The following is a 43955-nucleotide window of genomic DNA, read 5'->3' on the forward strand; positions in this document are numbered from 1 at the left end:
TACGAGATAGCTGTTATAGTCTCGTGGGCTCGGAGATGTGTATAAGAGACAGATAAAACACCCCCCGCCCGCTCTACCCGGAGGTGGTCGCGCCATGCGCACCGCATTGACCTTCCTTTACCGCGCCGCCGAGATCCTGGGTGCGGTGTTCCTGGTGCTGATCGCCGTGCTGATCGTGTCCCAGGTCTTCGCCCGGCTGGCCAGCCGCATGGTGCCGGGAGCCGACGAGCTGGCCGGCTACTGCATGGCCGCCTCCTTCTTCCTGATGCTGGGACCGGCGCTGCGCCGCGGCGCGCACATCCGCGTCGGCGTGCTGGTCGACCGGCTGCGCGGCGGCCCCCGCCGTGTCGTGGAACTGGTCTGCCTCGGCTTCGGCACGGCGCTGAGCGGCTATTTCGCGTGGTACTGGCTGCGCATGACCTACGATTCCTACGATTTCGGCGATCTGGGACAGGGCGTTCTGCCCATCCCGCTGTGGATTCCGCAGGCCGCCATGGGCGTCGGGCTGGTGATCCTGGTGATTGCCTTCCTCGATGACCTGCTGGCGGTGATCCGGGGGCGCGAGGCGTCCTACCAAAGCGCCGGCATGCAGAGCGAGGGCTGACCCATGGACCAGACGACCGCTTCCATTGTCGTCGTGGTGACGATGCTCCTGATGCTGGGGACCGGCATCTGGGTGGCCCTGGCGCTGGCCGGCGTCGGCTTCGTCGCCATGGCGCTGTTCACCACCCGCCCCGTCGGCATGGTCATGGCGACCAACATCTGGGGCGCCAGCACGAGCTGGACCCTGACCGCCCTGCCGCTGTTCATCTGGATGGGCGAGATCCTGTTCCGAACGCGCATTTCGTCGGACATGTTCAAGGGGTTGGCGCCATGGACGGGCTGGCTGCCGGGACGGCTGATGCACGTCAACATCGTCGGCTGCACGATCTTCGCCGCCGTCTCGGGCTCCTCGGCCGCGACCGCCGCGACCATCGGGCGGATGACCATCCCGGAGCTGACCCGGCGCGGCTACGACCCGATGATGATCGTCGGCTCGCTGGCCGGCGCAGGAACGTTGGGCCTGCTGATCCCGCCCTCGATCATCATGATCGTCTATGGCGTGGCGGCGGACGTGTCGATCGCCCGGCTGTTCATCGCCGGCGTCATTCCTGGGATCGTGCTGACCGGCCTGTTCATGCTCTATGTGGGCGGCTGGTCGCTGCTGAATCCCGACCGCGTGCCGCCGCGGGAGGCGCGCCAGAGCTTCGCGGAGAAGATCCGCGATACCGGGTCGCTGATCCCGGTCATGCTGCTGATCGTCGGGGTGCTCGGCTCCATCTACGCGGGCATCGCCACGCCGACGGAGGCCGCGGGCATCGGCGTCTTGGGATCGCTGCTGCTGGCGCTGGTCACCGGCACGATGAGCTGGGCGACCTTCCGCGACAGCGTGATGGGGGCGGCGCACACCTCCTGCATGATCGGCTTCATCCTGGCGGGCGCGGCCTTCCTGACCGTCGCCATGGGCTACACCGGCATTCCGCGCCTGCTGGCGGAGTGGATCACCTCCATGCAGCTCTCCACCGCGGCGCTGCTGGTCGTGCTGACGCTGTTCTTCATCGTCATGGGCTGCTTCCTCGACGGCATTTCGATGGTCGTGCTGACCACCTCGGTCATCCTGCCGATGGTGCAGAACGCCGGGATCGACCTGCTGTGGTTCGGCATCTACATCATCATCGTGGTGGAAATGGCGCAGATCACCCCGCCGGTGGGCTTCAACCTGTTCGTCCTGCAATCCATGACGGGCAAGAGCATCTTCACCATCGGCAAGGCCAGCCTGCCCTTCTTCGTGATGATGATCCTGATGGTGGCGCTGCTCTGGATCTTCCCGGGCATGGTGACGTGGCTGCCCTCGCTGATGATCGGGTGAGGAGCGGCATCATGGACGTCCGTTTCACCACGGCGGGCGACACCGCCTTCAACGTGGAGTTCGGCGAAGGCATCGACCGCCCCACCAACGCCCGCGTCATGGCTCTGCACGCCCGCCTGAAGGCCGCCGCACCGCCGGGTCTGGTGGAGACGGTACCGACCTTCCGCTCGCTCCAGGTCGTCTATGACCCGGCGGTCACCAGCCGTCGGGAGGTCCAGGCCGCCGTCGAGGCAGAACTGACCCACGCCGGTGGAGCGCCGGTCGAAGGCACCCTGTGGCGCCTGCCCGTCTGCTACGATCCCGATTTGGGGCCGGATCTTTTGGAACTGTCCTCTTCGCTCGGCCTGTCTGCGGATCGGCTGATCGACCTCCACGGGTCGACGGAGTATTTCGTCTACATGCTGGGCTTCATGCCAGGCTTCGCCTACATGGGTGACCTGCCGGCGGAGATGGAGAGGCCGCGGCGCAGCGAGCCGCGGGTCCGCGTGCCGGCGGGCTCCGTCGCCACCGCCGGGCGGCTGACCACCGTCTATCCGTGGGAGAGCCCCGGCGGCTGGCACCTGATCGGGCGCTGCCCGGTGCCGCTCTACGACGGCGCCCGTCCCTCTCCGGTCCTGCTCGCCGCCGGCGACCGTGTGCGGTTCGAGGCGGTGGACCGCGCCCGCTTCGACACCCTGTCCGCCGCCGCCGCCGCTGGGCACTTCGATCCCGACACACTGAGGGCCGCATCATGAGCGCCCCCTGTCTTACGGTTGTCCGGCCAGGGCTGTTCGCCACCATCCAGGACCTCGGCCGCTTCGGCCATCAGGAACTCGGCATGCCGGTGGCTGGCGCGCTCGACCCCATCGCCCTGCGTCTCGCCAACGCGCTGGTCGGCAATCCGCTGGGCACGGCGGGGGTGGAGATCGCCCTGCTCGGCCCCGCCCTGAAAGTAGAAGCCGATGGCGTGCGCGTCGCCGTCGTCGGCCCCATGGCGCTGAGCCTGGAGCGCGAGGGGCAATCGCCCCAGCCGCTGGAACCCCACCGCAGCCACACGCTGGTGCGCGGTGACGTGCTGAAGCTGGGTGCGGTCACCGGGGCGGCCGTCGCCTATCTGGCGGTGGCCGGCGGCTTCGCGCTGGAACCGTTCCTGGGCAGCCTGTCCACTTACGTGCGCGCCGGCATCGGGCCGCTCGGCGGCAAACCGCTGGGCGACGGGACGCGCCTGCCGCTCAACCGCAACGACGCCCCACCGGGCGCCGACGTGGAGCTGCCGGAGCCGCCGGACTATGGCGGCGGGCCGGTGCGGGTGGTGCTCGGCCCGCAGGAGGACCGTTTCACGGCGGAGGCGGTGGAGACCTTCCTGTCGGCCACTTACAGCGTCGGCAAGGACGCCGACCGCATGGGCCTGCGGCTCGACGGCCCGACGCTTGCCCACACCGGTTCCGCGGACATCCCGTCGGACGGGCTGGTCACCGGCTCCATCCAGGTGCCCGGCAACGGCCAGCCGATCCTTCTGCTGAACGACCACCAGACGGCGGGCGGCTACGCCAAGATCGCCACGGTGATCTCCGCCGACCTGCCCCGCGTCGGCCGGCTGAGCCCCGGCGGCGCCCTGAGCTTCCGGGCCGTCACGGTGGAGGAGGCAGAGGCCATCCGGCGGCGCCAGGAACAGACCCTCGGCGGCTGGGTCCGCGCCATCCGCCCGGTGCGCCCGGCGGGCGGTGTCGATCTGGAGGCGCTCTACGCGGAAAACCTCGTGTCCGGGGTCGTCGACATCGTCAACGGCAACGGTGACATCCTGAACCAAGAACAGATGTGCGGGAGGGCACCATGACCATCACCGTGAACCTGAACGCCGACCTGGGCGAGGGCTTCGGCGCCTACGACATCGGCGACGACGACTCCATGCTCGGCATCGTCGCCTCCGCCAACATCGCCTGCGGCTTCCACGCCGGCGACCCGCTGGTGATGGCGCGGACCGTCCGGAACGCGGTGGCGAAGGGTGTCAGCCTGGGCGCCCACCCCTCCTACCCCGACCTCCAGGGCTTCGGACGCCGTCCCATGAGGATGTCGGCGGCGGAGGTCGAGGCTATGGTCGCCTATCAGATCGGGGCGCTGATGGGCATCGCCGCCACTGCCGGCGGGACGGTCACCCATGTGAAGGCGCACGGCGCGCTGAACAACATGGCGGCGGTGGACGAGGGGCTGGCCCTGGCGATCGGGCGGGCGATCAAGGGTGTCGATCCCTCGCTGATCTACCTCGCCACCGCCGGTTCGGAGATGGCGCGGGCCGGGCGGACGCTGGGCCTGCCCACGGCGGAGGAGGTCTTCGCCGACCGCGCCTACGACGACAACGGCAACCTCGTGCCGCGCGGCCAGCCCGGCGCGATGGTCCACGACCCGGACGTGGCGGCCGCCAACGTCCTGCGCATGCTGGAGGAGGGGGTGATCCTATCGGTCACCGGCACGCGCATTCCCTGCACCGTCCATTCCGTCTGCGTCCACGGCGACGAGCCGAGCGCCGTCGCCATGGCGGGCAACCTGCGCCGCACCCTGGAGGCCAAGGGGGTTCGCATCGTCCCCCTGCCGGAACTGCGCGACCGTTTCTAACGGTCCGCGATCATGCGGGCCGCAGCTTCGCTGCCTGTGCAAGGCTGGCGAGCGTGTCCAGGATGACCTGCGGGCTGACCGGCTTGCGCAGCACCACCAACGGCTGCCAGCGGTCGGACGTCAGGTCGTCCTCCCCTGCCTCCATCGACAGGAAGCCGGTCATCACCAGGATCGGCAGGCCGGCGGCCTTGATCCGCAGCTCGCGGATCAGGGCGCGGCCGTCCATCCGCGGCATGCGCAGATCGGTGATGACAAGGTCGGCGGGGTCGGCGCTGTAGCGCTCCAGCCCCTCCTGCCCGTCCTGGGCCAGGGTCACGCGGTACCCCTTGCGGGACAGGAAATCCTCCAGCGCCATGGCGGCCAAGGCTTCATCCTCGGCCACCAGAACATGCAACGGAGCGGTGACAGGGTCAGGCATGAGCGCGCTCCACGTCCTGAACGGAGGGATGGGACACCGGCACGGTGATGGTGAAGCGGACGCCGCGGCTTCCGTTCTCATGGGTCACGTTCGCCGCGTCGATCCGTCCGCCCATGGAATCGATGATGCCATAGCCGATGGACAGGCCGAGGCCCGACCCCTTTCCAACCTCCTTGGTCGTGAAGAAGGGGTCGAAGATCCGCGGCAGGACGTCCGGATCGATGCCGCCGCCGTCATCGGTGATGGTGATGACGGCCCGCCCGGCGGTCATGTCGCAACGCATGTTCACCGCGATCCGCCCGGCGGCGGGTGACCCGTCGGGGTCGGCGCGCCATTCCAGGATGGCGTCGCGCGCGTTGGACAGCAGATTGACCAGCACCTGCTCCAGTTGCAGGGGACGGCCGCGCGTGACGCAGTCGATGGCCGGGACGTCGCTCACGACCTCGATGTTCTCCAAGGCGAACTGGTTGGACACCAGTTCGACGGCGGAGCGGACGCTGGCCGCGGGGTCGAAGCGCTGGGTGGCGCCGTCGCGGCGGCTGAAGGTGCGCATATGGTCGATGATGCGGCCCATGCGCTCCGCCTGTTCCGACATGATGGTCAGCACCTTGTCCAGGCGCGCGGTGTCGGTGTCGCCGTCGCGCAGGCGGGACAGGGCGTTCTCGGCCCAGATCCGGATGATGTTCAGGGGCTGGCTCATCTCATGGGCCATGCCGGCAGCGAGCGTGCCCAGCGTCGCCAGCTTGGAGGTCTGGACCAGTTCCTCCTGAAGCCTCTTGCGGTCGGTGATGTCGCGGGAGCTGCCCAGAATCTGGACCACCTGCCCTCCCTCGCCGCGCACCGGCACCAGGACGGTGTGCCACGTGCGCCGCCCGACTGGAAGGTCCAGCGTCTCCTCATAATCGATCGGGCCGCCCGCGGCGACGCAGGCGCTGTAGCGTTCGATCACCGCCGCGGCGGTCTCCGGCGGTACGGCCTCGCGGACCAGCCGGCCGCGGATGGTCTCCGGGTCGATTCCCGTCCCCCGCGCATGGGCGGGGTTCAGCGTGTCGAAGGCGAAGTCACCGTCCGGCAGCACCGTGACGACGAACAGCCCCTCCGCCAGATTGTTAAAGAAGCTGGCGTAGCGCAACTCGGCCTGACGCCGGATCTCGATCTCGCGCTGAAGGGCTCCGTTGGCGTCGGCAAGCTGGGTGGCGCTGGGCAAAGCGAGAGCCTTGGGCATCTGCACCCACAAGGCCACGGCGGTCAGCACCGACACCATTGCGGTCAGCGCCTTGACGATGCCTTCCACGGCATAGTCGGGATACCACAAGGTCCACAGGCTGAAGAAATGCGTTGTGCCACAGGCCAGGATGAAGGCGGCGAACAGCCAGACGATCCAGGTGAAGGCCACGTCGCGGCGCCTCACGACGAAGTAAAGCAGCGCCACCGGAATCGAATAATAGGAAAGGCCGGTCAACACATCGGACACGATGTGCAGGGTCAGGATTTCCGGACGCCAGAACAGGCACACGCCGTGAGGCAAGTACGCGCTGGTGTCGAAGAAGGCTTCCACGCCACCGAACATGCCGCCCCTCTTTTATTCGGTCACCGACCGCGGTCCAGCCGGGTCCGGAAACGCCACCGTTTCTCTGATCTTGCCCCGAAACCTTGAAGCACAACGCCTTGCGGCACCATGCCGCGGAGGCTGCGTCAGCAAACGCTACTCGAATCAGACAGGAGGAGCAACACGCGGAACGCGATCCCGGCGAATGGTCAGCGCGCTCCGCATGGCTTTGGATGAACGTTACGCGGCGGTGTGCACCTTGCGGTTTTGCTCGCGTGTCTTCAGGAAGCGCAGGGCCGGAAAATCCTCCTGCGTGCGGTTCAGGTGCCAAGCGTTGCGGGCCAGGAAGACCAGCGCCCCGTCATGGTCCTCCGCCGCCGCCGAGCGGTTGAGGTCGAGGAACTTCTTGAGCTGGTCCTCATCGTCCGTCTCGATCCAGCGGGCGGCGTCCACCCCCGCCCCCTCGAAGCGGGCGGCGAGGCCGTATTCCGCCTCGATGCGGGCCGCCAGCACCTCGAACTGGAGCTGGCCGACCACGCCGACCACCCAATCCGCCCCGGTCAGCGGCTTGAACACCTGGGAGGCACCCTCCTCCGCGAAATGATCCAGCGCTTTGCGCAGATGCTTCACGCGCATCGGGTCTTCCAGGCGGACACGCTGCAGCAGTTCCGGCGCGAAGCTCGGCACGCCGGTGAAGCGCAGATCCTCGCCCTCGGTCAGCGTGTCGCCAATGCGCAAGGACCCGTGGTTGGGGATGCCCATGATGTCGCCGGGCCACGCCTCTTCCGCCAGCTCGCGGTCGCGGGCCAGGAACAGCACGGCGTTGTTCACCGCCATCAGCTTGCCCGACCGGACATGCTTCAGCTTCGCCCCTCGCTTGAACTTGCCGGAGCAGATGCGCACGAAAGCGATGCGGTCGCGGTGGTTGGGGTCCATGTTGGCCTGGACCTTGAACACGAAGCCGCTGAACTTGCCCTCGTCCGGCTGAACCGAGCGCTGCTCCGCCGGCTGCGGGCGTGGCGGCGGGGCGTTCTCGGCCAAGCCCTGGAGAAGCTCGCGCACGCCGAAGTTGTTGATCGCCGAGCCGAAATAAATCGGCGTCAGATGGCCGGCGCGATAGGCTTCCAGGTCGAAGGGCGGCATCAGCCCGCGGGCCATCTCCACCTCCTCGCGCAGCTTTGCCACTGCGTGGTGCGGCAGAAGCTCGTCGAGGCGCGGATCGTCAAGGCCGTTGCACTCAATGCCGTCGTCGATCTCGTCGCCCTTGGTGCGGTCCATCAGGATCAGACGGTCGCGGATCAGGTCGTAGCAGCCCAGGAAGTCGCGGCCCATGCCGATGGGCCAGCTCGCCGGGGTGACCTCCAGCGCCAGCGAGCTTTCGATCTCGGAAATGAGGTCGAAGGGGTCGCGGGCCTCGCGGTCCATCTTGTTGCAGAAGGTGATGATCGGCACGTCGCGCAGGCGGCAGACCTCGAACAGCTTCAAGGTCTGGCTTTCGATGCCCTTCGCGCCGTCGATCACCATGACGGCGCTGTCCACCGCGGTCAGCGTCCGGTAGGTGTCCTCCGAGAAGTCCTCGTGGCCCGGCGTGTCCAGCAGGTTGAAGGTGCGCCCTTCGTAATCGAAGGTCATGACGGAGGCGGTCACGGAGATGCCGCGCTCGCGCTCCACCTTCATCCAGTCCGACTTGGCGCGGCGCTGCTCGCCGCGGGCCTTCACGGCGCCGGCCATCTGGATGGCGCCGCCGAACAGCAGCAGCTTTTCGGTGAGGGTGGTCTTGCCGGCGTCGGGATGCGCGATGATCGCGAAGGTTCGACGCCGGGAAACAGCGTCCAGAAGCTCGGACATGCGCGTTCCCGTAACTCAGCGGTGCAGACAACGGCGAAGAGGGCCGGGAGGCGGAACGCCCCACGGCCCTCTTCGTTCGGACGTATAGATAGCAGCGAAGACCGGCCCGTTCCAGCCTTCATCCCTGCCGCCAGACGGACGGAGGCCAGACGGACGCAGGGATGAAGGGTTCCGGGGTGCCTTACAGGCTCAGCTCGGCGATCTGCACGGCGTTCAGCGCCGCACCCTTCAGGAGCTGGTCGCCGCAGACGAACAGGTCGAGGCCGTGGTCGCCGAAGATCAGGCTGGTGCGGATGCGGCCGACCTCGACGTCGAACTGGCCGGTGGCGTTCAGCGGCATCGGGTAGACGCCGTCCGCCGGCACGTCCTTCACCACCACGCCCGGCGCGTCGGCCAGAACGGCGCGGGCGGCGTCCGGGGTGACCGGGGACAGCGTCTCGACCGTGATCGCCTCGGAGTGGGCGCGGTAGGTCGGGATGCGCACCGCGGTGCAGCTGACCGGCAGGTCCGGGATTTCCAGGATCTTCCGGGTCTCCCAGGTCACCTTCATCTCCTCCTTCGTGTAGCCGTTCTCCTGGAAGGCGTCGATCTGGGGGATCAGGTTGAAGGGGATCGGGTGGCGGAACACGCTGTTGACGACCGGCTTGCCGTCGAGCTGGTTGCGGGTCTGCTCCCCAAGCTCGGCCATGCCCTCCGCACCGGCGCCGCTGGTCGCCTGATAGGTGGAGACGATGACGCGCTTCAGGCCGAAGGCCTTGTGCAGGGGCCCGAGCGCCACGACGGCGATGGCGGTCGTGCAGTTGGGATTCGCGATCAGCTTGGCATCGCCCATGGCGTGGGCGTTGATCTCGGGCACGATCAGCGGGACGTTGTCGTCATAACGGAAGGCCGAAGAGTTGTCGATCACCAGCGCGCCGCCCGCGGCGATGGCCGGCGCGTGCTCCTTGGCGAAATCACCGGACACGGCGAGCAGGACGATGTCGTAACCCTTCACCTTCTCGACGTCGAACGCCACGAGGGTCTTCTCGCCGAACGGGGTCTCGACCGTGCGGCCGGCGCTGCGCTCCGACGCGAACAGGCCAAGTTCCGCGACCGGGAACGAACGGCGGTGAAGAACATCGACCATCTCGCGGCCGACGGCGCCCGTGGCACCAACGATGGCGACGCGGCGGGGAGAAGGAGAAGAGGTGCTCATGGGTGTGGTCCGTCCTTTGGTCTTGCCCGGATCGAGCGTGGACGGCGGCCCCAGATGCACCAAGGCCCCGTCCGTGTCCGGCGGGGCCTTCGTGGTGGGTGAAGCGTCTTACTCGATCAACGCACGCCACCGTCCGACGGCCCGCCGGAGCGGGTCGTTTTGGTAGTGGTGATGGTGATGGCGAGCGAGCGATTCATAACTCGCTAGATAAACGAAAGGCGCGGGGCTTGTAAAGCGCCCGCGCCTTCGCAGCACAATTTTTGTCCGGCTCCGGACAGGGCCGCGTCAGGTCTCGCTTTTGGCGGGATGCTCCGGCTTCACGGGATGCACGTCCCAGATCTCCGTCGCGTACTCCATGATGGTGCGGTCGGAGGAGAACCAGCCCATGTTGGCCGTGTTCAGGATGGCCTTGCGCGTCCATTCCTCCTGGTCGCGGTAGAGGTCCATGGCCGCCTGCTGCGCCTGGCAGTAGTCGGAGAAGTCCGCCGTCACCAGGAAATGGTCGCCGCCGTCGGTCAGCGCCTGGAGGATCGGGTGGTAGCGGTGGGGATCGTCCGGCGAGAAGACGCCGGTGGAGATCATGTCCAGCGCCCGCTTCAGGCTGGGGTTCGACGCGATGACGTCGCGCGGGTTGAAGCCGCCGCTGGCCCGCAGGTCGTTCACCTCCTCCGCGGTCAGACCGAAGATGAAGATGTTGTCGTCGCCCACATGCTCGCGGATCTCGACGTTGGCGCCGTCCAGCGTGCCGATGGTAAGCGCGCCGTTCAGGGCCAGCTTCATGTTGCCGGTGCCCGACGCCTCCATGCCCGCGGTGGAGATCTGCTCCGACAGGTCGGCCGCCGGCATGATGATTTCCGCCGCCGTCACGTTATAGTTCGGCAGCAGGACGATCTTCAGGTTGTCGTGGACCGACGGGTCATGGTTCACCACCTTCGCCACATCGTTGATGAGCTTGATGATGAGCTTGGCCATGTGATAGCTCGGCGCCGCCTTGCCGGCGAAGATCTTGGTCACCGGCACCCAGGAGACGGTCGGGTTGTCGCGCATCTCGTTGTACAGCGCGATCGCCTGGAGGATGTTCAGGAGCTGGCGCTTGTACTCGTGCATGCGCTTGACCTGCACGTCGAACAGGCTGTCGACCTGCACGTCCACCCCGGTCTGGCGCGCGATGTAGGCGGCCAGCCGCTTCTTGTTCTTGCGCTTGGCGCGGCGGAACTCCTCGCGGAAGACCAGATCGTCGGCCTTCTCGGCCAGCGCCTTGATCTGGCTGAGGTCCTTGATCCAGCCGTTGCCGATGCGGCTGGTGATCAGTGCGGCCAGCGGCTGGTTCGCCTGATGCAGCCAGCGGCGGGGCGTGATGCCGTTGGTCTTGTTGTTGATGCGCTCCGGGAACTCCGCGTGGAAGTCGGCGAAGACGGTCTGCTTCATCAGCTCGGTGTGCAGGGCCGAGACGCCGTTGACCTTGTGCGAGCCGAGGAAGGCCAGATTGCCCATGCGCACCCGGCGGTCGCCGCGCTCGTCGATCAGCGACAGGCGGGACAGCCGGCCGTTGTCGCCCGCCGCCCGCGCCTTGGAGCGGTTGAGGAACTTGGCGTTGATTTCGTAGATGATCTGCATGTGGCGCGGCAGCACGCGCTCCATCATGCGCACCGGCCACGCCTCCAGCGCTTCCGGCAGCAGCGTGTGGTTGGTGTAGGAGAAGGTCGCGCGGGTGATGTCCCACGCCTTGTCCCAGGTCACGCCGTGCTGGTCCACCAGCAGCCGCATCAGCTCGGCGATGCCGATGGCCGGGTGCGTGTCGTTGAGCTGGATCGCCGCCTTGTCGGGGAGGCTGTCGAAATTGGAATGGTGCTGCAGATAGCGGCGCAGGATGTCCTGCAGCGAGGCGGAGGTGAAGAAGTACTCCTGCTTCAGCCGCAGTTCCTTGCCGCCCTCCGTCGCGTCGTTCGGGTAGAGGACGCGGCTCAGATTCTCGGTCAGCACCTTCTGCTCGACCGCCTTCATGTAGGCGCCGTCGTTGAAGTGGCCGAAGTTGAAGTCGCGGGTGGCGCGGGCCGACCACAGGCGCAGCGTGTTGATCGTGTCGCCGCCGTAGCCGACCACCGGCGTGTCATAAGCCATGGCCAGCACGCGCTCGGCGTCGACCCAGCGGTAGGCGCGCTCGCCCACCGAATCCCGGAACTCCTCGACGCGGCCGTAGAACTGGACGGGGTACAGCACCTCCGGGCGCGGGAACTCCCACGGGTTGCCGAACTGCAGCCACTGCTCCGGATACTCGACCTGCCAGCCATGCTCAAAACGCTGCTCGAACAGGCCGAACTCGTAGCGGATGCCGTAGCCGTAGCCGGGCAGCGCTTCCGACGCCATGCTGTCGAGGAAACAGGCGGCCAGACGGCCGAGGCCGCCGTTGCCGAGCGCCGCGTCCGGCTCAGCCTCCACCACATCGTCAAGGTTCAGACCGATGCGGTCGAGCGCCTGACGGCACTGGTCGGTGATGCCGAGGTTGGCGAGGCTGTTGGTCAGCAGGCGGCCGATCAGGAATTCCAGCGAGAGGTAGTAAACGCGCTTGGCGTCCTGCTGGTAATAGGTCCGCGTCGTGTCCATCCAGCGGTCCACGAGGCGGTCGCGCACGGCCAGCGCCACGGTGTGGAACCAGTCGCGCCGGGTCGCCGCCCGCGCGTCCTTGCCGACGGAATAAACCAGCCACTCCAGAAACGAGCGCTTCAGCCCGTCGACATCCAGACTGCGGCGTTCGATCTCGCGGGACTTATACCGAGCGTCCATGTCTTGACTTTCTTCTTTCCAGGGCCAACTGGAGCGGCGGTTATTTAGCCGGTCTTCCATCGGCGGCAGTTTCCGGGGTCCATGGTTAAGCAACGTTTAAGTCGCTGCGGCCAACCAGTCGAAACGGCTAGGCCGTTCGTCCAGAGCAACAGCCGGGGCTTGCCCTTGTGCCAGACGCGCTGTGTCAAAACGAAGGCCACCTCCGCAGCGCGCCCATACCGGTAATCGCTGCGAAGCCCCGCTGGAGGGAGTAAGATGGCGTCCGTGTCAGCCTCTTTGAACCTCCCGATGCTCGACAATACCGAATCTGCGGACTCCCGCCAGGAGCTGCCCGGCGACGCCACCATCCTGCTCCGTCAGGCCCAGCCGGCGGACATCCCCGCGCTGCTGGCCATCGAGGAGCGGTGCTTCGCCACCGACCGCCTGACCCGACGTAGTTTTCAATATTTGCTCACGAAAGCCAAGGCCACTGGCCTTGTGGAAGTCCACAGCGGCACGGTTGTCGGCTACGCCCTGGTGTCCTTCCATTCCGGCACCTCGCTCGCCCGGCTCTACTCCTTCGCCGTCGACCCCGGCCACCGCGGCCAGGGCGTCGCCAAGCGGCTGCTCGCCGCGGCGGAGCAGGCGGCCCGCTCGCGGGACTGCATCTACCTGCGGCTGGAGGTGCGGCGCGACAACGCCGCGGCCATCGATCTCTACAAGAAGGCCGGCTACCGCGAGTTCGGCGTCTACACCGACTATTATGAAGACCATATGGAGGCGCTGCGGCTTGAGAAGCGCCTCGGCCACAGCGGCCCCAGCGCGCCGCTGGGCGGGCCTCTGGTCCCCTACTACCAGCAGACCCTGGACTTCACCTGCGGCCCGTCGGCCCTGATGATGGCGATGAAGGCGCTGAAGCCCGTGGAGATCGAACTGGGGCGGAAACTCGAAATCCGCTTGTGGCGGGAATCGACCACCGTCTTCATGACCTCCGGCCATGGCGGCTGCGGCCCGTTCGGGCTGGCGCTGGCGGCGGCGCGGCGCGGCTTCGCGGTGGACATCCACATCAAGGACAACGCCACCCCCTTCCTGGACAGCGTGCGCAGCGACGAAAAGAAGGAGGTCATGCGCATCGTGCACGAGGACTTCCTCGACGAGTTGGAAGGCAGCGGCGCCACCGTCCGCCACAACACCCTGACCGCCCAGGACATGGCCGACGCGGTGGCGGGCGGGGCCATCCCCATCGTGCTCATCAGCTCCTACCGGATCTATCACGAAAAATTTCCGCATTGGGTCGTCGTGACCGGTGCCGACGACCGCTTTCTCTATGTTCATGATCCGCTTGTGTACGATCGTCACCACGCTCACATCGACCGGATGAACATGCCGATCCCGAAAGCCGATTTCGAGCGCATGGCCCGCTACGGAAAGGCACAGTTGAAGGCCGCCCTTCTCCTTCGCCCCCAGCCCTCTGATCGGGCCTCTGATCGGGCCGCCGATGGGGTCGCCGACTGATGCCCGCGCATCTCCTGGTCGTCGACCGCCGGGCGGACGTGAAATGGGCGAAGGACGGGCTGCCGGTGATCAGCGCCCGCGACTACATCGCCCACCCGGAGCAGGCGCCGCGCGGCGCGCGGGTGCTGAACCTTTCGCGCAGCTACCGCTATCTGGGCACCGGCTACTATGTCTCGCTGCTGGCGGAGGCGCGCGGCGAGCGGGTGATCCCCTCCGTCCGGACCATCCTGGACCTGTCGCAGAAGACCTTCTACCGCGCCCAACTGGCCGAGGTGGAGGAGGCGCTGCGCAAGGCGATCAAGCGGATGGACCACCCGCCGGAAGCGTCCTTCAACCTCACCCTCTTCTTCGGCCACGCCGACGACGCCCGGTTCCAGGACATCGCCCGGACGATCTTCGACCTGTTCCGCTGTCCCCTGCTGAAGGTTCAGGTGCGGCTGAAGGAGGGCTGGACCGTCCATGCCCTGGAGCCGCTGTCTCTGGCCGACCTTCGGTCCGACCAGGAGCCGCTGTTCCAGGCGGCGCTCGACGCCTACACCCGCACCTCCTGGCGGGAGCCGGCGGCGAAGGCGCCGCCGCGCTACACGCTGGCCATCCTGCACAACCCGAAGGAGGAGCTTCCCCCCTCCAGCCCGCGCGCGCTCCAGAAATTCGTCAAGGCCGGGGAAAGCCTGGGCATCGCGGTCGAGCTGATCGAGAAGAAGGACTACGCCCGCCTCGCCGAGTTCGACGCGCTGTTCATCCGCGAGACGACGAATCTCGACCACCATACCTACCGCTTCGCCAAGAAGGCGGCGACGGAAGGCATGCCGGTGATCGACGATCCGAACTCGATCCTGAAATGCACCAACAAGGTCTATCTGGCCGAGCTGTTGCGCGCCAACCGTATCCCGGCGCCGAAGACGGTGATCTTCGACAAGCGCGGGCTGGCGACGCTGGATCAGGAGATCCCCTACCCCATCGTCCTGAAGATTCCGGACGGCTCCTTCTCCCGCGGCGTCTTCAAGGTGCAGACCCGCAGCGAGTTGGATGCGACTGCCGAAGGCCTGTTCGAGCAGTCCGACGTGATCCTGGCCCAGGAGTTCATGTACACGGAGTTCGACTGGCGCGTTGGCGTGCTGAACCGGCAGCCGATCTATGTCTGCCAGTATCTGATGGCGAAGAAGCACTGGCAGATCGTCAAGCACGGCGGCAACGGCCGCGCCGAACAGGGCTCCGCACGCACGCTGGCCGTCGAGGAGGCGCCGCGCGAGGTCATCGAGACCGCCGTGAAGGCGGCGGGACTGATCGGCGACGGGCTCTACGGCGTAGACGTGAAGCAGAACGAGCGCGGCGTCTTCGTCATCGAGATCAACGACAACCCCAGCATCGACCTCGGCGTCGAGGACGCCAAGCTGAAGGACGGTCTGTACCGCCTCATCATGGGCGAATTCCTGCGCCGCCTGGAATCGCGGCCGCGCAAGCCCGGCTCCGGAGCCTGAGATCCCCCTTCGGGCAGTTCCGCCATCCGTTTGGATGGCCCCCACATTCCGATCACTTCTCCTCCTAAGATGTTTTCGGCTGTGGCCGCCGGGGAACAAGCCTCTTCCCACCGCGTTATGAAATCAACGTCACCACGAACGGGAGCAACACCGAAGCGCATCAACGCTTTGGAGTTGCCCAGGCTGGAGAGCGGGAGACCGTTGATGACGACGAACTGCTCATTGTGCTGCGCCGGACCGACACCCGGACACTGCTAGGCAGCACCACCGCATTCTAAACCACCGACACGAATCGCAACAACCGGCGCGGCCACAGGACCGGCGCCGGAAGGGACCACGCGTCGAAAATGGGCGCGTCGAAAAAGGGATCGTCTCCCACCGAAGCCTCGGGAGTCTGAATCCCGCGAACTGAAATCTCGGGACGGGGGCGCCGTCACCACGGACCGGCAGCCCCGCCGAATGAAGAGAAGCTGGAGGAAGAGCAACAATGGCGTATTGTTTCGAATCCGAACTGATCCGTTGCATGCCGAACCTGCAGCGCTATGCCTGCAAGTTGACGCGCGACGTCAGCGCCGCCGAGGATCTCACCCAGGACTGTCTTGCCCGCGCTCTGTCCCGCCAGCATCGCTTCGAGCCCGGCACCAACATGCAGGCTTGGCTGACCACGATGCTGAAGAACCTGCATTTCAACAACCTCCAACGTGAAAAGCACGTCACCAAGGTCGAACTGTGGGACGGCGCCATGTCGGTCGAGGCCTCGCAGATCGCACGGCTGGTCTTCCGCGACGTGGACCGCGCCTTCGGCGCTCTGACCCCGAGCCAGCGCAAGGTCGTGAAGCTGGTCGCCATCGAAGGCCGCCCCTATCAGGAGGCCGCGGAGAAGCTGAACGTCTCCATCGGCACCATCCGGTCCCGCCTGTGCCGGGCCCGCGAACGGCTGAACAACCTGATGGCCGCCTAGGGCGCGGCAGGGAATGCGCCGCGGGGTATGGCAACCGTACAACAGGTTGATTCTTCCATCGCATCGGACAGTCCGGCGCCGGAACAACCAACGGGAGCGGCTGTTACATCCCGCGTGCGAAACGAGTATGGCTGCAGCGGAGTGGCCGAACATCCACGGGGAACGATCGGGTACGCTTCGCCAACCATTTGGCGGTATCGGCATCCTCCCCATAAGAAGAGGTAAGTCACCACTCCCGACGCCGTGCCCGCCGCACTATATTGAACTCTGCGTCGCGGATCGTTTCCGTCTCGGGGGGATGGCCTCCGGAGACGTTCCGGGATCAAAAGATATGAAGCGTGTGACGATGAACCATATCAACGCATATCTTGACGGTGCCTTGGACGATAAGGAGCGTCAGGAGTTCGAGCAGTCCGTAGAGGACGACGCCGACGCGAAGGCCGTGGTGACCTTCCACAGGAGCCATGTGGATGAGCTTCACCGCCTTTACGATCCCGTGCTGGAAGAACCGGTACCGGCGCGCATGCTCGAACTGCTGAGGCAGCGCCGCAAGGACTAGCCCCCCGATTCCCGTGTTCCATCGTCACATGAGGGGCGACCGGACGACCCGGCCGCCCGCTTTTTTTGCCCGCACCCTGGCCTTCCACCACCGCGGCGCGTTCTCCCGCATTTCCACGCGGCTTCCCCCTTCGGATCAACGCTTGCCCCTTTTACAGACCTGCGGCTTTTCCCATAAACAGGAGCCGCGGAAACGGAAGCTGGGCCATGGGCGCCCGGACCGGCGGGAACGAAGAGGATAGACAGCGTCCATGGCGCGCGGCAGGCCGGCACCGAACATCATTCTGGGTCCCGTCCTTTATTTCCGGGGAGAGCAAGGCGACCGCTGGTGGCTGTCCGCCCTCTTCGTGCTGGACGGCGACGCCGAACCCTATGATTTACGGGTGGACGGCGTAACCCTGCCCGTGCCGCCCCGCCACCTCGCTCAGTGGGGCAACCGGCATGTCTGGCGTTTCGATTTCGCCATACCGCGCGGCACCCGCGATGTCGAGGCCGCCTATGGTTTCACCGATGGGGCGTCGCCGGGGGACATCTGGGCGGTGACCGTGCCGGGACGCGCCTCGTCGCCGCGGATCGCCTATGTCTCCTGCAACGGGGCGGAGGACGAGGAGAAGATCACCGGGCTGGACGCACCGCGCAACGCCCTGTGGGGTGATCTGCGCCGCCGTCACGAGGGCGAGCGCTTTCACCTGCTGCTGCAAGGTGGCGATCAGCTCTACGCCGACGCGGTGTGGCGCAAGCCGCCGCTGCTCAGCGCCTGGAAGAAGCGGACCGACGCCGCCCGCTTGGATGAGCCCTTTACCCCCGCCATGGCGGAGGAGGCGACGGACTTCTACTTCGACCTTTATCTGCGGGTCTGGGGCCAGCCGGAAACCGCGGCGGTGACCGCCCGAATTCCCTCGGTGATGATGTGGGATGACCACGACATCTTCGACGGCTGGGGCTCCCACCCGGACGAGGAGATGATGTCCCCGGCTTGGCGCGGCGTCTACGCGGCCGCCCGCCGCCACTTCTCGCTGTTCCAACTGGCCGCCATGGAGGGCGCCCAGCCGGAATGCGTGTGGGGGGCGCCTTTGGACTCCTTCAGCCAGGGGTTCCGGCTCGGCGATGTCGGCGTTCTGGCACTGGACATGCGCAGCGACCGCACCCCCCGCCGCGTTCTGTCGGACCGGGTGTGGGACGCCCTGCCGGAGTGGCTGGAACGCTTCAAGGGATGCCGGCACCTGATCCTGATGTCCAGCGTGCCGCTGCTCTACCTCGACACCGGCGTGATGGAGCGGGCGGTCGGCCTGTCGCCCGTCCGCGTCGGAATCGAGGACGATTTGCGCGACCAGTGGCGCAGCCCGGCCCACGCCGAGGAATGGCTGCGCCTGATCGGCCTTCTGGCGGAATTCTCGCGGCGCACCGGGTGCCGGGTGACCTCCGTGTCGGGCGAAATCCACGCGGGCGCGCGGGCCGTGCTGCGCGGCGGCGGCGTGGAGATCTGGCAGCTCATCGCGTCGGGGGTCGTCCACCCGCCGCCCGCCAAAGCCACCGCCTTCGCCCTGGAATGGCTGGCCGGCCGCAAGGAAACCCTGCCCAACGGCTATGTTTTCGAAATGCCGGCTTTTCCCGAATCGGGCAAACGCATCATCCGACAGCGCAATTGGCTATCGCTAATCTTCGACGGCAAGGGCCAGATCCACGCCCGCTGGTCGGCCGAAGGCCAGCCGAACCGCTACACCCAGGTGATCTGAACTCAGGTGATCTGAATCCAGGCGATCGGACCGGAGGAGCCCGCCGGCTCACTCCGACTGCGGCGACCGGCGGCGGTTGCGCAGATTGAGCGCGTTGAGGAAGCTGGTGGCCTGCGCCGGCGTGGCCGGGCCGCCGGCCCCCGGCGCCTTGGCCGAGGTCGCCAGGAAACCACCGACGCGCGCGCGCAGCTCGACCGAATCGTGGGCCGCCTGATCGGCGGTCTCCGCCACCTGACGGCGCACGTCGGCGTCGAGCGTGTTGAAGGCGCGGGTGGCGAATTCGAAGGCCGGCTGGGACTTGGTGGCGATCACCTGCCGCAGCGCCTTGGAAACCAGAACCGTGTCCAGCCCGCCGGGGCCGTCCACCCCGTCCAGGACATCGGCCAGGATGCCGATGGCCTGCAGGGTCTGGTTGTCATCGAGCGAGATGGGCTCCAGGCCGTCCATGACACTCACTTCCGATGTGGTTTGCCGAAGCGTGGTTGAACCAGCGGACGCCGCCGGATCTTTTGCCGGTGCGGGAAAGCATAGTCGGAGCGCCCCGCCGAGGCAATGCGCACGGCGTCAGGCCGCGCGCTTGGCGCTGCGATTGACCAGGGCGACCCCGGCGACCGCCAGCGCCATGCCGGACAGGGCCAGCAGCCCCAGCCGCTCCCCGAACATCGCCCAGGCGATCACCGCCGTCACCGGCGGGACCAGATAGAACAGGCTCGCCACGCGCGCCGCCGCACCGTGCCGGATCAACAGGAACAACAGGAAAATCGCTCCCACCGACAGCACAAAGCTGAGCCACAGCAGGGCGAAGACAAATTCGCTGGTCCAGTCGATGTGCATGGTCTCGAACAGCGGGGCCAGCACCGCCAGCACCGCCGCGGTCGCGGCGTACTGGATCGCGGCACCGCTGCGCAGGTCCATCGCCGTGCCGTGGCGCTTCTGATAGAGCGTGCCGAAGGTGATGCCCAGCAGGGCGGCCAGCGCCAGCCCGATGCCCAGCGCGTCGGTGGAGTCGAAGTGGAGCTTCTCGCCCACCACCAGCCCGACTCCGGCCAGCCCCATCAGGAACCCCACCCATTGCCGTCCGCTCACCCGCTCGCCCAGCAGCGGGCCAGAGAGTGCGGCGGTCAGCAACGGCTGGATGCCGACGATCAGCGCGGTCACACCCGCCGGCATGCCCTTCGCGATGGCGCAGAACACCCCGGTCAGATAGACGCCGTGCACCAGAAGCCCGGCCAGCGCGATGCGTCCGGCCTCGGCCCAGCTCTTCGGCCAGGGCGCTCCGGTGACCAGGGCGACGACGCCGAGGACCACGGCCACCAAGCCCAGCCGCACCAGCAGGAAGGTCAGCGGTTCCGCGTAGGGAAGGCCGTATTTGGCGCCGATGAACCCGGTGCTCCACAGCAGGACGAAGACGCCCGGCATCAGGCGCACCCAATCGGGCCGCCCGCCCGCGGCGGCGGTGGTCGCTTGCACGGTCATCGCTTTTCCTCGACTCCTATCCCCGCGCCTGCGCGCCTTCCGCGGTTGGAACCTCGGCCGCCAAGGACGGGGCGTCCGGGGCGGGCGCGACGCCGGACAGGTCCGGCTTGGGCGCTTCCACCGCACGCGCTTCCGCCACGGGCGTCACGGCCTCCTCCACAGGCTTGGGCGGCGGGTTGCGCCGCGCCTCGGCCACCGACTGGAGATGGGCGCGCAGGCTTGCGTCCTTCTTCACCAGCCGATGGAAGTCTCTCACATCCAGGACCAGCAGTTGGCAATAGCCCATCGCACGCACATCGGCGTTGCGCCGCTGGCGGGTCAGCAGGGCCATCTCGCCGAACACCTCCCCGGTGCCGAGCTGGACCGGCTCGTCCAGACCCGGAACCAGCACCTCGACGGCGCCGGACGCGATGAAGAACATGGCGTCGCCGCGCTCGCCCCGCCGGACGATGGTCTCACCGGGCAGGACCAGCCGTGGCTTCAGCAGGGTGGCGATGCCGCGCAGACGGTCGCCCTCCAGCCCCTCAAACAGCGGCACCCGCCCGACGAGGTCCATCAGATCGAGCCGCAGATCAAGCTTCGGCAGGGCGTCGAGCGCGCGGCGGCGGTCGTCCAGATCGCGTTGCAGATCGCTTAGGATTTCCTGGCTGATGATCGATTCGGCGAAGAGCGCCCGGTAATCCGCCTCCTCCAGCCTCAGGGCGGCGCGGCTGACGTAGCGGCTCTGCAGGATCAGCGCGTAGTCGGGATACTGCAGCTTCAGCGCCGCCAGGGCCTGCTCGACCATGGCGAGGCGGATGGTCAGGATCCCTTCCAATTCGCAGGCGACGTCGGTGCCCAGCACTTGGCCGACCTTGTCGTTGATGAACTCGAGAAGTTCGCGCTGCACGGTGCGCACGCCGAGAAGAATCTCGAACCGGAAGGCGAGCCGGCGGGCCAGCGGCGCGTGGATGCCCAGCCGCCGGTGCAGCAGGCTGGCGACCCGCATCCAGGGCGTGAAGGAGATGAAGGGCTCCTCGAAGGCACGGTAACCGGCGCGCCCCTGGGTCTTCACCGCGTCGAGCAGGCGTCCGGTGCGGCGGTTCAGCAGCTCTGCCACCCCGCGCGACAGGATGCCTTCGCGGAAATGCTCGTAATACAGCTCCTCCTCGCGGTTCACCAGGATGACGAGGCCGATGGTCACGCGGTCCTCGTTGTTCAGCGGCGCTTCGGTCGACCGCTCCCGGACGATGGCATCGAGCCGGTCGCTGTATTGCGACACAATGGACCCGACAGCCTGCTCGTCAACCTCGTAGCGGTGGGCAAGCCCCTCCACCCGCTCACGCACGCCGGTCAGCGACAAAGCCAGCGCGCGGTTGCGCATGGCGTGCTCGACCGGCGACAGCTTGTTCAGGCCCAGCAGGTTGATGACGGCGCGCAGCGTCGTGCCGTTGATGAACAGCGTGTAGAAGACGAAGCCGGTGACCAGCACCGCGACGAAACCTTGGACCCGGTCGGGCACACGCCCGTTCTCGGTGACGGCCAGGGCCAGCGTCAGCGACACCGCACCGCGCAGGCCGCCCCACAGCATCACCGCTTTGTAGGCGTGACTGACGCGCTGGGCCAGACCGGTGCCGGACAGCAGCGGCAGCAGACCGAACAGCACCAGCGCGCGGGACACCGTGGCCGCACCGACGACGACCAGCACCAGCCCGACATCGCTCCAGCCGATGCCGCCGAGCAGGCGCGGCACCAGCAGCGCCGTCATCAGGAAGATCAGCGAGTTCGCCCAGAAGCCGAGCTGCTTCCAAACATGCTCCAGCGCCCCCCATGTGGCCGGGGAGATGCGCGTGCGCCCGACTGAGCCGACGACCAGCGCCGCCGTGACCACCGCCACGACCCCCGACGCGCCGACATAATGCTCCGCCAGCACATAGCTGAGATAGGCGAGCGCCACGGTCAGCGTGATCTCGGCCATTGGCTGGTCACGCACCGGCTCGACGATCATGCAGACCACGCGCCCGCACACATAACCGGTCAGCACGCCGCCGGCGAAGTCGCGCAGGAACTCCATCACCGCTTCGGTCGCCCCGCCATGGGCGTTGCGGGTCAGCATGCCGAGCAGCAGCGTGAACAGCGCGATGGCCGCGGCGTCGTTCAGCAGGCTTTCGCCCTCGACCAGCATGGTCAGGCGGCGTGGCGCGCCGAGGTCGCGGAAAATGCTGACGACCGCTGCCGGGTCGGTGGTGGCGACGATCGCCCCCAGCAGCAGGCAGGCCACCAGCCCCATCGAGGTGAAGAGGGTCAGCGCATAGCCGACGGCGAAGGTGCAGACGAACACCGCCACAACGGCCATCAGCAGGATCGGCCACACGTCGTCGAGCAGCCGCCGCACGTCCACCGCCAAGGCCGTTTCGAACAGCAGCACCGGCAGGAAGACGTAAATCAGCACCTCGGACGAGATGTCCATCTCGGCCAGGGAATTCAGGAAGTCATGAAAGGGACCCGTGCCGCCCTGGCCGGCAAAAGTCTGGATCACCAGTCCCAGTGCCACGCCCACGGCGGCCAGCAGCACCGTGTAGGGCACCCGCAGCCGGGCCGCCAGTGGCGGGAGCAGGCTGACCAGCGCCAGAAGGCCGGATACCGCGAGGACATAGATGACGATGACGTGCATGGGGCTGCCTTGCCCTTTGGGGGGCCTTGGGGAGTCGCGGCGCACGGTATCGCCCGATTGGGGCGGGAGCAAGGTCAGGATAAGGGACAAAGCTGTTCCGTACGTGTGACCGGACGTACGGTCCAGCCACACCCGTACGGATGGGAACGTACAGGGCTTGCACCCCGTCAGGCCACCGCCCCCGTCAGGCCACCGACAGCGTCACCGTCATGCGGAAGCCGCCGGTGGAGCGGTTTTCGGCGCGGACCTTGCCGCCGAAGGCCTCGATGTTCCGCCGCACGATCCACAAGCCGATGCCGAAATGGGTCGCCTCGGCCTGGTTCTGGGCCGCAGCGTCCTCCGGCATGCCCCGTCCCGGCTCGCGCTGGGAGAAGTAGCGTTCGAAGATGCGCGGCAGGTTCGCGGGATCGACGCCCGGCCCCTCGTCCTCGACCACCAGCTCCGCCCAGGCGCCGTTGCGCGACAGGCGCACGCTGACGGTGCCGTCCGGTGGGGAGAAGCTGACGGCGTTCTCCACCAGATTCTCGATGACGGTCTCCAGGATGTCCTCGCTGGCCCGCACGACCACCCCGGACTCGATCCGCGAGCGCATGTGGAGCTGCCGTTCGGCGAGCAGGCTGGTGTAACCGCCGGCCATACGCTCCACCAGATCGGACAGGTCCACCCGGCGGCGCGGCGGGACCAGCAGATCGGCGGCGGCCTCGTCCATACGCCGCCCGAAGGAGACCAGCCCGTCGAGCTTGTCGACCGACTTCTCGATCATGGTCAGGGCGCGCTGGCTGCGGTTGTCCTCGGCGGACAGCGAGCGGCGCAGCGGCTCCACCGACTGGCGGATGACCGCGATGGGCGTCTTGTAGGCGTGGGCGTTGTCCTCCGCCGCGCGGCGCAGCGACCGCGCGCTTTCGCGCAGGGTATCGACCAGCCGGTCGAAATCCTCGGCCACCCCGGACAATTCCGGCACGGTGTTGCGGTTGGTGAAGGACCCCTGCCCGCTCTCGCCGATGCCGCCCGACACGATGTCGCGCGCCAGGTCGCCGAAGCGGTGCAGGTTGCGCCAAACCCCCAACAGCACCGCCATCACCAGCGCCGCCATGACGATGTAGATCATCGCCGCGGCCTGGACGACCGGCGTGCTCCAGTAGGGGCGTCCCAGGGAGGATTCCAGATAGCCGCCGGCGGTGTGGCTGGTCACCAGCGCCCAGCAGCCGAAGGCCGTGTTGATCGGCGTGACCGAGGTCAGAATCTCGTAGCCGCCGGAGGCGCGTGGCAGGCGCAGCGCCAACGGTTCGTTTCCGGCGCAGGAAGCGCCCAGCCGGTCCAGCACCCCCTGTTCGAGGAGCTGGTGCCGCTCGGCGTCCAGATCGTCGGTGGGCACCGACGGGGCGGCGGCGACGTAATAGAAGCCGTCGCTGCCCATCAGGTTGTTGCCGGCCAGGGCGCGCGGCCGGACCAGCAGCTTCAGCCGCGTGTTCCCGTCGGCGAAGCGGCGCAGGATGGGGCCGAGCTGCGGCAGGGCCGCGCGGTTGGCGCGGGACAGGTCCGGCTCCAGCGCGCGGGCGATCAGCTCGCCCTGCCGTTGCGCGCTTTGCAGCAGCAGGGTCTGCGTCGTGGTGTCGGCCCGCTGGAACTGATCGTAGATCAGCACCGGCACCGCCAGAAAGACGATGGTCAGCAGCGCCAGCCGGCTGGCCAGCGAGTGCCACAGCCACCGCAACCGGCCGCCGGGGAAACCCGCCATGGAGAAGCCTCCCTTGGTGAGTTCCGCCCTGTCCCGCGCGCCGTCCGGCCCGTGGGCCTCAATCGGCAGCAGCGCCATCGACCATCACATCCGCGTCGTCATCCCGCGTGCGGCCCGTGCCGCCGGTGCCGTTGCCCCAGCGGTAGCCGAAGCCCGGATAGTTCTCGATGCAATCGAACTCGGCGTCCACCACGCGGAACTTCTGGCGGATGCGCTTGATGAAGGCGCGGACGTTGGCGCGGTAGCCCGACGGGCCGTAGCCGGCCAGGAAGCCCTTGCCATGCACAAGGTCGTAGATCTCGCGGTAGGACACGTCCTCTTCCGGGCGGGTCGCCATCAGCTTGACGATGTTGAACTCGGTCAGCGTCAGGTCGATGCGCTTGCCGTTCCACAGGGCGCGGCTGTTGTCCAGGCGCAGGTCGAGGTTGCCCAGCGCGTAGACGGATTCCTTCGGCCCCTCGGCCTCCTCGGGCGTGCCCTTGGAGCCATCCACGATGAGGCGCATGCGCTTCAACAGGATGGACAGGCTACGCGACTTCTCCACGAAGTCGAGTGCGCCGCCGGCCAGGGCGGCCTCTTCGTAAATCTGATCCGACAGCACGGTGAGGAAGATCACCGGCAGGTCGATGCCGCGGGAGCGCATCTGGCGGAGGACGTCGATGCCGTCCATCTTCGGCATGCGCCAGTCCAGCAGGACGATGTCCACCGAACCGCCCTCGGCGAAGAAGTCGAGCGCGGGTTCGCCACGGTCGAACGTGATGACCTCATACCCCTCGTCGGCGAGGTTGAGGCTGAGGGATTCGCGGAACAGGTCGTCGTCGTCGACCAGCGCCACGCGGGCGACGGCGGCCTCAGTCATTGCGGACATCCCAGCCTTGGGCAAGGAGTTGAGCGAAGCATCGTTTATCGACATCTGGGACATTTTCGCTGCTCTTCATATCGTAGGAAAGGGCACGGAAGTCCTGGGAGGACGTCATGTCCATGAAGAAGAAGACTTTGAGCGAGCAATCGCCCTTAGCGTAATGCCACACCTTTGCAGGTGGCGCCTCTTCCGTTGCGGCAGGGGTGCCCAGGAGACGCCGGGTCTGGACTTGGTCCAGGCCGACGAGCGTTTCGGGGGACAGGGTGGCGGGCGGGCTGGCGCCGCCGAACGGTACGGGGGGCAGCCCCGCCACCTCTGTCCCAGCCATGGCGATGACCTCGGCGGCGGGACCGGTCCCCGAACCGCTCACCGCCGGCGTGGCCGCCTGATCCTTCCCCGCGGTCTTGACGCGCGGAGGAGCAGGCTTCGTCTTCGGCACCGGAACGGCCATGGCGGTCGGTCCGGCGGTCTGCGTTTCGGGAGGAACCGTGGTGCCGGGGCACCCGGCCAGCAGAAGAACCGCCAGCACAAGGCCCGCCTTCCGCCGCCGGCACCCCACTCCGGCTTTGGTTCCAGCCACTTCGCATATGGTACCCGTCATCGTCATCGTCGGGCCTTTCAAGCAACGTGGTTGAATTCGCGGGCGGTGTTGCTGGCCCCATGCCTGCACTTGCCGCCTCCGTGAGATCAAGGTCAGTCCAGTCTGGTTAATGTGGCGTTAAACCCCTGTTTGATACCCCCTTTTTGCGCACATTTGCGGCCAATTTTTGTTCCTACTCCTATCGATAGGTCGGATTTCGAACTAATTTGCCTATTTGTGGGCTAGGTGGCTGGGCGTCGATCGCCTCAAATACCCATACTTCCCTTTGGCTTATCCTGTGACGGGAAAAGCGCGGGGAGGCCTTGCGCACGGCGCGTGGCACCATGCGCCCATGGGCGCGAAAACCGGCGGTTGGGAAGGGAGAAGGAAAGGGCGAAAAAGAGCCCCAAAAACAATCGGCGGCGGAGCCACCCGGGTATGGCCCCACCGCCGGTCAGCCGGACGGGCAACAATATCGGTAAGATGAGAACGCCGCGATGGCGTCTCACAGGATGTTGCCGCTTGAACTCCAGCCTTCTATCCGACCGTCGTTACCGCCGGTCGGCACTGTGCGTACAATGCTTTTCGAGCATCAACCTTCACGCCGACCATCCTGCGCCGGACCGAGGCCGTCGTCAAGACCGCGTGGACTGCGAAATGGGCTGGATTACCCAGATGGCGATACTGCCGAAGGTGATCGCCCAACGCGCACGAAGGGGGTGCCCTGAGCTTTCGGTGCACCGATGCTCTTACGCGAGCAGATTGACCGAACCAGACAGGGCGGGCATCCCCAGATCCGTCCCACCGAGCGCCGCGAGGCTGTCCGCCGAAGGCATGATTGCGGCCTCTCCAGCGGCACCGTCCGGCTCGCCGGAATCGCCGTCCGTGCCGTCCGGGTTGGTCATGGCTTCTACAAAATCCTTCAGTGTCGTGCCGGACCCGAAGGCCGCTTGACGCAGTTCGTTGACGTTGTCCTGCGCCTCCTCCACGACCTTGTCGTAATCCTTGAAGGACTCCCGCCGCGCCTTGCGCCGCTCTTCGGCCTGATCCAACTCGTTGGCGGCCTTTGCTTCGGCGATGATCGACTTCGCCTCGGCGAGGACGGACTCCACCCGACGCCCGAATTCGTCGGCCTCACGGTAGCGCGACATCTTCAGATCGTTGTCGGCCATCATCCGCTGGATGTAGTTGCGGATCCGCTCGCCCGACGGGGCGTTGGGGGTGGCGTTCAGGCTGGGCGCCACGTCCTTCATCAGCTGCTCGAGGTCGGTCCCCTGCCCGTCCTCGGCATCCTCGTCGGTTTTCCCTTCGGCCCGGTCCTTTTCCTTTTCCTTTTCTTCTTCCGTTTTCTCGGCCGCCGTTTTCTCGGCCGCCGTCTTCTCGGTGCCCGCCGTTCCAGTGGAGGATTTGCCGTCCGATGGCGGCTTGCCATCCGGAGCAACGCCCTGGGCCGTGGCCTGCCCGGCCAGACCGGCGGCTTCCGCGGCGACGGTCTCGGCGGCACGCGCCTCTCCGTCTTCCGCCGCCTCTTCGCCGGCCGCCATATCCTCAGCCGTGCTTGTGCCGTCGGCGGCCGCAGCGTCCGTCGGCAGCGCCGGGGCTGGCGGCGTGTCCTGCGGCGCCCCTTCGGTCAAGGCGCCTTCAGCCGTCGCGCCGTCGCCGCGGATGGTCACCGAGACATCGACGGCGATTTCCGTCTGAACCATGGTGATGGAGGTGCGGGTGGTCGTCCGCTCGATGGTGATGCCACCGATGGACGGCGCCCCCGCCCCGCCGGGAAGTCCCATCTCCGCAGCGGCGGCCACGCCGGCGCCATACTCCTTCGCCGCCCGTCCGGCCTGCTTGGCAAGGATCGCAGCCTCCCGCGCCAGCTGCACCAGCTTTTCCCGGTCGCCCCGGCTGTGGCGCATCATCATCTTCAGTTCTTCGATCTTGCGCTCGACCTCTTCCAGCCGTTGCGCGGCGACGGCCTTCGGCCCGCCGACGCGCTTGGCTTCCTCCAGCGCGTTGACCACGGCGGTGAAATTCTTCTGCTGCTCCGGAGTCATGGTGAAGGGCAGCTTTGCTTGGTCGGCCTTCTCGGTCAGGACCTGCTTGGAGTCCTTTCCCTCCATGGCCTCCAGCGCGCGCTCCCAGTCCTTTTTGGCCTTCTGGAGCTGGAAAAGGCTGTTCTGGCCGTTGCTCAGAGCGGAAAAAATGCCGTTCACGGCCGCCTCCTCCGGTTCATTGGAACCTTCGCGAATTCGCGGGGAAGTTTAGCACACTTTCGCAGGCCGTCCAATTCCGACAGCGCCAATGGAATCGGCGCCGGCAACCCCGCGTTGCCGCGCAGGAACGCAATACACACCCCGGAACTCCGATGCCCATGAGTGTGTTTGATTCCCGACATCGGACGCCGCAAAGCGCGGCGAATTGCCGCAGGCTGCGGACCGGAACACATCCGCAGCCGACCCCGAGGAGGAAAACAGATGGCAGACCGCGATACGTTGGGCACCGGCGAACCGAACCGCAAGACGCCGGACCCGATGGCGAACAGTGGATTCGGCAACGATCGTTCGCAGAACCGGAGTCCCTCGGACGACGTGAACCGGATGGCCGGCGAAGCAGCCGATGCCGGCCGCGACACCATCGGCGCCGCACAGGGTCGCATCCGCTCGCTTCTGGAGACGCAGACGGACCGCGCCGCCGACCAGTTGGGCAGCGTCGCCAACGCGCTGCACAAGGCTGCGGAACAGCTGAACGAGGAGAACAACGGAACCGCCGCCCATTACGCCGGACAGGCCGCCGACCGGGTGGAGCGGGTTGCCGACATGCTGCGCAACTCAACCGTGGACGACATGGTCGGCCAGGTGGAGCGTTTCGCGCGGCGTCAGCCGGAGGTCTTCGTCGGTGCCGCCTTCGCCGTCGGCTTCCTGTTCGCCCGCTTCGTCAAAAGCTCCGGAGAACGGCGATTTCGCGGCGCGTCGTCGTCGCACCTGACCGGTGGCTACGCCCGGCACGACCGTGGATACGGCGGTCGTGACCAGGACCATCACGACTACCGTGACTTCGGGCTGCGCGGCGCCGACCGCGCTGGACAGGAGGCTCTGCGCACCGACCATGACCTCGCCGGCCATCGCCGCGCCGGTCCCGGCGGCATCGGCGGCTCGGCCTCTGCGGAAGGCCCCGGCGCGGCGCGGCCGAGGTCCGGCCTGTCGTCCGGCTTCGCCTCCTCCGGCATGGCGTCGACCGGCATGACGTCGGCGACAGCCATAAACTCGGCCGGCGGCGGGATCGGCCGCAACCAGGAGAGTCCGCGTCCGCTGAACACCGCCACCGCGGCGACCACCGCCGCCCGCACCCGCGACGCCGCCGAAATGGTCGCCGGCTCCGCGCCCGGCACCACATCCAATGTCACTCAGGGCAGCACCAGCGAGTCCAAGCCGGTGTCCGGCAATAACCCGATCCAGGGGATCAAACCATGAGCGCTGCGGAGGACCGTTCCTACGATCCGCGGCAAGACCGACCCATCGCCGGCCTGTTCGCCGATCTGGCGCGGGAGACCACCAACCTCGCCCGCACCGAGATCGAGTTGGCCAAGGCCGAGCTGACCGAGAAGGCCGGACAGGCGGCGGGCGGCGCAGCCTATGTCGTCGCCGGCGGCCTGATCGCCTTCGCCGGCGTCCTGGTCCTGCTGGCCGCGGCGGTGCTGGCTCTGTCGAAGGTGGTCGAGCCCTGGCTGGCCGCCGTCATTGTCGGGGTCGTCGTGCTGGTCATCGGCGGCGTGCTGGCGATGATCGGCAAGAAGCGGCTCAGTCCGGAGAATCTCCAGCCGCAACGCACCATTGAGACGCTGCGTGACGACAAACGCTGGGCCCGCTCCCAGCTCGCCCGATGAGCGGCCCATGAGCGACGGACCGAAGAACGGCGGTGAGAAGGGGCGCGGAACGCCCCGCGACTACGACGCGATGCAACGGGAGATCCGCGAACGCCAGGCCCGGATCGGCGACACGATCCAGGTCCTGAAGCGAAAGACCGCGCGGCTCGCTCCCCGTCACCTGATGGAGCAGACCATGAACCGGATGCACACCACCACCGGCGGCTACGGCGAACGCGCCCAGGACCGCTATTACGAGCCGATCCGCAACCAGTCCCACCAACGGTCCCATTCGGTCGGCGAGACCATGCGCAGCAACCCGATCCCGCTCGCCATGATCGGCATCGGGCTGGGCTGGCTGGCCCTCACCGCCTCCGGCTACGACCGGCGCATCGCACGCAGCGGAGCGATGCACAACGTCCGCGACCGCGCCGGAAGCGCCGCGCAATACGCTCGCGACACCTTCTACAGCGCCGGCGGCAGCGTGCGCGATGCGGCCAGCCACGCCTACGAGCGGGCCAGCGACGCGGCAAGCCATGTCTACGAACGGGCGAGCGGCGTCGTGGACGAGGCAGGCGACCGTGTGCGCGGCCTGACCGATCAGGCCCGTGACCGGGCGCAAGACATGCGCCGGGACATGAGCAGCCGCGTGGACAGTCACATCGGCAATCATGGCAACCATGGCGGCGCCAGCCATTTCCGGGCTTCGGAACGGCTGCACAGCGCGACCGGACGTTTCTGGGAGATGGTGGACGACCATCCGGTGGTGGCCGGCATGATGGGCGTCGCGCTCGGCGCCGCGCTCGGCGCCAGCATCCCGTCCTCCCGCTATGAGGACCGCTGGGTCGGGGACTACGCCGACGAGGCGACGAGCCGCGCCAAGGAGATGGCCCTCGACGCCATGGACCGCGGCACCCGCGCCGCCCGCGCGGCGGTCGAAGCCGCCAAGGAAGAGGTCGGCGACGCGGTGAGCGCGGCCAGCGACGCGGCCCGGGAGGAGGCGCGCAAGCCGGGCTGATCCGGTTTCGCTCATGGCTCCCCCGTCGGCTCCCTTCGGGTTCCACGCTGACTGCACCGGCCCCGCGGCCTCCACCGCGGGGCCGGTCTTTCTTTGTCCGACCGCAGTGCATGGGCTTCCCGTGGGTGGAGAGCATCCGCGACAGTTCGCCGCAGCGTGCGCCGGGCGCAGGCCTGCCATCCTTATACCCGAGTGTTTTTCCCGGTTATCCCGCTCCGGTTCCGCTTGACAAAGGTCCTATGATGGCCACTTAATCAGGACCAATTTAGTCCTGTATCGGGGTGGTCATGATCCGGCTGAGCAAGCTGACCGACTACGCCATCGTCGTGATGAGCGAAATGGCGCGCCATGTGGGCACGGTTCACACCGTCTCCCATCTGGCGGAGCGCACGGGCGTGCCCTCCCCCACGGTCGCCAAGCTCATGAAGACGCTGACCCCGGCGGGCCTTACGACCTCGCACCGCGGCGCCGCCGGTGGTTATGCGCTCAGCCGCACCGCTGACGCAATCTCTATCGCCGAGATCATCACGGCGCTCGACGGCCCGATCGCGCTCACCGCCTGCGTGGAGGGCGGCGACAGCCAGTGCGGCGTGCAGCGCCTGTGCCCGATGCGCGGCGGCTGGGAAAAGGTCAACAGCGCCATCCGCGGCGCGCTCGAACAGGTGACCCTGGCCGACATGATGGGACCGCCCGCCTGGGCGGAGGGTCCACCCGGCCCGCTCGACAGCATTGGAGCCGGCCCCAGCCCGGCACGGCGCGCCGCCGTCTGACGTTTCGGCGCCTTCATCGGACAACGCTTTCAGGGAACGAGAGACAAGCATGGCCGCCACGACCGAAACCGTCGAACAGGTCCGCGCCGTCACGGAGCAGAAGTACAAGTACGGCTTCACGACGGACATCGAATCGGATGTCGCGCCCAAGGGCCTGAACGAGGACATCGTCCGCTTCATCTCCGCCAAGAAAGAGGAGCCGGAATGGCTTCTCGAATGGCGCCTGAAGGCGTTCCGCGTCTGGCAGGAGATGGAGGAGCCGCGCCACTGGGCGAAGCTGTCCTTCCCGCCGATCGACTATCAGGACGCGCACTACTACGCCGCGCCCAAGATGAAGGACCGCCCGAAGTCGCTGGACGAGGTCGATCCCGAACTGCTGAAGACCTACGAGAAGCTGGGCATCCCGCTGCGCGAGCAGGAGATCCTGGCCGGCGTCGAGGGGGCCGAGGGCAAGAGCCCGGCCATCGCCGTGGACGCCGTGTTCGACAGCGTGTCGGTCGCCACCACCTTCAAGGCCAAGCTGGAGGAGATGGGCATCATCTTCTGCGCGATCTCCGAGGCCGTGCACAAGTGTCCGGAGCTGGTCCAGAAGTACCTCGGCTCGGTCGTGCCCTACACCGACAACTTCTACGCGACGCTGAACTGCGCGGTCTTCACCGACGGCAGCTTCGTCTACATCCCGAAGGGCGTGCGCTGCCCGATGGAGCTGTCCACCTACTTCCGCATCAACCAGGCCAACACCGGCCAGTTCGAGCGGACGCTGATCATCGCCGACGAGGGCAGCTACGTCAGCTATCTGGAAGGCTGCACAGCGCCCCAGCGCGACGAGAACCAGCTTCACGCCGCGGTGGTCGAGCTGGTCGCGCTGGATGACGCGCAGATCAAGTACTCGACGGTCCAGAACTGGTATCCGGGCAACGCGGAGGGCGTCGGCGGCATCTACAACTTCGTGACGAAGCGCGGCGCCTGCCGCGGCCGCAACTCCAAGATCTCCTGGACCCAGGTGGAAACCGGTTCCGCCATCACCTGGAAGTACCCGAGCTGCATCCTGCAGGGCGACAATTCGGTGGGCGAGTTCTATTCGGTCGCCATCACCAACAACTTCCAGCAGGCCGACACCGGCACCAAGATGATCCACATCGGCAAGAACACCCGCTCGACCATCGTGTCGAAGGGCATCTCCGCCGGGCGGGCGCAGCAGACCTACCGCGGGCTGGTCAAGATCCTGCCGAAGGCGGAGGGTGCGCGCAACCACACCCAGTGCGACAGCCTGCTGATCGGCGACCAGTGCGGCGCCCACACGGTGCCCTACATCGAGAACCGCAACCGCACCGCCCGCGTCGAGCACGAGGCGACGACCGCCAAGATCAGCGAGGACCAGCTCTTCTACTGCCGCCAGCGCGGCCTGTCGGAAGAGGACGCCGTGTCGCTGATCGTCAACGGCTTCTGCAAGGAAGTGCTGAAGGAGCTGCCCATGGAGTTCGCCGTGGAAGCCCAGAAGCTCGTCGGCATCAGCCTCGAAGGCAGCGTCGGTTGATCGCCCACCGCATCGCGAAGGAAGAAGAAACGATGATCGAGATCAAGAACCTGCACGCCACGGTGGACGGCAAGGAAATCCTCAAGGGCATCGACCTGACGATCAACCCGGGCGAGGTGCACGCCATCATGGGGCCGAACGGCTCGGGCAAGAGCACGCTCAGCTACGTGCTGGCCGGCCGCGACGGTTATGAGATCACCGAGGGCTCGGTGAGCTTCTTCGGCAAGGACCTTCTGGAGATGGAGCCGGAGGAGCGCGCCGCCGCCGGCCTGTTCCTGGCCTTCCAGTACCCGGTCGAGATCCCCGGCGTCGCCAACACCACCTTCCTGAAGTCTGCCCTGAACGCCATCCGCAAGCAGCGCGGCGAGCCGGAACTGGACGCCATGCAGTTCCTGAAGCTGGTGCGCGAGAAGACCAAGGCGCTGAGCATGACCGACGAGATGCTGAAGCGCGCGGTCAACGTCGGCTTCTCCGGCGGCGAGAAGAAGCGGAACGAGACGCTCCAGATGGCCGTCCTCCAGCCGAAGTTCGCCATCCTCGACGAGACGGACAGCGGCCTGGACATCGACGCGCTGAAGATCGTGGCCGAGGGCGTGAACGCGCTCCGCTCGCCGGAGCGGTCGATGCTGGTCATCACCCACTACCAGCGCCTGCTCGACTACATCGTTCCGGACCATGTCCATGTGCTGGCCTTCGGCAAGATCCAGCGCTCCGGCGGCAAGGAGCTGGCGCTGGAGCTGGAGAAGAACGGCTACGCCGAGTTCGGCGTGAACGAGGCGGCCTGACCATGGCGACGACAACCCTCACGAAGGCACCGCGGGGCTACGACCCGGCGGCGGCCAAGCCCTTCCTGGAGCAGTTCGACCGGGTCAAGGACGGCCTGCCCGGCGCCGGCCTGCCCTGGCTGAACGAGCTGCGCAGCCAGGGTCATGACCGCTTCGCCGCGCTCGGCCTGCCGACCGTCAAGAACGAGTCCTGGCGCTACACCAACCTGCGCGCGCTCGACAAGCTGGCCTTCCAGCCGGCGGTCGAAACCGGCGACACCGTCCGCTTCGACGTGCTGCCGACCGTGCGCACGGACGGCACGACCGGCCCACGGCTGGTCTTCGTCGACGGGCGCTTCCGGGCGGAGCTGTCCTCCACCGCTGGCCTGCCGGCGGGTGTGGAACTGCTGAACCTCGCCGACGCCTTGGCGCGCAAGCCCGATCTGGTGGCCGAGCATCTGGGCCGCATCGCCGCCCCCGACGATCAGCCTCTGGTCGCGCTGAACACCGCCTTCCTGGCGGACGGCCCGGTCCTGCATGTGCCGCGCGGCGTCGCGGTGGACGAGACCATCGAGCTGGTCTTCGTGTCGGTCGGTTCCGAGGCGCAGCCCACCGCCTTCCACCCGCGCGGTCTGATCGTCGCGGAGGCGGACTCCCGCGCCGTGATCGTCGAGCATCACGTGGGCCTGGGTTCCTGCACCACCCTGTCGAACGGCGTGACCGAGGTCTTCGTCGGCGAGGGCGCGTCGGTCCACCACTACAAGGTCCAGCGCGAGCACGCGGAGTCCTTCCACCTGTCGCACACCGCGGCGAAGGTGGCCGGCAAGGGCGTGTACGACAACTTCATCCTGACCATCGGCGCCAAGCTGTCGCGCAACGAGGTGAACAGCGTCCTGGATGGCGAGGAAGGCGACACGCATGTCAGCGGCGCCTACATGGTGCGCGGCGGCCAGCATGTCGACACCACGACCTTCATCGACCACGCCAAGCCCTGCTGCACCAGCCGCGAGGTCTACAAGGGCGTGATCGACGACCAGGCCCGCGCCGTCTTCCAGGGCAAGATCATCGTGCGCCCCAACGCCCAGAAGACCGACGGCTACCAGCAGAACCGCGCGCTCCTGCTCTCCGACACCGCGGAGATCGACGCCAAGCCGGAGCTGGAGATCTACGCCGACGACGTGAAGTGCAGCCACGGCGCCACGGTGGGCGAACTGGACGACGACCAGCTCTTCTACCTGCGCGCCCGCGGCATCGACAAGGATACGGCGCGCGGCCTGCTGATCGGCGCCTTCCTGTCCGAGGCGCTGGAGGAGATCGCCGAGGAGAGCGTCCGCGACGCCTTCCAGAGCTACGTCGCCAACTGGCAGAACGCGCGCTGAGGAGGGACCCGGAGATGGACACCCAGATCACCCTCCCCACCTTCGATGTCGAGCGCGTGCGCGCCGACTTCCCCATCCTGTCGCGCAGCGTGCACGAGCGGAAGGGCAAGCCCGGCAAGCCGCTCGTCTATCTCGACAGCGCCGCCTCCGCGCAGAAGCCGCGGCAGGTCATCGACGCGATGACCCGCTTCCTGGAGGAGGATTATTCCAACATCCACCGGGGCGTCCATTTCCTGTCGCAGACCGCGACCGACCAGTTCGAGGAGGCCCGCCGCAAGGTCGCCCGCTTCCTGAACGCCCCGTCGGAGCGCAACATCGTCTTCACCCGCAGCGCGACCGAGGCGTTCAACCTCGTCGCCCACAGCTATGGCCGGACCTTCCTGTCGGAAGGCGACGAGATCATCGTCTCGGTCATGGAGCACCACGCCAACATCGTGCCGTGGCAGCTCCTCCAGATGGACAAGGGAATCCGCATCAAGGTCGTCCCGGTGGACGAGCACGGCGTGCTGGACCTGAACGCCTTCGAGGACCTGCTGTCCGACCGCACGAAGCTGGTGGCGATGACCCACTGCTCCAACGTGCTGGGCACGGTGACGCCGGCCAAGATCATCGCCCGCATGGCGCATGAGCGCGGCGTGCCGGTGCTGTTCGACGGCAGCCAGGCCGCCGTGCACGGCGTGGTGGATGTCCAGGACATCGATGCCGACCTCTACATCATGACCGGCCACAAGCTCTACGGCCCGACCGGGACCGGCGTGCTGTACGGCAAGTACGACCTGCTGAAGAAGATGCCCCCCTACCAGGGCGGCGGCGACATGATCGAGAGCGTCAGCTTCGAAGGCACCACCTTCAAGGCCCCGCCGGCCCGCTTCGAGGCCGGCACCCCGGCGATCACCGAGGTCATCGGGCTGGGTGTGGCGCTGGACTACATGGAAAAGCTGGGCCGCAAGGCCATCGCGGCGCATGAGCACGACCTGCTCCAGTACGCCACGCAGCAGCTTTCCCAGGTCGACGGCCTGCGCGTCTACGGCACCGCGCCGGGCAAGGGCCCGATCATCTCCTTCACGCTGGAGGGCGTGCACCCGCACGACCTCGGCACCATCGTGGACCAGTACGGCGTCGCCGTGCGGGTCGGCCGCCACTGCGCGGAGCCGTTGATGGAGCGTTTCGGCGTCGGCGCCACGGCGCGGGCCAGCTTCGCCCTTTACAACACGCGGGCGGAAGCCGACGCTCTGGTCGAATCGGTGATCGCGGTGAAGGAGTTCTTCGGAGCATGATGGACGAACTGCGCGAGCTGTACCAGGAAGTGATTCTGGACCACGGCAAGAACCCCCGGAATTTCCGGCATCCCGACGATGCCAACCGGGAGGCCAAGGGCGAGAACCCCATGTGCGGTGATCGCTTCATGGTCTACCTGAAGCTGAAGGATGGGGTGGTGGAGGATGTGGCCTTCCAGGGCCGCGGCTGCGCCATCTCCACCGCCAGCGCGTCCATGATGACCGAGGTGGTCAAGGGCAAGACCGAGGCGGAAGCCAAGGCTCTGTTCGAGACCTTCCACGACCTGTGCACCAAGGACGACCACGACCACGGCGACCACGGTCCGGTGGACGAGGACGCCATGGAACGGCTGATGGTGCTGTCCGGCGTCCGTCAGTTCCCGGTGCGCGTGAAATGCGCCACCCTCGCCTGGCACGCGATGAACGCGGCCATCGAAGGCGAGGACAAGGCGAGCAGCGAGTAAGTTGCAGGAAACGGTGAAACGCGATGCCCGATGACGCGATCTCCAAGGAAGCCGACGCCGCGGAGGCCAAGCCGATGAACCAGACCGAAGCGGACATGGCTGCGGCCACGGCCGCCTACGACCCGCGCGCCGCGCTGAGCGAGGCGGTGATCTCGGCGCTGAAGAGCTGCTACGACCCGGAAATCCCCGTGGACATCTGGGAACTGGGCCTGATCTACCGCGTCGACATCGGCCCGAACAACGAGGTCGAGATCGACATGACCCTGACCAGCCCCATGTGCCCAGTGGCCGGCGAACTGCCGATGCAGGTGCAGCAGGCGGTTGCGTCCGTCGAGGACGTCACCACATGCAAGGTTGAGCTGGTTTGGGAACCACCCTGGCGCCAGGACATGATGTCCGAGGTCGCGCGGGTCCAACTGGATATGTTCTAAGGAGGCGAAGATCCCCCATGGCTACGGCTTCTACGGCTTCTCTTCCCAAGGCCCTTTCCATCACCGACGCCGCCGCCGAGCGTGTGCGGCTGTTGATGGCGAAGGCGACCGACGATTACATCGGCCTGCGCATCGGCGTGAAGGCCAAGGGCTGCTCCGGCCTCAGCTATGACGTGCAGTACGCCAAGGAAAAGATGAAGTTCGACGAGGTGGTGGAGGACAAGGGGGTCACCGTCCTGATCGACCCCGCCGCCGTCATGTTCCTGATCGGCAGCGAGATGGACTACGTTGACGACAAGTTCCAGACCGGCTTCGTCTTCAAGAACCCGAACGAGAAGGGCCGCTGCGGCTGCGGCGAGAGCTTCCACGTTTGACGGGCACCCGCCTCTCCCGTTTCCGACGGGAGAGGCGTTGAACGCTGGGCATCCGGAACGGGATGCGTCGGTTAGGCTTTGTCGATGATGCGCATCGACGCGATGATGCGGTCCACCTCCGGAGCGTATTTCGGACGGTAGTGCAACCGTGCCCCTTGATGGGCGACCATGTACAGCCTGCCGTTCTTCTGAACCAGGACCGCTACACCATCACGATCCAGCTCATCCTCTCCTGAGAAGGAGAAATCGAGGCGAATCCCCTCACCTCCGGCGACCGTCTGCGGCTTCAGCGAGCGGACTGTGAAGACCTTTGCCTTGAAGGTCTTGGTGAAGGCCGATTCGAACAGGCTGCTCAGGTCTTCGGTCGGCATCCCCGCCCGGTAGGCCGGCGGCTTTTCATTGCTTCCGGTGATGTTGAACAGGGGCTTTCCATCCTCGATCCCTGCGGCGAGGATCAGCAGGTCCAACTGTTCGCCATCGACCGTCCAGAAATCCAGGTTTCCCGTATCCGCCGATCCCAAGGCCGTGATCCGGTTCCACTCGATGCCCGGTTCGACGGTCATGCCGCTGCGGACGGTCACCTTTTCCGTCGATGGGACAAGCACGTAGTGCACGCAGCCGGACAGCGCCACCAAGGCGCACAGCACGGCCATGGTGTGGGCCAGGGTGCGGATTGCAAACTGCGGCATAGGATCAACTCTCCAGGGCGATGTAGCTTTGAATGAGGTCGCGGTCCGTCGCCCTCGGTGCGAGCGACAAGTAACGCTGGAAGGCTTCCGCCGACGGTCCCCGTTCCCCCTGCTGGCGCAGGACGAGGCCGAAACCGCGCCAGGCTTCGGGCGGGGCGTCCGGGGCGGCAAGAGACCGTTCGTACCAGCCCCGCGCACGGCCCAAGTCCCCGTTCTCGGCGCGGAGACGGTGGACCTCGCCGTAGAAATGCATGATGTCCGCATCGGGCGGAATGTCGGAACAGAGCTGATCGAGCAGAACCAGCGTCCGCGCAAACTGACGCATCCGCAATTCATCCTCGAACAACGTCCGGCGCAGGCCCCGCAAGGTTTTGCGGTAAGGTTCGGCCCCCTCGGTCTGCCCCGGCTGAGCCAAGCCGGACGCCTTCGCCTTCAGGATCGCCTGCCGCTCCTCCGGCTCCGGATGCGACGCGAAGAAGACGTTGCGCTCGGCCTCCTCCGCCATCGCCTTCTTCTCGGCGACCAGCTGTTCCCAGACGCGGGCGGCTTCTCCCGGCGCGTAACCGGCCTTCGCCATGAGCTGGATGCCGATGTCGTCGGCCTCCCGCTCCTGGTCGCGGGAGTAGGAGAATATGCTGGCGAGCAAAGCCATCTGGGTCAGGCTTCCCACCGCGGGGATGCCGGCCAGGGCCAGACCGAGGCTCAGGAATGCCCCGAAATCCGCCTTGGCCCGCGCGTCGCGCCATTTCTGCAACGAATGCTTCCGCAGGTAATGCCCGATTTCGTGACCCAGAATGGCGGCCAGCTGCGCCTCGTTGCGGGTGCGCAGAAGAAGGCCGGAATAGACCTGCATCATCCCGTTCGGCGCCATCGATGCGTTGAACACCGGCGTGCGCACGACATAGACCCGGATGTCGGCGCAATGGTCCGCGGTCATGCGGCACACGATGTCGCGCAGATAGGCGTTCACGGCCTCGTCGCGCACCAGGGCGCGGGACCGCTTCAGCTCGCTCTCCGTCCGGTCCATCACCTGCCAGAGGCCACCCTCGTCCGTCGCTGCGGACGGCCGGTAACCGGGTGCGGTGTTGCCATCCCCCGTCCCGGTGGTCGTGCAACCGGTCACCGCCAAGGCCGAACAGCAGCCGCAACCGGCAAGAAAACTCCGGCGGTGCATTGTATGGCGATGCATGGCGGTCACTTCGGGAAGTCCGCCAGCAGCACCTTGGCGGTTTCGCGCGCCGGTTCCACCGTGCGCAGGTCGCCGGCGCCCCGCATCAGCCGGTTGAACCAGACGATGTCCCCGGTTTCGAGATCCACCAGCGACGCGAAGCCGACCTGTGTGCCCCCCTGCACACCGACGCCCAGCACCGCCGCCGCGACCATCAAGGCGACCCGTCCGCCGCTCGCGTAACTGTCGCGCACCCAGACGAACAGCGCATAATCGGCACCGGTCGCCTCTTTCAGAGTCCTCGCGGTGGTTCCCAGGGTCCAGTCGAACTTGCCGCGCTTGGTCGGCAGTTTCTTGATGTCGAAAAAGTGGTGGATCATGGCCGACGTGCCGACCTTCTCATGCAGCCGTTGCAACTGATGCAGAGTGTCCACGACCTCAGGATTGGCCTTGCTGTCGTCGAAAGCGGCGATGCTCAGCCCCAAATCGGCCTGTTGCTCATCGAAAGCCACGGCCAGATGACGGCGCGCCGCCTCGGTCCATTCAGCTTTCGGTTCTTTCATTCCGGCGGCCGACAGCTCGCTGAGCTCAACATCCAGAGGCATCAGCACAATCCGAGTGCTGTTGCCTGGGCGCTTGATCGTCTCGACATGCTTTACGCTGGATTGGCAGGCGGACAGCAGAACCACCGACAGAAGAACAGCGAGAACTCTACCGAACACGGAAAGCGCGGGAAACGATCGACCGTACACGCCAAAGCTCCATCATACTGGGATAACCATACCATTCGGGATAACCCTTTCAGTTCTATGTATCATTAAGGGCAAAATCAACAGATACCGCCACCTGCAGTCACTGCCTGCATGTCGGGATGGGTAGGGCACGATGGATGCGCCTTGCCCCTGTCCAACAGCGTCCCGCGTCCCCACTCTCCATGCTAGAGTCCGTCCCCGCGACGCCGACACGGCCAAAACAAGGTTAGAGAAAAGCCCCATGGACAAAGGCACGCCCAAGGCCATCCGCCTGCAGGACTACCGCCCGCCCGCGCACCTGATCGACACGGTCGATCTGTTCTTCGACCTCGGCGAGGAGGTGACTACGGTCCGCGCGCAGCTCGGGCTGCGGCGCAACCCGGCGCGCGACGATGCGTCGGCGCTGCCGCTGACGCTGGACGGGCAGCGGCTGGAACTGGTGTCCGTGGCACTGAACGGACAGCCGCTGGGCGATGCCGACTACACCGTCACGCCGGACCATCTGACCGTCCACAACGTGCCGGAAACCTTCACGCTGGAAACCGTCGTCCGCATCAAGCCACAGGAGAACACGGCGCTGGAAGGGCTCTACAAATCCTCCGGCAACTTCTGCAGCCAGTGCGAGGCGGAGGGCTTCCGCAAGATTACCTATTTCGCCGACCGGCCCGACGTGATGGCCCGCTACACCACCACGATCACCGCGGACAAGGCGCGCTACCCGGTGCTGCTGTCCAACGGCAATCTCATGGAATCCGGCGACCTGCCCGATGGGCGCCACCGCGCGGTGTGGGAGGACCCCTTCCCCAAGCCCTGCTACCTGTTCGCCCTGGTCGCCGGCACGCTGGTGCATCAGGAGGACAGCTTCCGCACCGCGTCCGGCCGCGACGTCACCCTGCGCATCTATGTCGAGCCGGGGAACGAGGACAAGGTCGAGCACGCCATGCGCTCGCTCATCAAGTCGATGCGCTGGGACGAGGAAGTGTTCGGTCTGGAGTACGACCTCGACATCTTCAACATCGTCGCGGTCGGCGACTTCAACATGGGGGCGATGGAGAACAAGTCGCTCAACGTCTTCAACACCAAATACATCCTGGCGAAGCCGGAAACCGCCACCGATCAGGATTTCCTGGGCATCGAGGCCGTGGTGGCGCACGAGTATTTCCACAACTGGACCGGCAACCGCGTCACCTGCCGCGACTGGTTCCAACTCTCGCTGAAGGAAGGGCTGACCGTTTTCCGCGACCAGGAGTTCTCCAGCGACATGAATTCGCGGGCGGTCAAGCGCATCGCCGACGTGCAGCGCCTGCGCACCGTGCAGTTCCCGGAGGATTCCGGCGCCATGGCGCACCCTGTGCGCCCGGACAGCTATGTGGAGATCAACAACTTCTACACCCCCACCGTCTACGACAAGGGGTCGGAAGTCATCCGCATGTACCACACGCTGCTGGGGCCGCAGGGCTTCCGCAAGGGCATGGACCTGTATTTCCAGCGCCATGACGGGCAGGCGGTCACCTGCGACGATTTCGCGGCGGCGATGTCCGACGCAACCGGCGTGGACCTGACCCAGTTCAAGCGCTGGTACCGGCAGGCCGGCACGCCGGAGCTGGACGTCGCCGGCGCCTATGACGGCGCATCGAAGACCTACCGGCTGACCGTCAAGCAGACCGTGCCGCCCACCCCCGGCCAGCCGGTGAAGGAGCCAATGCACATCCCGCTGGTCATGGGGTTGCTCGGTCCGGACGGGGCGGACCTGCCGCTGCGCCTGACCGGCGAGGCCGAGGCCGCCGGCACCAGCCGCACCCTGCACATCACCGAGGCCGAGCAGACCTTCACGTTCGTCGACGTGCCGGCCCGCCCGGTGCCGTCGCTGCTGCGCGGCTTCTCCGCCCCGGTGAAGCTGCGGGCCGACCTGACGGACGGCGACCTGACCTTCCTGATGGCCAACGACAGCGACGCCTTCAACCGCTGGGAGGCCGGGCAGACGCTGGCGACCCGGCTGCTGCTCTCCCTCGTCGCCGACCGTCAGGCCGGGCGGGAGCTGGCGCTGCCGCAGAGCTTCATCGACGCGGTGGGCGCCGTCCTGAAGGACGCCGACCGGGACCCGGCCTTCGCCGCTCAGGCCCTGGTGCTGCCGACCGAGAGCTACCTCGGCACCCAGATGGAGGTGATCGACCCCGACGCCATCCACGCCGTGCGCGAATTTGCCCGCCGCCGGCTGGCCGAAGCGCTGCGACCGGGCTGGCTCGACACGCACCGCCGCAACGCGGGCAACGAGCCCTTCTCGGTGGACGCGGCGGCGATCGGGCGGCGCGCGCTGAAGAATCTGTGCCTCGCCTACCTGATGGCGCTGGAGGATGAGGAGGCGCTGGGCCTCTGCCTCAGCCAGTATCGCGGCGCCCAGGCGATGACCGACGTGATGGCGGCGCTGCAGTTCCTCAGCAATTCCAACGCGCCGGAGCGGGACGAGGCCATCGCCGCTTTCTACGAGCGCTGGAAGGGGGAGGCGCTGGTGGTCGACAAGTGGTTCGGCGTGCAGGCGACCTCGCACCGGCCCGATGCCCTGGAGCGGGTGACGGAACTGCTCGCCCATCCTGCCTTCGAGATCCGCAACCCGAACAAGGTCTACGCCCTGATCGGCGGCTTCGCGGGCGGCAACCCAGTGCGCTTCCACGACACCAGCGGGGCGGGCTACCGCTTCCTGGCCGATCAGGTCCTGCGGCTCGACCCGATGAACCCGCAGGTGGCGGCGCGCATGGTCGGTCCCTTCTCGCGCCTGCGCCGCTACGATGCGCCGCGCCGCGCCCTGATGAAAGCCGAGTTGGAGCGCATCGTCGCCACGCCAGGCCTGTCGCCCGACGTCTTCGAGGTGGCGAGCAAGAGCCTGGAGGCGGCCGGCTGATCGGAAGAGGGCTGTTGAAAAAGGAAAGGGCCGGAGGGTTTCCCCTCCGGCCCGTCCGTACCCCCGCGCCGAAACGCGGGCGTCTTTACTTCTGCTCGGCCAGGAAGGCGACCAGGTCGTCCACCTTGCCGGCGTCCTTGATGCCGGCGAAGGCCATCGTGCCACCCGGAACGACTTCCTTCGGGGCGGTGATGTAGGCCTTCAGGTTGTCCGGGGTCCAGGTCAGACCGCCGGCGGCCTTCTCCTGCATCGGCTTAGAGTACTTGAAGCCGTCGATGGCGGCGGCCGGGCGGCCAACGACGCCGAACAGCGACGGGCCGACCTTGTTCTTGCCCTGCTCGGCCGTGTGGCAGGCCATGCACTGCTTGAAGACGTCCTTACCGGCGGCGGCGTCAGCGGCCTGCGCGGCGCCCGCGCCCATGGCAATGCCGGCGATCAGGGCGGCGCCCAGGATATGCTTGTTCATTGGTCAGATTCCCCCTTCCGGATGAGGCCGGCGTTCTGGTGCCGGCAGGTTCGGGCGCAGCATACACATTCTGTGGTTAAGGCCAACCCCCCAACGTGTCGCGCCCACAGCACAAACACCAAATACGGGTTATTTCATCCATGCCAGAAGAAGGACAAGAACGGCCACCACGACCAGCGCCGCCCAAGGCACATAAAAGCCGCCACGCCCCCGGGCGGCGGGAAGGGGAATGGGGACTGTCTCTTATACACATCTGACGCTGCCGACGATTATACGC

38 protein-coding genes are annotated in these 43955 nt (G+C 66.9%); 22 read left to right on the top strand and 16 right to left on the bottom strand.

Translation table 11 applies throughout. From position 1 onward, the window contains the following. The first annotated feature begins 94 nt into the window (after positions 1–94). From Q4I23_RS04635 to Q4I23_RS04655, 5 genes are read left to right on the top strand one after another with little or no spacing between them, the layout of a single operon-like run. Entirely contained in the window at positions 95–604 is a 510-nt protein-coding gene (locus tag Q4I23_RS04635) for a TRAP transporter small permease (RefSeq protein WP_454016661.1), read from the top strand. Between the two features lie 3 nt (positions 605–607). Beyond that, the gene (locus Q4I23_RS04640) at positions 608–1909 is read left to right on the top strand and encodes a TRAP transporter large permease (protein ID WP_454016660.1); all 1302 of its coding nucleotides are present in this window, start codon (positions 608–610) and stop codon (positions 1907–1909) included. Between the two features lie 11 nt (positions 1910–1920). Continuing rightward, positions 1921–2643, top strand: coding sequence for a 5-oxoprolinase subunit PxpB (pxpB, locus tag Q4I23_RS04645; RefSeq protein WP_498525444.1), 723 nt, complete (start codon positions 1921–1923; stop codon positions 2641–2643). Further along, positions 2640–3725 carry a 5-oxoprolinase subunit C family protein gene (locus tag Q4I23_RS04650; RefSeq protein ID WP_498525445.1) on the top strand — a complete coding sequence of 362 codons (1086 nt, stop codon included), beginning with the start codon at positions 2640–2642 and terminating at the stop codon, positions 3723–3725. The genes pxpB and Q4I23_RS04650 overlap by 4 nt, the downstream gene beginning before the upstream one ends. After that, entirely contained in the window at positions 3722–4501 is a 780-nt protein-coding gene (locus Q4I23_RS04655; protein WP_498525446.1) for a LamB/YcsF family protein, read from the top strand. Before Q4I23_RS04650 ends, Q4I23_RS04655 begins: the two co-directional genes overlap by 4 nt. A gap of 10 nt (positions 4502–4511) precedes the next feature. On the opposite strand, the gene Q4I23_RS04660 is transcribed toward Q4I23_RS04655, so the two are convergent. From Q4I23_RS04660 to Q4I23_RS04680, 5 genes are all read right to left on the bottom strand, one after another. Then, a complete protein-coding gene (locus Q4I23_RS04660; protein ID WP_237906127.1) occupies positions 4512–4919 on the bottom strand; it encodes a response regulator in 408 nt (135 codons plus the stop codon). Further along, the gene (locus Q4I23_RS04665; protein ID WP_454016656.1) at positions 4912–6489 is read right to left on the bottom strand and encodes a PAS domain-containing sensor histidine kinase; all 1578 of its coding nucleotides are present in this window, start codon (positions 6487–6489) and stop codon (positions 4912–4914) included. Before Q4I23_RS04665 ends, Q4I23_RS04660 begins: the two co-directional genes overlap by 8 nt. A gap of 219 nt (positions 6490–6708) precedes the next feature. Next, entirely contained in the window at positions 6709–8316 is a 1608-nt protein-coding gene (locus Q4I23_RS04670; RefSeq protein ID WP_498525447.1) for a peptide chain release factor 3, read from the bottom strand. A gap of 181 nt (positions 8317–8497) precedes the next feature. Beyond that, positions 8498–9511, bottom strand: a complete 1014-nt coding sequence (locus tag Q4I23_RS04675) for an aspartate-semialdehyde dehydrogenase (protein WP_498525448.1) — start codon at positions 9509–9511, stop codon at positions 8498–8500. Between the two features lie 285 nt (positions 9512–9796). After that, positions 9797–12295: a glycogen/starch/alpha-glucan phosphorylase gene (locus Q4I23_RS04680; RefSeq protein ID WP_498525449.1), complete on the bottom strand. Its 2499-nt coding sequence runs from the start codon at positions 12293–12295 to the stop codon at positions 9797–9799. A 288-nt stretch (positions 12296–12583) separates the two neighbouring features. Between Q4I23_RS04680 and rimI the strand changes: the two genes are divergently transcribed. The 5 genes from rimI (at position 12584) to Q4I23_RS04705 (ending at position 18525) form a co-directional block, all read left to right on the top strand. Further along, positions 12584–13789 carry a ribosomal protein S18-alanine N-acetyltransferase gene (rimI, locus tag Q4I23_RS04685; protein ID WP_498525450.1) on the top strand — a complete coding sequence of 402 codons (1206 nt, stop codon included), beginning with the start codon at positions 12584–12586 and terminating at the stop codon, positions 13787–13789. Next, on the top strand, positions 13789–15270 hold the full coding sequence (locus Q4I23_RS04690; protein WP_498525451.1) for a RimK family ATP-grasp domain-containing protein: 1482 nt from the start codon (positions 13789–13791) through the stop codon (positions 15268–15270). Before rimI ends, Q4I23_RS04690 begins: the two co-directional genes overlap by 1 nt. Positions 15271–15757: 487 nt before the next feature. Then, entirely contained in the window at positions 15758–16231 is a 474-nt protein-coding gene (locus Q4I23_RS04695; protein WP_035676146.1) for a sigma-70 family RNA polymerase sigma factor, read from the top strand. Between the two features lie 331 nt (positions 16232–16562). Then, a complete protein-coding gene (locus tag Q4I23_RS04700; protein ID WP_103039101.1) occupies positions 16563–16790 on the top strand; it encodes an anti-sigma factor family protein in 228 nt (75 codons plus the stop codon). Positions 16791–17040: 250 nt separating this feature from the next. Beyond that, entirely contained in the window at positions 17041–18525 is a 1485-nt protein-coding gene (locus Q4I23_RS04705) for an alkaline phosphatase D family protein (protein WP_454016652.1), read from the top strand. Positions 18526–18573: 48 nt separating this feature from the next. Here the strand turns inward: Q4I23_RS04705 and Q4I23_RS04710 are convergent, their stop codons facing one another. The 7 genes from Q4I23_RS04710 to Q4I23_RS04740 all read right to left on the bottom strand — a co-directional run bounded on the left by Q4I23_RS04710 (position 18574) and on the right by Q4I23_RS04740 (position 28041). Then, positions 18574–18972 (bottom strand): hypothetical protein, encoded by a 399-nt coding sequence (locus tag Q4I23_RS04710; protein ID WP_014197122.1) that lies wholly within the window; start codon positions 18970–18972, stop codon positions 18574–18576. A gap of 117 nt (positions 18973–19089) precedes the next feature. Further along, positions 19090–20001: a DMT family transporter gene (locus tag Q4I23_RS04715; RefSeq protein WP_498525452.1), complete on the bottom strand. Its 912-nt coding sequence runs from the start codon at positions 19999–20001 to the stop codon at positions 19090–19092. Positions 20002–20017: 16 nt separating this feature from the next. Continuing rightward, positions 20018–22654: a cation:proton antiporter gene (locus Q4I23_RS04720; protein WP_498525453.1), complete on the bottom strand. Its 2637-nt coding sequence runs from the start codon at positions 22652–22654 to the stop codon at positions 20018–20020. Between the two features lie 184 nt (positions 22655–22838). After that, the gene (locus Q4I23_RS04725; RefSeq protein ID WP_498525454.1) at positions 22839–24470 is read right to left on the bottom strand and encodes a sensor histidine kinase; all 1632 of its coding nucleotides are present in this window, start codon (positions 24468–24470) and stop codon (positions 22839–22841) included. Continuing rightward, positions 24451–25251, bottom strand: a complete 801-nt coding sequence (locus Q4I23_RS04730; protein WP_237906117.1) for a response regulator transcription factor — start codon at positions 25249–25251, stop codon at positions 24451–24453. Before Q4I23_RS04730 ends, Q4I23_RS04725 begins: the two co-directional genes overlap by 20 nt. Beyond that, positions 25244–25783 (bottom strand): hypothetical protein, encoded by a 540-nt coding sequence (locus Q4I23_RS04735; RefSeq protein WP_498525455.1) that lies wholly within the window; start codon positions 25781–25783, stop codon positions 25244–25246. Before Q4I23_RS04735 ends, Q4I23_RS04730 begins: the two co-directional genes overlap by 8 nt. Before the next feature lie 800 nt (positions 25784–26583). Beyond that, complete coding sequence (locus Q4I23_RS04740; protein WP_498525456.1) at positions 26584–28041, bottom strand: hypothetical protein; 1458 nt, start codon at positions 28039–28041, stop codon at positions 26584–26586. 261 nt (positions 28042–28302) lie between these two features. Here Q4I23_RS04740 and Q4I23_RS04745 point away from each other — a divergent pair, with 261 nt between their 5' ends. The 11 genes from Q4I23_RS04745 (at position 28303) to Q4I23_RS04795 (ending at position 37704) form a co-directional block, all read left to right on the top strand. Continuing rightward, positions 28303–29298, top strand: coding sequence for a hypothetical protein (locus tag Q4I23_RS04745; protein WP_498525457.1), 996 nt, complete (start codon positions 28303–28305; stop codon positions 29296–29298). Beyond that, positions 29295–29711 (top strand): phage holin family protein, encoded by a 417-nt coding sequence (locus tag Q4I23_RS04750; protein ID WP_237906113.1) that lies wholly within the window; start codon positions 29295–29297, stop codon positions 29709–29711. Before Q4I23_RS04745 ends, Q4I23_RS04750 begins: the two co-directional genes overlap by 4 nt. A 7-nt stretch (positions 29712–29718) precedes the next feature. Beyond that, positions 29719–30708 (top strand): hypothetical protein, encoded by a 990-nt coding sequence (locus Q4I23_RS04755; protein WP_498525458.1) that lies wholly within the window; start codon positions 29719–29721, stop codon positions 30706–30708. 287 nt (positions 30709–30995) lie between these two features. Then, entirely contained in the window at positions 30996–31478 is a 483-nt protein-coding gene (locus Q4I23_RS04760; protein WP_498525459.1) for an SUF system Fe-S cluster assembly regulator, read from the top strand. Positions 31479–31527: 49 nt separating this feature from the next. Beyond that, positions 31528–33015 (top strand): Fe-S cluster assembly protein SufB, encoded by a 1488-nt coding sequence (gene sufB / locus Q4I23_RS04765; protein WP_014197137.1) that lies wholly within the window; start codon positions 31528–31530, stop codon positions 33013–33015. Between the two features lie 32 nt (positions 33016–33047). Next, positions 33048–33800, top strand: a complete 753-nt coding sequence (sufC, locus tag Q4I23_RS04770; protein WP_137116359.1) for a Fe-S cluster assembly ATPase SufC — start codon at positions 33048–33050, stop codon at positions 33798–33800. A gap of 2 nt (positions 33801–33802) precedes the next feature. Then, positions 33803–35158: a Fe-S cluster assembly protein SufD gene (sufD, locus tag Q4I23_RS04775; protein ID WP_498525460.1), complete on the top strand. Its 1356-nt coding sequence runs from the start codon at positions 33803–33805 to the stop codon at positions 35156–35158. Positions 35159–35172: 14 nt separating this feature from the next. Then, positions 35173–36435, top strand: a complete 1263-nt coding sequence (locus Q4I23_RS04780) for a cysteine desulfurase (RefSeq protein WP_498525461.1) — start codon at positions 35173–35175, stop codon at positions 36433–36435. After that, complete coding sequence (gene sufU / locus Q4I23_RS04785; RefSeq protein ID WP_014197141.1) at positions 36432–36899, top strand: Fe-S cluster assembly sulfur transfer protein SufU; 468 nt, start codon at positions 36432–36434, stop codon at positions 36897–36899. Before Q4I23_RS04780 ends, sufU begins: the two co-directional genes overlap by 4 nt. Before the next feature lie 23 nt (positions 36900–36922). Beyond that, positions 36923–37330 carry an iron-sulfur cluster assembly protein gene (locus Q4I23_RS04790; protein ID WP_498525462.1) on the top strand — a complete coding sequence of 136 codons (408 nt, stop codon included), beginning with the start codon at positions 36923–36925 and terminating at the stop codon, positions 37328–37330. 17 nt (positions 37331–37347) lie between these two features. Then, on the top strand, positions 37348–37704 hold the full coding sequence (locus tag Q4I23_RS04795; protein WP_454016642.1) for a HesB/IscA family protein: 357 nt from the start codon (positions 37348–37350) through the stop codon (positions 37702–37704). Between the two features lie 71 nt (positions 37705–37775). On the opposite strand, the gene Q4I23_RS04800 is transcribed toward Q4I23_RS04795, so the two are convergent. The 3 genes from Q4I23_RS04800 to Q4I23_RS04810 are packed head-to-tail and all read right to left on the bottom strand — an operon-like array spanning position 37776 to position 40313. Next, positions 37776–38357 (bottom strand): hypothetical protein, encoded by a 582-nt coding sequence (locus Q4I23_RS04800; protein WP_498525463.1) that lies wholly within the window; start codon positions 38355–38357, stop codon positions 37776–37778. A 40-nt stretch (positions 38358–38397) separates the two neighbouring features. Continuing rightward, positions 38398–39582, bottom strand: coding sequence for a M48 family metalloprotease (locus tag Q4I23_RS04805; RefSeq protein WP_498525464.1), 1185 nt, complete (start codon positions 39580–39582; stop codon positions 38398–38400). 5 nt (positions 39583–39587) lie between these two features. Further along, on the bottom strand, positions 39588–40313 hold the full coding sequence (locus Q4I23_RS04810; RefSeq protein ID WP_454016639.1) for a hypothetical protein: 726 nt from the start codon (positions 40311–40313) through the stop codon (positions 39588–39590). 241 nt (positions 40314–40554) lie between these two features. Between Q4I23_RS04810 and pepN the strand changes: the two genes are divergently transcribed. After that, the gene (gene pepN, locus Q4I23_RS04815; protein WP_498525465.1) at positions 40555–43212 is read left to right on the top strand and encodes an aminopeptidase N; all 2658 of its coding nucleotides are present in this window, start codon (positions 40555–40557) and stop codon (positions 43210–43212) included. Positions 43213–43297: 85 nt separating this feature from the next. Here pepN and Q4I23_RS04820 read toward each other — a convergent pair whose 3' ends face one another. Continuing rightward, the gene (locus Q4I23_RS04820; RefSeq protein ID WP_237906104.1) at positions 43298–43678 is read right to left on the bottom strand and encodes a c-type cytochrome; all 381 of its coding nucleotides are present in this window, start codon (positions 43676–43678) and stop codon (positions 43298–43300) included. Between the last annotated feature and the right edge of the window lie 277 nt (positions 43679–43955).

This window comes from Azospirillum sp. UFLA03-27 (assembly GCF_059803775.1).

Excerpts from the sequence above, each read along its gene's own strand:
- Q4I23_RS04635 (WP_454016661.1), top strand. The coding sequence starts at position 95 with ATGCGCACCGCATTGACCTTCCTTTACCGCGCCGCCGAGATCCTGGGT.
- Q4I23_RS04640 (WP_454016660.1), top strand. The coding sequence starts at position 608 with ATGGACCAGACGACCGCTTCCATTGTCGTCGTGGTGACGATGCTCCTG.
- pxpB (WP_498525444.1), top strand. The coding sequence starts at position 1,921 with ATGGACGTCCGTTTCACCACGGCGGGCGACACCGCCTTCAACGTGGAG.
- Q4I23_RS04650 (WP_498525445.1), top strand. The coding sequence starts at position 2,640 with ATGAGCGCCCCCTGTCTTACGGTTGTCCGGCCAGGGCTGTTCGCCACC.
- Q4I23_RS04655 (WP_498525446.1), top strand. The coding sequence starts at position 3,722 with ATGACCATCACCGTGAACCTGAACGCCGACCTGGGCGAGGGCTTCGGC.
- Q4I23_RS04660 (WP_237906127.1), bottom strand. The coding sequence starts at position 4,919 with ATGCCTGACCCTGTCACCGCTCCGTTGCATGTTCTGGTGGCCGAGGAT.
- Q4I23_RS04665 (WP_454016656.1), bottom strand. The coding sequence starts at position 6,489 with ATGTTCGGTGGCGTGGAAGCCTTCTTCGACACCAGCGCGTACTTGCCT.
- Q4I23_RS04670 (WP_498525447.1), bottom strand. The coding sequence starts at position 8,316 with ATGTCCGAGCTTCTGGACGCTGTTTCCCGGCGTCGAACCTTCGCGATC.
- Q4I23_RS04675 (WP_498525448.1), bottom strand. The coding sequence starts at position 9,511 with ATGAGCACCTCTTCTCCTTCTCCCCGCCGCGTCGCCATCGTTGGTGCC.
- Q4I23_RS04680 (WP_498525449.1), bottom strand. The coding sequence starts at position 12,295 with ATGGACGCTCGGTATAAGTCCCGCGAGATCGAACGCCGCAGTCTGGAT.
- rimI (WP_498525450.1), top strand. The coding sequence starts at position 12,584 with ATGCTCGACAATACCGAATCTGCGGACTCCCGCCAGGAGCTGCCCGGC.
- Q4I23_RS04690 (WP_498525451.1), top strand. The coding sequence starts at position 13,789 with ATGCCCGCGCATCTCCTGGTCGTCGACCGCCGGGCGGACGTGAAATGG.
- Q4I23_RS04695 (WP_035676146.1), top strand. The coding sequence starts at position 15,758 with ATGGCGTATTGTTTCGAATCCGAACTGATCCGTTGCATGCCGAACCTG.
- Q4I23_RS04700 (WP_103039101.1), top strand. The coding sequence starts at position 16,563 with ATGAAGCGTGTGACGATGAACCATATCAACGCATATCTTGACGGTGCC.
- Q4I23_RS04705 (WP_454016652.1), top strand. The coding sequence starts at position 17,041 with ATGGCGCGCGGCAGGCCGGCACCGAACATCATTCTGGGTCCCGTCCTT.
- Q4I23_RS04710 (WP_014197122.1), bottom strand. The coding sequence starts at position 18,972 with ATGGACGGCCTGGAGCCCATCTCGCTCGATGACAACCAGACCCTGCAG.
- Q4I23_RS04715 (WP_498525452.1), bottom strand. The coding sequence starts at position 20,001 with ATGACCGTGCAAGCGACCACCGCCGCCGCGGGCGGGCGGCCCGATTGG.
- Q4I23_RS04720 (WP_498525453.1), bottom strand. The coding sequence starts at position 22,654 with ATGCACGTCATCGTCATCTATGTCCTCGCGGTATCCGGCCTTCTGGCG.
- Q4I23_RS04725 (WP_498525454.1), bottom strand. The coding sequence starts at position 24,470 with ATGGCGCTGCTGCCGATTGAGGCCCACGGGCCGGACGGCGCGCGGGAC.
- Q4I23_RS04730 (WP_237906117.1), bottom strand. The coding sequence starts at position 25,251 with ATGACTGAGGCCGCCGTCGCCCGCGTGGCGCTGGTCGACGACGACGAC.
- Q4I23_RS04745 (WP_498525457.1), top strand. The coding sequence starts at position 28,303 with ATGGCAGACCGCGATACGTTGGGCACCGGCGAACCGAACCGCAAGACG.
- Q4I23_RS04750 (WP_237906113.1), top strand. The coding sequence starts at position 29,295 with ATGAGCGCTGCGGAGGACCGTTCCTACGATCCGCGGCAAGACCGACCC.
- Q4I23_RS04755 (WP_498525458.1), top strand. The coding sequence starts at position 29,719 with ATGAGCGACGGACCGAAGAACGGCGGTGAGAAGGGGCGCGGAACGCCC.
- Q4I23_RS04760 (WP_498525459.1), top strand. The coding sequence starts at position 30,996 with ATGATCCGGCTGAGCAAGCTGACCGACTACGCCATCGTCGTGATGAGC.
- sufB (WP_014197137.1), top strand. The coding sequence starts at position 31,528 with ATGGCCGCCACGACCGAAACCGTCGAACAGGTCCGCGCCGTCACGGAG.
- sufC (WP_137116359.1), top strand. The coding sequence starts at position 33,048 with ATGATCGAGATCAAGAACCTGCACGCCACGGTGGACGGCAAGGAAATC.
- sufD (WP_498525460.1), top strand. The coding sequence starts at position 33,803 with ATGGCGACGACAACCCTCACGAAGGCACCGCGGGGCTACGACCCGGCG.
- Q4I23_RS04780 (WP_498525461.1), top strand. The coding sequence starts at position 35,173 with ATGGACACCCAGATCACCCTCCCCACCTTCGATGTCGAGCGCGTGCGC.
- sufU (WP_014197141.1), top strand. The coding sequence starts at position 36,432 with ATGATGGACGAACTGCGCGAGCTGTACCAGGAAGTGATTCTGGACCAC.
- Q4I23_RS04790 (WP_498525462.1), top strand. The coding sequence starts at position 36,923 with ATGCCCGATGACGCGATCTCCAAGGAAGCCGACGCCGCGGAGGCCAAG.
- Q4I23_RS04795 (WP_454016642.1), top strand. The coding sequence starts at position 37,348 with ATGGCTACGGCTTCTACGGCTTCTCTTCCCAAGGCCCTTTCCATCACC.
- Q4I23_RS04800 (WP_498525463.1), bottom strand. The coding sequence starts at position 38,357 with ATGGCCGTGCTGTGCGCCTTGGTGGCGCTGTCCGGCTGCGTGCACTAC.
- Q4I23_RS04805 (WP_498525464.1), bottom strand. The coding sequence starts at position 39,582 with ATGCATCGCCATACAATGCACCGCCGGAGTTTTCTTGCCGGTTGCGGC.
- pepN (WP_498525465.1), top strand. The coding sequence starts at position 40,555 with ATGGACAAAGGCACGCCCAAGGCCATCCGCCTGCAGGACTACCGCCCG.
- Q4I23_RS04820 (WP_237906104.1), bottom strand. The coding sequence starts at position 43,678 with ATGAACAAGCATATCCTGGGCGCCGCCCTGATCGCCGGCATTGCCATG.